Annotated in this window: 47 protein-coding genes (2 of these 47 running past the window's edge); 26 read left to right on the top strand and 21 right to left on the bottom strand. The window is 59.5% G+C overall.

Going from position 1 to position 57671, the window contains the following annotated elements:
• Window positions 1-621: the 3' portion of an SMP-30/gluconolactonase/LRE family protein gene (locus AACH73_RS05685; protein WP_338735699.1), read on the top strand. The gene continues 327 nt to the left of window position 1, outside the view; only the last 621 of its 948 coding nucleotides appear in the window; the start codon falls outside the window, past its left edge; the stop codon is at window positions 619-621.
• Here the strand turns inward: AACH73_RS05685 and AACH73_RS05680 are convergent.
• Complete coding sequence (locus tag AACH73_RS05680; RefSeq protein ID WP_338735698.1) at window positions 618-1784, bottom strand: Gfo/Idh/MocA family oxidoreductase; 1167 nt, start codon at window positions 1782-1784, stop codon at window positions 618-620. The genes AACH73_RS05685 and AACH73_RS05680 overlap by 4 nt on opposite strands.
• 158 nt (window positions 1785-1942) lie before the next feature.
• Between AACH73_RS05680 and AACH73_RS05675 the strand changes: the two genes are divergently transcribed.
• Complete coding sequence (locus AACH73_RS05675; RefSeq protein WP_338735696.1) at window positions 1943-3064, top strand: PA0069 family radical SAM protein; 1122 nt, start codon at window positions 1943-1945, stop codon at window positions 3062-3064.
• Window positions 3065-3067: 3 nt separating this feature from the next.
• On the opposite strand, the gene AACH73_RS05670 is transcribed toward AACH73_RS05675, so the two are convergent.
• Complete coding sequence (locus AACH73_RS05670; protein WP_272740126.1) at window positions 3068-3793, bottom strand: TetR/AcrR family transcriptional regulator; 726 nt, start codon at window positions 3791-3793, stop codon at window positions 3068-3070.
• 279 nt (window positions 3794-4072) lie between these two features.
• Between AACH73_RS05670 and AACH73_RS05665 the strand changes: the two genes are divergently transcribed.
• The 4 genes from AACH73_RS05665 to AACH73_RS05650 all read left to right on the top strand — a co-directional run bounded on the left by AACH73_RS05665 (window position 4073) and on the right by AACH73_RS05650 (window position 11305).
• Window positions 4073-5275: an efflux RND transporter periplasmic adaptor subunit gene (locus AACH73_RS05665; protein WP_272740127.1), complete on the top strand. Its 1203-nt coding sequence runs from the start codon at window positions 4073-4075 to the stop codon at window positions 5273-5275.
• A gap of 192 nt (window positions 5276-5467) precedes the next feature.
• On the top strand, window positions 5468-8692 hold the full coding sequence (locus AACH73_RS05660; RefSeq protein ID WP_338735694.1) for a multidrug efflux RND transporter permease subunit: 3225 nt from the start codon (window positions 5468-5470) through the stop codon (window positions 8690-8692).
• Entirely contained in the window at window positions 8692-10173 is a 1482-nt protein-coding gene (locus AACH73_RS05655) for an efflux transporter outer membrane subunit (RefSeq protein WP_338735693.1), read from the top strand. The genes AACH73_RS05660 and AACH73_RS05655 overlap by 1 nt, the downstream gene beginning before the upstream one ends.
• A 124-nt stretch (window positions 10174-10297) precedes the next feature.
• A complete protein-coding gene (locus AACH73_RS05650; RefSeq protein ID WP_338735692.1) occupies window positions 10298-11305 on the top strand; it encodes a family 43 glycosylhydrolase in 1008 nt (335 codons plus the stop codon).
• Here AACH73_RS05650 and AACH73_RS05645 read toward each other — a convergent pair whose 3' ends face one another.
• Complete coding sequence (locus tag AACH73_RS05645; RefSeq protein ID WP_338735690.1) at window positions 11306-11758, bottom strand: Lrp/AsnC family transcriptional regulator; 453 nt, start codon at window positions 11756-11758, stop codon at window positions 11306-11308.
• Between the two features lie 129 nt (window positions 11759-11887).
• Between AACH73_RS05645 and alr the strand changes: the two genes are divergently transcribed.
• The 4 genes from alr to AACH73_RS05625 all read left to right on the top strand — a co-directional run bounded on the left by alr (window position 11888) and on the right by AACH73_RS05625 (window position 16618).
• The gene (gene alr, locus AACH73_RS05640) at window positions 11888-13018 is read left to right on the top strand and encodes an alanine racemase (RefSeq protein WP_338735689.1); all 1131 of its coding nucleotides are present in this window, start codon (window positions 11888-11890) and stop codon (window positions 13016-13018) included.
• Window positions 13019-13021: 3 nt separating this feature from the next.
• Window positions 13022-14278, top strand: a complete 1257-nt coding sequence (locus AACH73_RS05635; protein WP_338735688.1) for a D-amino acid dehydrogenase — start codon at window positions 13022-13024, stop codon at window positions 14276-14278.
• A 110-nt stretch (window positions 14279-14388) separates the two neighbouring features.
• Entirely contained in the window at window positions 14389-16149 is a 1761-nt protein-coding gene (locus AACH73_RS05630; RefSeq protein WP_338735687.1) for a DUF885 family protein, read from the top strand.
• 7 nt (window positions 16150-16156) lie between these two features.
• Window positions 16157-16618, top strand: coding sequence for a GNAT family N-acetyltransferase (locus AACH73_RS05625; protein WP_338735686.1), 462 nt, complete (start codon window positions 16157-16159; stop codon window positions 16616-16618).
• Here AACH73_RS05625 and AACH73_RS05620 read toward each other — a convergent pair.
• Both AACH73_RS05620 and surE read right to left on the bottom strand, forming a co-directional pair.
• Window positions 16615-17265, bottom strand: a complete 651-nt coding sequence (locus AACH73_RS05620) for a protein-L-isoaspartate(D-aspartate) O-methyltransferase (protein WP_272740136.1) — start codon at window positions 17263-17265, stop codon at window positions 16615-16617. The genes AACH73_RS05625 and AACH73_RS05620 overlap by 4 nt on opposite strands.
• Complete coding sequence (gene surE, locus AACH73_RS05615) at window positions 17258-18073, bottom strand: 5'/3'-nucleotidase SurE (RefSeq protein WP_338735684.1); 816 nt, start codon at window positions 18071-18073, stop codon at window positions 17258-17260. Before surE ends, AACH73_RS05620 begins: the two co-directional genes overlap by 8 nt.
• A 497-nt stretch (window positions 18074-18570) precedes the next feature.
• Here surE and AACH73_RS05610 point away from each other — a divergent pair, with 497 nt between their 5' ends.
• The 5 genes from AACH73_RS05610 (at window position 18571) to AACH73_RS05590 (ending at window position 23617) form a co-directional block, all read left to right on the top strand.
• Window positions 18571-19584 (top strand): NAD-dependent epimerase/dehydratase family protein, encoded by a 1014-nt coding sequence (locus tag AACH73_RS05610; RefSeq protein WP_338735683.1) that lies wholly within the window; start codon window positions 18571-18573, stop codon window positions 19582-19584.
• Window positions 19585-20238: 654 nt separating this feature from the next.
• Complete coding sequence (locus AACH73_RS05605; protein WP_272740139.1) at window positions 20239-20868, top strand: GntR family transcriptional regulator; 630 nt, start codon at window positions 20239-20241, stop codon at window positions 20866-20868.
• A 150-nt stretch (window positions 20869-21018) separates the two neighbouring features.
• The gene (locus AACH73_RS05600) at window positions 21019-21174 is read left to right on the top strand and encodes a benenodin family lasso peptide (protein WP_272740140.1); all 156 of its coding nucleotides are present in this window, start codon (window positions 21019-21021) and stop codon (window positions 21172-21174) included.
• A gap of 354 nt (window positions 21175-21528) precedes the next feature.
• On the top strand, window positions 21529-21876 hold the full coding sequence (locus AACH73_RS05595; RefSeq protein WP_272740141.1) for a lasso peptide biosynthesis B2 protein: 348 nt from the start codon (window positions 21529-21531) through the stop codon (window positions 21874-21876).
• A gap of 451 nt (window positions 21877-22327) precedes the next feature.
• Window positions 22328-23617, top strand: coding sequence for an asparagine synthase C-terminal domain-containing protein (locus AACH73_RS05590; protein WP_338735682.1), 1290 nt, complete (start codon window positions 22328-22330; stop codon window positions 23615-23617).
• A 77-nt stretch (window positions 23618-23694) separates the two neighbouring features.
• Here AACH73_RS05590 and AACH73_RS05585 read toward each other — a convergent pair whose 3' ends face one another.
• From AACH73_RS05585 to AACH73_RS05550, 8 genes are all read right to left on the bottom strand, one after another.
• Complete coding sequence (locus tag AACH73_RS05585; RefSeq protein ID WP_272740143.1) at window positions 23695-25773, bottom strand: Atxe2 family lasso peptide isopeptidase; 2079 nt, start codon at window positions 25771-25773, stop codon at window positions 23695-23697.
• Between the two features lies 1 nt (window position 25774).
• On the bottom strand, window positions 25775-28330 hold the full coding sequence (locus AACH73_RS05580) for a TonB-dependent receptor (RefSeq protein WP_272740144.1): 2556 nt from the start codon (window positions 28328-28330) through the stop codon (window positions 25775-25777).
• Window positions 28331-28444: 114 nt separating this feature from the next.
• Complete coding sequence (locus tag AACH73_RS05575) at window positions 28445-29398, bottom strand: DUF4880 domain-containing protein (RefSeq protein ID WP_272740145.1); 954 nt, start codon at window positions 29396-29398, stop codon at window positions 28445-28447.
• A 79-nt stretch (window positions 29399-29477) separates the two neighbouring features.
• Window positions 29478-30353: a sigma-70 family RNA polymerase sigma factor gene (locus tag AACH73_RS05570; protein ID WP_338735681.1), complete on the bottom strand. Its 876-nt coding sequence runs from the start codon at window positions 30351-30353 to the stop codon at window positions 29478-29480.
• 371 nt (window positions 30354-30724) lie between these two features.
• Entirely contained in the window at window positions 30725-31147 is a 423-nt protein-coding gene (locus AACH73_RS05565) for a DUF2285 domain-containing protein (RefSeq protein ID WP_272740147.1), read from the bottom strand.
• Between the two features lie 681 nt (window positions 31148-31828).
• Window positions 31829-32644, bottom strand: coding sequence for an NAD(P)-dependent oxidoreductase (locus AACH73_RS05560; protein ID WP_338735679.1), 816 nt, complete (start codon window positions 32642-32644; stop codon window positions 31829-31831).
• Complete coding sequence (locus tag AACH73_RS05555) at window positions 32641-33099, bottom strand: MarR family winged helix-turn-helix transcriptional regulator (RefSeq protein ID WP_338735678.1); 459 nt, start codon at window positions 33097-33099, stop codon at window positions 32641-32643. The genes AACH73_RS05560 and AACH73_RS05555 overlap by 4 nt, the downstream gene beginning before the upstream one ends.
• Window positions 33100-33554: 455 nt before the next feature.
• The gene (locus AACH73_RS05550; RefSeq protein ID WP_338735677.1) at window positions 33555-34109 is read right to left on the bottom strand and encodes a helix-turn-helix domain-containing protein; all 555 of its coding nucleotides are present in this window, start codon (window positions 34107-34109) and stop codon (window positions 33555-33557) included.
• Between the two features lie 90 nt (window positions 34110-34199).
• Here AACH73_RS05550 and AACH73_RS05545 point away from each other — a divergent pair, with 90 nt between their 5' ends.
• Both AACH73_RS05545 and AACH73_RS05540 read left to right on the top strand, forming a co-directional pair.
• Window positions 34200-34943, top strand: coding sequence for an SDR family oxidoreductase (locus tag AACH73_RS05545; RefSeq protein WP_338735676.1), 744 nt, complete (start codon window positions 34200-34202; stop codon window positions 34941-34943).
• Between the two features lie 227 nt (window positions 34944-35170).
• A complete protein-coding gene (locus AACH73_RS05540) occupies window positions 35171-35551 on the top strand; it encodes an ester cyclase (RefSeq protein ID WP_338735675.1) in 381 nt (126 codons plus the stop codon).
• A gap of 72 nt (window positions 35552-35623) precedes the next feature.
• Here AACH73_RS05540 and AACH73_RS05535 read toward each other — a convergent pair whose 3' ends face one another.
• On the bottom strand, window positions 35624-36232 hold the full coding sequence (locus AACH73_RS05535) for a TetR/AcrR family transcriptional regulator (protein ID WP_338735674.1): 609 nt from the start codon (window positions 36230-36232) through the stop codon (window positions 35624-35626).
• 117 nt (window positions 36233-36349) lie between these two features.
• Here AACH73_RS05535 and AACH73_RS05530 point away from each other — a divergent pair, with 117 nt between their 5' ends.
• The 4 genes from AACH73_RS05530 (at window position 36350) to AACH73_RS05515 (ending at window position 42484) form a co-directional block, all read left to right on the top strand.
• On the top strand, window positions 36350-37381 hold the full coding sequence (locus AACH73_RS05530) for an NAD-dependent epimerase/dehydratase family protein (protein ID WP_338735673.1): 1032 nt from the start codon (window positions 36350-36352) through the stop codon (window positions 37379-37381).
• Window positions 37382-38043: 662 nt separating this feature from the next.
• The gene (locus AACH73_RS05525; protein WP_338735672.1) at window positions 38044-38736 is read left to right on the top strand and encodes a helix-turn-helix domain-containing protein; all 693 of its coding nucleotides are present in this window, start codon (window positions 38044-38046) and stop codon (window positions 38734-38736) included.
• Between the two features lie 14 nt (window positions 38737-38750).
• Entirely contained in the window at window positions 38751-41003 is a 2253-nt protein-coding gene (locus AACH73_RS05520) for an AAA family ATPase (protein ID WP_338735671.1), read from the top strand.
• 593 nt (window positions 41004-41596) lie between these two features.
• Window positions 41597-42484 carry a hypothetical protein gene (locus AACH73_RS05515; RefSeq protein WP_338735670.1) on the top strand — a complete coding sequence of 296 codons (888 nt, stop codon included), beginning with the start codon at window positions 41597-41599 and terminating at the stop codon, window positions 42482-42484.
• Between the two features lie 241 nt (window positions 42485-42725).
• Here AACH73_RS05515 and AACH73_RS05510 read toward each other — a convergent pair whose 3' ends face one another.
• Genes AACH73_RS05510 through AACH73_RS05490 form a run of 5 tightly spaced genes read right to left on the bottom strand, consistent with a single transcriptional unit; the run spans window position 42726 to window position 49006 of the window.
• On the bottom strand, window positions 42726-45953 hold the full coding sequence (locus AACH73_RS05510) for an error-prone DNA polymerase (RefSeq protein ID WP_338735669.1): 3228 nt from the start codon (window positions 45951-45953) through the stop codon (window positions 42726-42728).
• Window positions 45953-47473: a DNA polymerase Y family protein gene (locus AACH73_RS05505; RefSeq protein WP_338735668.1), complete on the bottom strand. Its 1521-nt coding sequence runs from the start codon at window positions 47471-47473 to the stop codon at window positions 45953-45955. Before AACH73_RS05505 ends, AACH73_RS05510 begins: the two co-directional genes overlap by 1 nt.
• A gap of 6 nt (window positions 47474-47479) precedes the next feature.
• The gene (locus tag AACH73_RS05500; RefSeq protein WP_338735667.1) at window positions 47480-47998 is read right to left on the bottom strand and encodes a hypothetical protein; all 519 of its coding nucleotides are present in this window, start codon (window positions 47996-47998) and stop codon (window positions 47480-47482) included.
• A complete protein-coding gene (locus tag AACH73_RS05495) occupies window positions 47995-48252 on the bottom strand; it encodes a hypothetical protein (protein ID WP_272740154.1) in 258 nt (85 codons plus the stop codon). The genes AACH73_RS05500 and AACH73_RS05495 overlap by 4 nt, the downstream gene beginning before the upstream one ends.
• A gap of 13 nt (window positions 48253-48265) precedes the next feature.
• Window positions 48266-49006 carry a damage-inducible protein gene (locus AACH73_RS05490; protein WP_338735666.1) on the bottom strand — a complete coding sequence of 247 codons (741 nt, stop codon included), beginning with the start codon at window positions 49004-49006 and terminating at the stop codon, window positions 48266-48268.
• Between the two features lie 775 nt (window positions 49007-49781).
• Here AACH73_RS05490 and AACH73_RS05485 point away from each other — a divergent pair.
• From AACH73_RS05485 to AACH73_RS05465, 5 genes are all read left to right on the top strand, one after another.
• Complete coding sequence (locus AACH73_RS05485; RefSeq protein WP_338735665.1) at window positions 49782-50960, top strand: alginate export family protein; 1179 nt, start codon at window positions 49782-49784, stop codon at window positions 50958-50960.
• Between the two features lie 13 nt (window positions 50961-50973).
• Window positions 50974-52224 (top strand): CmpA/NrtA family ABC transporter substrate-binding protein, encoded by a 1251-nt coding sequence (locus tag AACH73_RS05480; RefSeq protein WP_338735664.1) that lies wholly within the window; start codon window positions 50974-50976, stop codon window positions 52222-52224.
• A gap of 74 nt (window positions 52225-52298) precedes the next feature.
• Window positions 52299-53186 carry a nitrate ABC transporter permease gene (gene ntrB, locus AACH73_RS05475; RefSeq protein WP_338735663.1) on the top strand — a complete coding sequence of 296 codons (888 nt, stop codon included), beginning with the start codon at window positions 52299-52301 and terminating at the stop codon, window positions 53184-53186.
• Between the two features lie 12 nt (window positions 53187-53198).
• Window positions 53199-54008, top strand: coding sequence for an ABC transporter ATP-binding protein (locus AACH73_RS05470; protein ID WP_338735662.1), 810 nt, complete (start codon window positions 53199-53201; stop codon window positions 54006-54008).
• A gap of 80 nt (window positions 54009-54088) precedes the next feature.
• Window positions 54089-54604, top strand: coding sequence for a molybdopterin-binding protein (locus AACH73_RS05465; protein ID WP_338735661.1), 516 nt, complete (start codon window positions 54089-54091; stop codon window positions 54602-54604).
• An 83-nt stretch (window positions 54605-54687) separates the two neighbouring features.
• On the opposite strand, the gene cobA is transcribed toward AACH73_RS05465, so the two are convergent.
• Together cobA and AACH73_RS05455 are read right to left on the bottom strand one after the other, a co-directional pair.
• Window positions 54688-55491, bottom strand: coding sequence for a uroporphyrinogen-III C-methyltransferase (gene cobA, locus AACH73_RS05460; RefSeq protein ID WP_338735660.1), 804 nt, complete (start codon window positions 55489-55491; stop codon window positions 54688-54690).
• Window positions 55484-57671, bottom strand: the 3' portion of a protein-coding gene (locus AACH73_RS05455; RefSeq protein WP_338735659.1) for a nitrate reductase. It continues 473 nt past the right edge of the window; only the last 2188 of its 2661 coding nucleotides appear in the window; the start codon falls outside the window, past its right edge; it ends in the stop codon at window positions 55484-55486. The genes cobA and AACH73_RS05455 overlap by 8 nt, the downstream gene beginning before the upstream one ends.

The following is a 57671-nucleotide window of genomic DNA, read 5'->3' as shown; positions in this document are numbered from 1 at the left end:
ACCCTTCTCGTCCAGCCCGAAAAGCGCGAAGACACGCGGCTGAACGACGGCAAGGTCGATGCCAAAGGCCGTCTGTGGACCGGCACCATGGACACCAAATGGAAGGAAAAGGTCGGGGCCTTCTATCGCATCGGCGCCGATCTCAGCGTCACCAAGGTTGATGGTCCCTATCTGTGCGCCAATGGCCCGACCTTCAGCGCGGATGGCCGCACCCTGTGGCACACTGAAACCTACGACAAGGAGGTCTTTGCCTTTGATGTCGCGCCCGATGGTACGCTGTCCAACAAGCGGCTTTTCGTGAAATTTGACGGCGATATGGGCGCGCCGGACGGCATGACTACGGATGCGCAGGGTGGCGTATGGATCGCCCATTATGGCGGTGGCCGCGTCAGCCGCTATAATCCGGATGGCAAACTGGATTTCGCCATCACCCTGCCCGCCACCCAGATCACCAGCATGGCCTTCGGCGGGGCCAAACTCGATCACCTGTATATCAGTTCAGCAGCGCAGTTCCTGCCCGACACTGCGCCGGATAAGGGCGTGGCCGGGACACTGTTTGAAGTGACGCCGGCCCGGCTGCGCGGGCACACAGGCCTGCCCGCGACGCCTTTCGCGGGTTAAACCTTAACAGGCACTCCGCCCTGATCGGCGCTGCGGTACATGGCCTGAATCAATCGGATGTCACGCAGCCCCATCTCGCCCGGCGTGCGGTGCGGCGTATTGCTGCGCGCGGCCTGCGAAAAACCGTCCACCTGCGCGGCGAACTGGGTATAGGGCGGGGCAGCACGCACCGGCGTACCGGGGTCCCAGCCGCGGTGCAGATTGGCGCGGTTATCGTAATAGTCCGATGCCGGGTCCATATTGATGGCGGCGCTGGCCCCGAACACCTTGATGCGCGATCCGCCTGCGTAGCAGTAGGAGGACGAGCCCTGTGCACTGAGCCCCGACGGGAAGGTCATGCGCCAGTTTAGCCCGCCTTCGACGGTCTTAAAGCGCGGATCATCCTTCGAATAGGCATAGACCGCCGACACCGTGTCGGGCATCTGGTCGGCCAGCATCAGGGTGCCGTTCAGCGCATAGATGCCGATATCGTACATCGAACCGCCACCGGCCAGCGGCTTGTCCAGACGCCACTTCATCGGCGGGTATTGCGGGTCGGCATTGAAGCCGGCATCGCCGGTGATGTAGCGCAGGTCGCCCAGTTCACCCTGCTTGCAGCGGCGCTTCACCTCGATATTGAGCGGCTCGAAATGCACGCGATAGGCCACACCCAATTGCCGATTGGCCGCCCTGGCGGTGGCCACCATCGCCTCGCACTCTTCGACCGTTGAAGCCATCGGCTTTTCGCACAGGACGTGCTTGCCGGCCTTCAGGGCGCGGATCGTGTATTCGGCGTGCAGCCCTACCGGCAGGACGATATAGACGCAGTCGATGTCCTTGTCGGCGGCGATCTTGTCGAAATCGTCATAGCCATAGGTTTTGGCCACGCCATACCGCTCGGCGAGGTCCTTTGCCTTGGCCGGATTGCCGGAGACGAAGGCGGTCATGCGCGACTCGTCGGCCTGAAGGAAGCCGGATATCACCTGATTGATGGCGTAGCTGCCCAGACCGACCACGGCCCAGCCCAGACGCTTTTTGGGCGGTTCCGGCAGATCAACCCCGTTGGGCAGGGGCTGACCGGCGGCTTTGCCTGTTGTTTGAGCGGTAGCGGCGGCGGTAGCGGCGGCACTGGCGGCCAGCGGCAGCCCTCCGGCACCTATTAAAAGCTTTCGGCGATCCATCATGGGGGTTTCCTCTGTTTGAATTTATAAGGTGGCGGTACTGTAAACCGGAATCCGACCATGTGACAACGTTTACCCAAGGCTTTTTTCACTGAACCTGACTTAGCTGTCCCGATACATTTTGTTCTTGTTATGTTCTTTTTAAGTGGTAAGCTCAGGGCATGTCCTCAAAGCCCCTGCCTACCCTGCGCACCGAACGCATTACCGATGAAGACGCCCTGCCCGATCGGGTGCGCAAGGGACGCGGCGCGGTGTCGAACCGCCTTAGCGGCCGTTTTGATGCCCCTGATCGCTACGACACGACCGACGGCTGGGACAGCGAAGACCATCCCGATATCGAGCGTGTGCAGACCATCCTCGGCATAGACGCCGTGCGCAAGGTCATCAGCTATAACGACTCGCCGGATGTGGGGTCGAGCCGCTCCATTAATCCGTACAAGGGCTGCGAGCACGGCTGTATCTATTGTTTCGCCCGCCCGACCCACGCCTATCTGGACCTGTCGCCGGGACTGGATTTCGAAACCCGCATCTTTCGCAAACCCGACGCCGCGGAACGGCTGCGCGAAGAACTGTCGCATCCCAAATACCGCGCCGCGCCGCTGGCGCTCGGTATCAATACCGACGCCTATCAGCCGATTGAACGCAGCGAACGCCTGACGCGACGGTTGCTGGAGGTGCTGTGGGAGTTTCGCCATCCGGTGCATATCGTCACCAAATCAGCCCTGATTCTGCGAGATCTGGATATTCTGGCCCCCATGGCGGCGGCCAATCTGTTTTCGGCCACCCTGTCGGTGACGACGCTCGACCGCCATATTGCGCAGGCAATGGAGCCGCGCGCCGCGACGCCAATGAAGCGCATCGAAACCATCCGCGCGCTCAGTGCCGCCGGTATTCGGGTAAATGTACTGGCGGCCCCGCTGATCCCCGGGCTGACCTGTCATGAACTGGAAAACATCCTCAAGGCCGGGGCCGAAGCCGGTGCCATCCGCGGCGGCTATATTCCTGTGCGGTTGCCGCACGAGATCAAGCTGCTGTTCGAAGATTGGTTGCGACTTAACTTTCCAGATCGCGCCGACCGCGTACTTAATCGCATCCGCGCCCTGCGCGGCGGCAAGCTGAACGATCCCAATTTCAAGACGCGCATGACCGGCACGGGTCTGGAGGCGGATCTGCTCAAACAGCGCTATGATCTGGCCGTGCGGCGGTATGGCTTGGATGCGCCGCGCACACCGCTCGATTCGACGCAGTTCCGTGGCGGCGACCCGCAGATGCGCTTGTTTTAACTCTTATCCGAACAGCATCCGCGTCATATTCCCGGCAATGCCGCGCAGTTCGTCCGCTGACGCCCCGGCACGGGCGCGCACCCCCAGATTGGCCGTGATGCCGCCGATCATCTGGGCCAGCACCTTCGGGTCATGATGGGGGGGCAGACAGCCATAGGTCTGGGCGTCGGTAAAGAAGCGCTCGAAGCGCACGTCGAACTCTTCGATGGTGTTTTGCAGCATCTCCAGGATCGATTCGTGCTGTGGCGCTTCGTTGAGCGCCGTGCACATGAAGGCGCAGCCCAGCGGGTGTTCGCTCTGACCGGTGTAGGTGCCGATCATGATGTCGAAATAGCGCCCGACAATGGTGCCGAGACTATCGCCCTGCCCCTTGCAACTCAGCACCGTATCCAGTTGCTCGCTGATGCGATGACGGTAACGCTGCATGGATTTGAGATAGAGGGCTTCCTTGTCGCCGAAGCCGGCATAGAGGCTGGGGCGGTTGACGCCCGTCGCTTCGACCAGATCATCCAGAGAGGTCGCGGCAAAACCCTTTTCCCAGAACACAAACAAAGCCTTTTCCAGCACGAGATCGGGGTCATAGGCGCGCGGACGACCCCGCGGACGCTTGCAGCAGGCACTCGCCTCCAGCGCCTGATCGCCGCAGACATCGGGCAGACCCAGCACCACAGCGTCGGCATCTACGGCCTCGCTCTTATGAATCAGCGTCTCGTAAGGCTGGTGCACCATGGCAGCACGATTACTCCTTTTACTGTCCCCTATGTAGCGTGTCCTCTCCCCTGCTGCCAGTCCCCGACACGCAGATGTCATATCTGCCCGTCGACACACTAAGATTTCGACACACTTTCACGACTGCTGACAAATTTTTGTACCAATTCGCACAAAAATTTGCCCAAGCCTCTATTAATTTGCGAAACAGTACATAAATGGATGTCTGCGGCTTCGGTTCAAGGGCTGTTCCTGTGGCCGCTTCCTTTTCTTTTCCCTTTCTCCCCAAAGGTGACCCGCATGTTGACCCCGTCCGATCTTTACCGGCGCGCGCCGCGTCAGGCGCTTCTGACCGCCGCCGCCATCGCCACCCTGAGCGTGGGAGCCTTCGGCATCTACGCCCTGACTACCAAAGCCGACGCTCAGGCCACCGCCGCCGCCCCGCAGGCCATTCCCGTTAAGGTGGCGCTCATCGAAGAACAGACCGTCAGTGGCTGGGACTCCTTCTCCGGCCGTCTGGAAGCGGTGGAGCGCGTTGAAATCCGCTCGCGCGTCTCCGGGGCCGTAAAGGCTATCCACTTCCGCGAAGGCGCCTTCGTCAAGGAAGGCCAGCTTCTTGTCACCATCGACCCGGCCCCCTACGCCGCCGAGGTCGCCCGTGCCCGCGCGCAGGTGCAGGCCGCCGAGGCGCGTCTGACGCTGGCGCGCTCTGAAAACAGCCGCGCCGAACGCCTGCTGAATGAACGCGCCATCTCACAATCCGAGGCCGAAACGCGCATCAATGCCTTGCGCAGCGCCGAAGCCGACCTCGCCGCCGCGCAGGCCGTTCTGCAATCGGCCAATCTCAACCTCTCCTATACGCAGGTCCGTGCCCCGGTGTCGGGTCGCGTGGGTAAGATCGAAATCACGCAAGGCAATCTGGTCGCCTCCGGCCCCGGTTCGGCCGTGTTGACGACCCTGGTGTCGGTCTCCCCCATCTATGCCAGCTTCGATGCCAATGAAGAGGTGATCAACCGAACGCTGGCCGATCTCAACGGGGCGGAATTCGGCAAGGTGCCGGTGAAGCTGGAGCTGGACAACGGTTCCGAACCGCTGAGCGGGCACCTGCAACTGATCGACAATCAGTTCGACAGCCAGTCCGGCACCGTGCGCGCCCGTGCCGTCTTCGCCAATACCGACGGGAAGCTGATCCCCGGCCAGTTTGTGCGCGTCAAGCTGGGGGAGGCCACGGCCAAGCCGGCCATACTGATCAATGAAGTGGCCATCGGAACCGATCAGTCCAAGCGCTTCGTTTATGTGGTGGGCAAGGGCAATGCGGTGGAATACCGTGAAGTCCAGCTCGGCGGCACGATTGACGGTCAGAAGGTGGTCACGGCAGGACTGAAACCCGGTGATCGCGTGGTGATGTCGGGGCTTCAGGCGCTGCGGCCGGGTACGGTCGTCGCGCCGCAACTGATGGCCGCCCGCCCGGTCATCGACGCCACACCCAAGCCGAACGTTTAACCCCTCCCTTCCCTGTCACGCAGCGATGATGGTTGAGGGGATGACTCCTAAAACCTGATTTCGCTACCTTTGGCGTAACCCCCCTCCGTCTTTTGCCGCTTCGCGTCAAAATCCACCTCCCCATGCCTGAGGCACAGGGAGGAGGGCATGCCTGCGCCGCAATCTTTCCCGTCCGCCCATAAGGGGGCACTTATGAACCTCTCAAAATTCTTCATCGACAGGCCGATCTTCGCCGGTGTGCTGTCGCTGCTTATCGTGGTGTTCGGGCTCCTCAGCCTGCGCACCCTGCCCGTCTCCGAATACCCGGAAGTCGTGCCGCCGCAGGTGGTGGTGCGCGCCGTCTATCCGGGCGCAAGCCCCGCCGTCATCGCTGAAACCGTCGCCACCCCCATCGAAGAAGCCCTCACCGGCACCGAAGACATGATCTACATGTCCTCAGCCTCGACCTCCGACGGGCAGATGACCCTGACCCTCACCTTCAAGCTGGGCACCAATCCGGACCTGGCGCAGCAGATGGTGCAAAACCGGGTGTCTCAGGCCGAGGCCCGCCTGCCGGCCGATGTGCGGGCGCTGGGCGTCACCACGCAAAAGAGCCAGTCCTCCCTGCCGCTGGTGGTGCACCTCGTCTCGCCCAATGGCCGCTATGACGAAAACTATCTGCGCAACTACGCCCTGATCCACGTCAAGGACCGCCTGCAAAAGATCGAAGGCGTTGCCCCCATCCAGATGTTCGGCGGCGGCGAATATTCCATGCGTATCTGGCTTGACCCGCAAAAGGTCGCCGAACGCGGCCTGTCGGCATCGGATGTCGCCAACGCCGTGCGCGGCGAAAACGTGCAGGCCGCCGCCGGTATCGTCGGGGCCTCGCCCGGACAACCCGACATCACGCTACAGATGTCGGTCAATGCGCAGGGCCGCCTGAAAACCGAAGAGGACTTCCGCAACATCATCGTCCGCTCCGATAACGGCGCCGTCACCTATCTGGGCGACGTGGCCCGCGTTGAGCTGGGGGCCGCCGACTATTCGCTGCGCTCGCTGCTGAACAATCAGAAGGCCGTCGGCATCCCGATCTTTGAACAGGCCGGGGCCAATTCGCTGAAGGTCTCCGCCGACGTTAAAAAGGCAATGGCCGAGCTTCAGAAGACCATGCCCGAAGGCGTTGAGTACCGCATCGCATACGACACCACCGAATATGTGCAGGAATCCATCGACTCGGTGATCCACACCCTGCTCGAAGCCATCCTGCTGGTGGTGATCGTCGTCATCGTCTTTCTTCAGACCTGGCGCGCTTCGATCATCCCGCTTCTGGCCGTGCCCGTATCCGTTATCGGCACCTTCGCCGTCATGCACGCCTTCGGTTTCTCCATCAACGCCCTGACCCTTTTCGGCCTCGTTCTGGCCATCGGTATCGTCGTCGATGACGCCATCGTCGTCGTCGAAAACGTCGAGCGCAATATCGAAGCCGGCAAATCGCCCAAGGAGGCCACCTATCAGGCCATGCGCGAAGTCTCCGGCCCGATAATCGCCATCGCGCTGGTGCTGGTCGCGGTCTTCGTGCCGCTGGCCTTCATCACCGGCCTGTCGGGGCAGTTCTACCGTCAGTTCTCGCTAACCATCGCCATCTCGACCGTCATTTCGGCGATTAACTCGCTCACCCTGTCCCCGGCTCTGGCGGCGCTCCTGCTTAAGGACCACCACGCCAAAAAGGACGCCCTGACGCGCTTCATGGACCGCTGGCTGGGCGGCTTCTTCCGCCTGTTCAACCGGTTCTTCCACCGTTCGTCGGAAAACTACGGCAGGGGTCTGGGGGGCATCATTTCGCGCAAGGCCCTGATGCTCGGCGTCTATGCGGTGCTGGTGCTGGCCACCCTGTTCATGTTCAGGACCGTCCCCACCGGCTTTATCCCGGCGCAGGACAAGCAGTATCTGGTCGGCATGGTGCAGCTTCCCGACGGCGCAACGCTCGACCGCACCGAAGCCGCGGCGCGCGCCATGACCGATATCGCCATGAAGCAGGACGGCGTAAAGGACGCCCTCGCCTTCCCCGGCCTGTCGATCAACGGCTTTACGCTGGCCTCCAACTCGGCCGTGGTGTTTCTGGCGCTCGACTCGTTTGAGGAACGCGGCAAAAACCACCTCGACGCCGGCACCATCGCCGGTGCGCTGAACCAGAAGTTTCTGGGCATTGGCGACGCCTATGTCGTCGTCTTCCCGCCGCCGCCGATCCTCGGCCTCGGCACCACGGGCGGCTTCAAGCTTCAGCTTCAGGATCGCGGCGCGCTTGGGCCCGAAGCGCTCGATCAGGCCACCAAGGCCTTCGTTGCCAAGGCCTATCAGACCAAGGAACTGGCGGGGGTCTTCTCCAACTATCAGATCAATGTGCCGCAGGTCTATGCCGACATTGATCGCGTCAAGGCCCGTCAGCTCGGCGTCAATGTGCAGGATGTCTTCGACACCATGCAGATCTATCTCGGCTCGATGTATGTCAACGACTTCAACAAGTTCGGCCGCACCTATTCCGTCCGTCTTCAGGCCGATGCGCCCTATCGCGCCCGCCCGGAAGATATCGGTCAGCTCAAGGTTCGCTCCAATTCGGGCGAAATGATCCCCTTGTCCGCGCTATTGAAGGTCGAACCGTCCTTCGGGCCGGTGAACGCCACCCGCTATAACGGCTATCTGGCGGCCGACATCAATGGTGGACCCGCCCCGGGCTTCTCATCCGGTCAAGCCGAAGCCGCCGCCGCCAGGATCGCCGCCGAAGTCCTGCCACCGGGGATCGAATACGAGTGGACCGACCTGACCTATCAGCAGATTCTGGCGGGCGATTCCTCCGCCGTCATCTTCCCGCTGGTTATCCTGCTCGTTTTCCTCGTGCTGGCAGCGCAATATGAAAGTCTGGTCCTTCCGCTGTCGATCCTGCTGATCGTGCCGATGGGCCTGCTGGCCGCGATTACCGGCGTGTGGGTTTCGGGCGGCGACAACAACATCTTCACCCAGATCGGCCTCTTCGTTCTGGTGGGGCTGTCGGCCAAGAACGCCATCCTGATCGTGGAATTTGCCCGCGAGCTGGAACTGGCCGGACACAAGCCGCTACAGGCCGCTATTGAGGCCAGCCGGTTACGTCTGCGCCCGATCCTGATGACCTCGATTGCCTTCATCATGGGCGTCCTGCCTCTGGTGCTGGCGCACGGAGCCGGGTCGGAAATGCGTCACGCCATGGGTGTGGCCGTCTTCGCCGGCATGATCGGTGCCACCGTTTTCGGCTTGTTCCTGACCCCCGTCTTCTACGTCACCCTGCGCGCCCTGACCGGCAATCGTCCGCTCAAGGCCCATACCCACCCCGATGAGTCCAGCGACGATGGTATCGACCCCGCGCCGAGCACCGCCACGCTGAACTCACATCCGGAGGTACATTAATGTCCCCATTTTTATCGCTCAAACGCCGCGGGGTTCCTCGCATCAGCTCGGGCGGCCAGTCGGCCTTGCCAAAGCGTGACTGGTCACGCTTTGGAGTCATCCCTCTTGCCTTTGCGACCCTTCTTCTGACGGGTTGCGCCACCGAACCGCTGACGCAGGACGCCGGGCTTACCGCCCCGGCGGCCTTCAAGGCGCCGGCCACGACCGAGACCACCGCGCCGCCTCTGGCCCAGAAGGCCGACGCCTTCTGGCTGATCTTCGGTGATCCGGTGCTTGACGATCTCGAAGCGCGTGCCATGACCCGCAATACGGACGTGGCCATCGCCGCCGCCCGCGTTCAGCAGGCCCGCGCCCTGATCCGTCAGGCCCGCGCCTTGCAGTTGCCGCAGGTCAGCGCCGGGCTGCAATCCTCGCGCGCCTCGCAAACAGGACAGTCGCCCAAGGCTTCAACCCTGCACGCGGCCGGTCTCGACCTCGGCTACGAGGTCGATCTGTCGGGCCGTCTGTCGAAGGCGACGCAGGCGGCGACGCTTGACGCCTCCGCCGCCGAAGACACTGCGAAATGGGCGCAACTGCTCGTTCAGGGCGCGGTGGCCGAAACCTATTTCGCCCTGCGCGCCCTCGATGAAGACCGCGCCATCGTGGCCGAAACGCTGGAGGCCTATCAGGGCACGCTCAGCGTTACGCAAAACCGTTATGCGGCCGGTGACGTCGCCGAACTGGATGTGGTGCGCCTGCAAACCGAGGTCGCGACGACCGAGGCCGAGTTGAAGGCGCTCGACCGTCAGAGGGCGCAGGTCGAAAACGCCCTGAGCCTGCTGGTCGGTGACCTGCCTTCAACCTTCCGCGTTGAAAGCAAGGCCTGGGAGGCGCAGCCCTGGGCCGGGGCCGTGCCGCTGATCCCGGCGGGACTGCCGTCTGAGCTTCTGACGCGCCGCCCGGACGTCACCGCCGCCGAAAAGGCCATGCAGGCCGCCCAGAAGCGCGTCGGCATCGCCAGGGCCGCGTGGTTCCCGCGCCTTAGCCTGACCGCCTCTGCCGGGGGCGCGTCGAACGACCTGTCGGACATCTTCGCCGAAAGCGCGCGTAACTGGTCGCTCACCGCCATTGTAGCGCAGGCGATCTTCGACGGCGGGCAACGCAAGGCCGGCGTCGAGCTGGCGCAGGGTGATCTGGCCATTGCCTTTGCGCAGTATCGTCAGTCGGTTCTGGTGGCCTTTGGCGACGTCGAAAACGCCCTGTCGGACATAGACGGCCTGACCGGCGAAGCCGAGACCCAGTCCACGGCTCTGGCGGCGGCGCGCCGGGCGCTCGACCTGTCGCAGTCGCGCTACAAACACGGCTATGTGTCTCAGCTTGAGGTGCTGGATGCCCAGCGCTCCTACCTGCGTATCCGCCGTCAGGATCTTCAGGTCCGCGCCCAGCAATATCAGGCAACCGTGCGCCTGATCCGCGCTTTGGGCGGCGACTGGACAGTGTAAACCGGCCTCTTTGTGACTCTGACGCCTGCCGACACGCTCGGCAGGCGTTTTTTGCGCTCGATAACGCTTGGAATTGAATACATTTGCTCTATAAGTCGGACAAATAATCAAAGGGAAACGTCCGATGAAAACGCGCCTCAGCCTTGCCCTTATCGCCCTGTCGCTGGCAGGCTGCGCCGCCCTGCCCCCCACCAAACCGTCCGCCATAGCGCCGAAGCCCCTTTACCGCGACCCGGTCTATGACGGAGCAGCCGATGTGTCGATCCTCTACGACCACGCGGCCAAAGACTGGAAGATGTTTTACACCAATCGGCGCGCCACGCTGAAAACGCCCGACGGCGACGTATCGTGGGTCCATGGCACACCCATCGGGGTGGCGGCCTCGAAAGACGGCGTGAACTGGGCCTATCAGGGCATGGCCGATATTCCGCTGTCGTGCACGGGCGAAACCCTGTGGGCCCCGGAAGTCTATGCCGATAAGGGCACCTATCACATGTGGCTGACGGTCGTGCCGGGTGTCTTCAAGGACTGGAAGGCCGGGCGCTTCATCGTCCACCTGACGAGCCCGGACCTGAAAAACTGGACCTGCGGTGAGCGGCTGGAACTGGGGACCGACCGCGCGATTGACGCCAGCGTCATCCACAAGGACGGCCTCTATCGCCTGTGGTTTAAGGACGAGCGCAAGGGCAGCCGCCTGTTCGTGCTGGAAAGCCCGGACCTGACCTCATGGGTGCGTCAGCCCGATCCGGTCATCGACACCAATGCCGAGGGGCCGAAGGTGTTTCAGTTCGGCGGCCATTATTGGCTGATTGCCGATGTGTGGAAGGGGTTGATGGTCCTGCGCTCCGACGATCTGAAGACCTGGACGCCACAACCCAACCGCCTGCTGGAACAGCCGGGCACGCAAGCCACCGATAACGACAAGGGCCAGCACCCCGACGTGGTGGTCAATAATGGCCGCGCCCTGATCTATTACTTCGTGCACCAGTATAAGGCCCCGGAAGCGGCTGCCGATCCCAAATACGGTCAGCGCACCGTCATTCAGGTCGCCGAATTGAAGATCGGTCCCGATGGCTGGCTGACGGTCGATCGAAATGCGCCAGTCGATGCGCGGTTGACACCGCCGAATTAGTCAGACCGCTCGCGCCAGAACGTTGCGAATTGAAAAACTGGAATGGATACGCTGCACGCCGGGGAGTTTCGACAGCACATCCGTGTGAATGCGTTCGAATTCGCGCGCGTCAGCAATATCGACGCGCAGCACGTAGTCGGCGTCCCCGGTCATCAGCAGGCACTCACGGATTTCCGGGTAGCGCCGCACCGCCGCCTCAAAGCGCCTGAGCGTCCCCTCGCTCTGCCGCTCCAGCGAGATGCGGATAATGACGGCGATGGACTCGCCTTCGACCTCTTCTCCGATCAGGGCGGTATAGCCGCGGATGACACCGCTTTTTTCCAACAATTGAATGCGCCGCAAGCAGGCTGAAGGCGACAGGCCTACCTCGGCCGCCAGTCGGGCATTACTCATCCGCGCATTGAGCCGGAGAAGCCGGATCAGGCTGCGGTCCACCGCATCGAGAGGGCGCATGACATATTCTTTCGAAAAGCGAACAATTGTTGCGACATATGACACATATATGAACTAATCACGTCAAATAGCATGAACATTCGATGATCCTTGCGTTAATCTTGCCCCTATTGGCGAAAGGAGGGCGGCATGGATCAGGCTCTGGCGAGAGAGGCGTTGGCAAACGGCGCGGGCGGCATACTGCGCGTCGATCTCGGCGCTCTGAAAGCCAACTATCTTAAACTGTGCCAATTGGCGGCGCCGACGCCGGTCAGCGCCGTGGTTAAGGCCGATGCCTATGGTCTGGGCGTCGCAGCGGCGACCAACACCCTTTACGCCGCCGGTTGCCGCCATTTCTTCGTGGCCCTGACGCGCGAAGCGTTCGATCTGCGCCCGCATCTGCCCGCTGATGCCGCGCTCTATGTGCTGAACGGACTGACGCCGGGCAGCGAAGACCGCGCCGCCGCAGCCGGGCTGATCCCTGTACTGAACTGCCCAGAACAGCTCGACGCCTGGGCCGCCGTGGCGCGCCAGACGGGTCAGACCCTGCCCGCGCTGCTACAGGTCGATACCGGCATGTCACGGCTGGGTTTCATGCCCGAAGACCTCAAGGCTCTGGCCCACGCACCCGAGCGTCTTCAGGGCGTGCGCATCGACTATCTGATGAGCCATCTGGCCTGCGCCGATGAGCCCGCCAATCCGGCCAATGGCCAGCAACTGGAAGCCTTTGAACGGGCTTCACGCCTGTTTCCCGAAACGCCTTTGTGCTTTGCCAATTCCGGCGGGCTGTTTCTGGGCGCGGAATACCACGCCGATCTGTGCCGTCCCGGCATTGCCCTTTACGGGGCGGCGCCGCACCTTGACCGGCCCAATCCGATGCAGCCGGTCATTGCGCTCGATCTCGCCGTCATTCAGACCCGCAACGTCCCCGCAGGGACGCGCATCGGCTATGGCGGCACGGTGGTGACCGACGCCCCCAAACGTCTGGCCACGCTATCCGCTGGCTATGCCGACGGCCTGCCGCGCCGCTTAAGCGATCAGGGCGCGGTCTATTTCAGGGGCGTGCGTCTGCCCTTCATCGGCCGCGTGTCCATGGACTCGATCATCATCGACATCGATGCCCTGCCCGAAGGTGCGCTGAAGGCCGGTGATTTTGTCGAACTGATCGGTCCGAATCAGTCGCTTGACGCGGTCGCAGAAGCGGCCGGCACCATCGCCTACGAAATCCTGACCCAGCTGGGTCCGCGTTACCACCGTCACCTCATCGCAGCGGAGGGCTGAGGCATGAAGATCGTCGTTCTGGGGGCCGGAGTTATCGGCGTAACGTCCGCCTGGTATCTGCGTCAGGCTGGGCATGAGGTCACGGTCATCGACCGTCAGCCGGGCCCGGCGCTGGAAACCTCGTTTGCCAATACCGGCGAAATTTCGCCCGGCTATTCCTCGCCTTGGGCGGCCCCCGGTATCCCGCAAAAGGCGCTGCGCTGGCTGTTCATGAACCACGCGCCGCTGATCATCCGCCCTAATCTCGACCCGCAAGCCGTGCGCTGGATGTGGCAGATGCTGATGAACTGCAACACCGAAAGCTATAAGCGCAACAAGGGCCGCATGGTGCGCGTCGCCGAATACAGCCGCGACTGCCTGATGGCGCTGCGGCAGGATATCGGCATCCGCTATGACGAGCGCACCCAAGGCACGCTGGAGGTCTTTCGCACGCAAAAGCAGATCGACGGCCTGGCCAAGGATATTCAGGTGCTGAAAGACGGCGGCGTGCCGTTCGAACTGCTCGATACCGACGGCTGCGTTGCCGCCGAACCGGGGCTTGCGGCCTCACGTCACAAGATCGTTGGGGGCTTACGTCTGCCCAATGACGAAACGGGCGATTGCTTTAAATTTACCAATGCTTTGTCTGAAAAAGCTGAGGCGGCCGGTGTGGTGTTCCGCTACGGTGTCGATCTGCGGGGGCTGATCTGCGAAGGCGAACGCATCAAGGCGGTGCAGACCGCGGAAGGCGATATCGAAGCCGATCTGTTCGTGGCGGCTTTGGGCAGCTATACGCCCGCCTTCCTGCAACCGCTGGGGCTGGATGTGCCGGTCTATCCGGTCAAGGGCTATTCCCTGACCCTGTCCATCATTGATGAACACCACGCCCCTCTGTCCACCGTGATGGACGAAGCGCATAAGGTGGCCATCACGCGCTTAGGCACGCGCATCCGCGTCGGCGGCATGGCCGAGATCGCCGGTTTTTCGAAAGACCTGCCCGAAGCCCGCCTCAACACACTTAAATACGTCGTCGAAGACCTGTTTGGCGGCGCGGGCGACCTGAACCATCCGAACCTGTGGTCGGGCCTGCGCCCGATGACACCGGACGGCACGCCGATAATCGGCCCGACGCGCTTTGGCAATCTCTGGCTCAATACGGGGCACGGCACGCTAGGCTGGACCATGTCATGCGGTTCGGCCAAGGTGCTAGCGGACCTGATCAGCGGCCAGACCCCGGACATCGAAACGGGTGATCTGAGCCTTAAACGTTACGCCGCTTGAGACCTCGATGCGGTTGTAGTCAAATTTAGCTGTTAGGGTATAGCCTGGATTGCCAAGCTCAAATTATACGGTATACATTTTGACATTGCCACGCCTCACAGAGTGATCTCATGAAAGCCCTTCTGCGCGCTACCGCCCTGTCTGTCATTCTCGCCATCCCCGTCCTGCCCGTCTGGGCCGAGGTCGATCCGGCGGTTCAGGCGAAGTTCGAGACGATCTACAAGACAGAATGGGAATGGCGCGGCAAGCAGTCAGCCGCCAATGAAGATACGCCCGCCGATCAGCGCGGGGGCGGCCTGCCCGACGTTTCAAAAGCCGCTCAGGACAAAAAACTGGCCTACTGGCAGACTGTGCTGAAGCAACTTGATGCCATCGACATCAACAAGTTGTCGGAAAAGGACGCTGACAATTACCGTGTCTATCGCTTTCAGATCGAGACCCTGATCAACGCTCAGGTTTATAAGCTCTACGAGCGCCCGGTGGCCGGTGATACCTCCTTCTGGGCCTATCTGGCCTATATTTCGAGCGGTACCTTCCGCAGCGAAAAGGACTATCTAAACTACATCAAGACACTCGGTGAAATGCCGCGCTATTTCAGTCAGAATATCGACAATATGCGATCTGGCCTCAAGCGCGGCTTCACCCTGCCGCGCGTCTCGCTACAAGGCCGCGATGTCTCACTGACGAAAGTGATTGAGGCCAAGGGCGAAGCCAACCCCTTCTATAAGCCGTTCAATCACTTTCCGGCGACTATTCCCGCTGACAAACAGGCCGAACTTAAAAAGCTGGGCCTTGAGGCGATCCAGAAAAGCGTTATTCCGGCGCACCAGAGCGTGCTGACCTTCCTCACGGGCGAATATACGCCCAAGGCCACGTCGTCCATTGCCGCCACCGACTTGCCGGATGGCCGCAACTTCTATCAGGCCCAAATCTACGAATACACCACGCTCACGCTGACGCCGGACCAGATTCATCAGATCGGTCTGGACGAGGTCGCCAAGATTCGCGGCGAAATGGACGCGGTGATGAAGGAGGTCGGATTCAAAGGTGATCTCAAGGCCTTCCTGACCTTCCTGCGGACCGATCCGCAATTCTATGCAAAGACGCCGCAGGAGTTACTCGACCGTTCAGCGTGGGCGGCCAAAATGTTTGACGGGAAAGCCGGGGACTACTTCGGTCGCCTTCCCCGCATGCGCTTTGCTATTATACCTGTGGCTCCGGAGATTGCCCCCTTCTATACAAGCGGTCGCGGCGGCCCAGGCGGCTATTGGGTCAACACCTATAATCTGCCCTCTCGCCCTCTCTACTCGGTCATGGCCCTGACCTTACATGAATCAGCGCCAGGCCACGCCTTCCAAATGCCACTGGCTATGGAAAACAAGGGACTGCCGCCATTTCGTCAGAGTGGTTACATCTCAGCGTACGGCGAAGGCTGGGCGCTTTATTCTGAACGTCTGGGTGTCGAAATGGGCATGTACCAGACTCCGTACGAGCGCTTTGGTATGCTGAGCTATCAGATGTGGCGTGCGGCGCGTCTGGTGGTCGATACGGGTATGCACGCCAAGGGCTGGACGCGCGATCAGGCGCTCGATTTCCTGCGTGAAAACACCGCCCTGTCCGAGCATGAAATCACCACCGAGGTGGATCGCTACATCGCCTGGCCGGGTCAGGCGCTCAGCTACTATCTGGGAGAGATGGCCATCTGGAAGGCGCGCGCCAAGGCCGAAGCGGCGCTCGGTGAGAAGTTCGATATCCGCGCGTTTCACGACACAGTGCTCGAACTGGGATCCGTGCCGTTACCGGTTATGGAGAAAGCCGTAGACCGCTTTATTGAACGCGGAGGCACAAGCCCTTATAGGGATCAGGACTAAGGCTCTTATGACGTTTAAGATACGCGAAGACGATCTGTCCGATATGCGGGTCCACGAACTTATTAAACTTCACCTGCATGGCATGTTCCAAAACTCTCCGCCTGGACACGTCTTCGCCTTCGATCTTTCTGGCCTGAAAGCCAGAGAAATAACAGTTTGGACACTCTGGTGGGGCGAGCATGTCGCCGGCATCGCAGCTCTGAAAGCCCTTACCCCTGAGCAGGGTGAGATCAAATCCATGCGGACACACCCCGACTTTTTGCAGCAGGGCGTCGGCTCTCGCCTCTTAGCTCACATAATAACAACAGCGCGCGATCGCGGATATAGGCGGCTAAGCCTTGAGACGGGCACCGGCCCAGCCTTTGATGCTGCTTTTTTGCTGTACCGTCGGTTTGGATTCACTGAAGGAGGTGCTTTTTCAAATTATGAAAAGAGTGACTTCAATCAGTTTTTTCACCTGGATCTTTAAGCGTCCTTAGCCACGCCTTCGATAAGCGGTACAAAACGAACCTCACCCAAATCTTCAACCTCATAGGCATCGATGGTCCGGGTATACCGAAGCAAACGCTGGACCGAGCCGCGCCCCTGCGGCGCAACCATGATCCCTTTAACCTTAAGCTGCGACAAAAGCGGCAGAGGTTCGTTGGGAAGGGCGGCAGTAACGAGAATGCGGTCAAAAGGCGCCTGTTCCGGCCAGCCGTCCCATCCATCAGCGAACCGATAGATAATGTTTTCCATCAAAAGTCGCTTGTGGCGAATTTCGGCTTCAAGCATCAGCGACCGATAGCGCTCGATCGTGTAAACATAACGGCATAGCCGAGACAGTATGGCTGTCTGATACCCTGAACCTGTACCGATCTCCAGTACACGATGGCGGCCTTCGAGTTTCAGGGCCTGCGTCATCAACGCAACGATATATGGCTGGGAAATAGTCTGCCCCGCAGCGATCGGGATCGCGGAATCCTCCCAAGACCGATCAAGGAACAACTCGGGCACGAACAGATCGCGGGGCGTGTACTCCATGGCATGAAGCAGCTTTTCATCCTCAATACCCTGCGACTTAAGACTGGCTAGCAGGCGCTCTATGCGGCTCTCAGGCATCGGGGCCTCAGTCATGGATCGGTCTCCGGTTGAGGTCTGGACTGTGAACTTGCTTCGGTGCTGCTCCGCCGAAAAAGCCCTTATAAGCCCGCAAGGTCTCGTAATGAGTAAGGTCGAGATGCAACGGAGTTACCGAAATGCGGTTTTCAGCCACAGCCTTAAGGTCAGTGCCATCTACAAGGTCGCAGACGTGTCCGTGGAAATCGAGCCAGTAATAGGGACGACCGCGAGGATCTACTCGCTTTACCGCATGCAGATCATGCAAGTCGCGAAATCCCTGCCGTGTCATTTCAACCCCTGTGACTGCCGCATCATCACAATCTGGGAAGTTGATATTAAATATCAGATTTTTCGCCCAACCTTTTGTTAAAAGCGAGGAAACAACAGGCGCACCGTAGGCTCGAGACGCCGCCCACTGGGCCTCAACGTCGAGGTCGAAATCCAGACATTGAGATAGTGCGATTGAAGGGATGCCAAGCGCCATGCCTTGCAATGCGCCGGCGACCGTTCCTGAAAGAGTTACGTCCTGAGCCAGGTTAAATCCCCGATTTACGCCGGAAAGCACCAAATCGGGCGGGGCGGGTAAAAGATCATTGACCGCGATCTGAACGCAATCCGTGGGAGTTCCTGTCACGGCAAACGTTCGTTCATCCAACCTGTGGGCCCGCAAGGGATCATGAAGTGTAATCCCCCTGCCTTTTCCCGACTGCTCATATAACGGCGCGCACACCCACACGTCCTGTGACAATTGTGCCGCTATATCTCGCAGTACGGTCATGCCATACGCGTCAACACCGTCATCATTTGTCAGGAGGATACGCATGGGACTCACCTTTCGAACTTCGTACTAAAGGGGTATTTGAACGCGCACAAGATGTCGTCGGTTCCTTCCCTGTGGGATCGGCTCATTGGATGATCCAGCCCCTCGACAGCTGGGCGTATTCCAATTTTCGACAGATATACCCCTCAGCACTACAACCCTTTCATAAGGGCAGGGTTCTTCGGGTTTGATCAGGGGGAAGGTTCACCGCGGCTAGATCGTCGAGCGCTTCGACTCACGCGAGATGAGCACCGTTCTGTGTCAATGACCTCGTCATCCGATTTCGCATTATGCCTGCGAGATCACGTGTCGTAATGAAAAGGCGTGACAGAACTTCAGTCGATTTGGCGGGACTTGCATCTTCGTTTGTTGTCAGTCACTAGGCAAGAGAGTCTTGGCCGTACCTTCCTCTTACCGAGGGATGAGGCCTGTGAGCGAACGTCATGGTATTCACGCGACCTGGCGTTCTCTTAAAATACGGTTTGAGTGAGAATGCGAAAATGAGAGTATTTATAACCGGGACGGCAGGCTTTATCGGCTTTCATCTTGCTCGCCGGCTGCTTGCTGAGGGGCACATTGTCCATGGCTTTGACGGCTTGACCGACTACTATGATCTCGCGCTCAAAACTGCCCGTTTAGACCTTCTAAAGGCGGAGGCAAACTACACTCACACCCTGGCCATGCTAGAGGAAATGGAGGCTTTGCTGACGGCTGCGGAGGCCTGTCAGCCCGATGTCATCATTCATCTGGCAGGACAGGCGGGCGTCCGTTACTCGCTCGAACACCCGCGGGTATATGTCAAAGCCAACATTCTGGGCTCCTTCAATGTGCTCGAGGTCGCAAGGGTACTTCGACCTAAGCACCTTTTGTTGGCTTCGACGTCGTCCGTTTATGGCGCGAACGAAAAGGTGCCCTTCGAGGAGCAAGACAAGACGGACGAGCCTATGACCCTTTATGCCGCTACGAAAAAGTCGATGGAGGTTATGGCACATTCCTATGCGCATCTATGGCAAATCCCCACGACTGCATTTCGCTTTTTCACCGTCTACGGCCCCTTTGGCAGGCCAGATATGGCACTTTTCAAGTTTGTGAACGCAGCAGAGCAAGGAGAGGCCATTGATGTCTACGGAATGGGCGCCCAACAGCGTGATTTCACCTACATTGACGACCTCGTCGAAGCAATTGTGCGATTGATACCCATCGCACCGTCAGAAGAAAACCGGGTTCCTGAAGACATTGCAAATGACACGCTTTCACGCCTTGGGCCGTTCCGAATTGTAAACCTTGGTGGCGGCCAGCCTGTTAACTTGCTGCCATTCATCGAAACCATCGAAGAAGTCCTGGAAAAACCACTCAAGCGGAATATGTTGCCAATGCAAAAGGGCGATGTCCCGCGTACCTATGCAAGTCCTGAACTGCTTCAGGCTTTAACAGGTTTCGTTCCAAAAATCGGGGTTAAGCAGGGGGTGACGGCCTTTATTAAATGGTTCCGCTCTTACAAGGCAGCAACCTGATCATGGTTACCTTATGCGCAACTTCAACTCGGGCGACCGCCTTTATAATCTCCCTTACTATCGAAGCTTCAAATACTGGTTTTTGAGACAAATGCCAACGTCCGCCCACCGCCCCTGATCAGCACATGTTGCACATTTGGCGGTCACCTCACTCTATGAGTTTTTCTTACCACTATTAGCCCTCGGGTTGAAAAGGGATTGCAATAGCCCTCGGTGAGGGCGCGCTGGAAGCCAGCTTCTGGTATCGCCTACGAAGCGATACGATCTCCCCCCTGTCCCGCTTGTTTGGAGCCCGTCAGCCCCTGTCGGCTATCCACTCCTGAAACTTTCCCGATGCTTTGGGAAAAAGCCAGTTACCCTGGAGGCTGGAAGCACATTTCCGCCACAGTATGCTTTATATAGCAAAAGTGTGACACTTTCGCATCGGTTGTGATAAGTCCTTATACGGACGGGATTATAATCAGAATATATTCGATCACATGGACAAATTTCTTCGGATAAGCAACAACATCACCCAGATACCGCCGAATTATTGAAACGCAACCCTTGATTTTAATCAATGCCTACCACACACTTCCTCCGTTGAGCCCCGCCTTCAAGCCCGTCACATGTTGAGACAACGGATCATACCGCGTGGGACACCGGGAGGGTAGGATGATCGCTGTAAGACGGGAGTCCGAGCAGGTTTATCTCCTGATCAAGCGCGAACTTCTGTCGGGACAGTTTCGCCCGGGCGACCGTGTGGACAGTGCCAGCCTGCGACCGATCGTAGGAACCAGCCACATCCCGGTACGCGAGGCGCTGCAGCGGCTGTGCGGTGAAGGGCTTATCGAGGCCTTCCGGGGCGAAGGTTTCTTCATTCCATATGTGACCGAGACCAGTTTGGCGGGGCAGTTTGAGTTTCAGCACACGGTGCTTGCCTATTGTGCTCACAAAGGGATGCCGGTGGATCCGGAGGTCTTGCGCCAGATCGACTTTGCCGCGCTGCGCGCGCTCCCGAAGGCAGAGGCGACGGCGCGACTGTTCGTCGCCGTGGCGATTGCGTCGCGCAATATAGGCGCCGAACGGGCGGTGCGGCAGGCCAATGATGGTTTGCACGTGGTGCGCACACTGACGGAGGACCTGATTGCCGACCGTCTGCAGGAGTTTGACCATCTGAGCGAGACCTGGCGGGCGGGTGACCTTGCGGCGTTCGAAGCGGCGCTGGCGAGGTATTTTGAGAAGCGGCTGGCGCTGGTGCCGCAGTTTGTGCGCCGGCTTGAGCGGCCTGCGGACCTCACCTGACAGTGCCACGCAATCTCACGCCACAGCTTCCCTAGCCAAGCCCACGCTATATCTCGATTATATTCCAAATATATTATTCATATACCTCCTCACACCCCCTACCGTTGAGTGGCCATAATCCCATGGCAAGCATTCTCAATGGAGGTGACTATGAAAACGACCGAAGACAAGACCGGCGATTTCGCGCCGCTGGTCGAAGACATCATCGAACTGGGCACGGCCAGTACCGAAACCCAGGGTGTCGGTGGCGATCAGCCCGACGGCATCAACCAGCGTTTCCTGAACGCCGGCATCACCCAGGACTGAAACCCGGTGCGCGCGAAGGCTCACTTCGCGCGCACGTTTCGACGCACCGTGTTTCACATGCCGGGAACCTCCCCTCTTTTCGTTTGCCAGTCCAACGATCGGTACGTCTTTCTTGATATCGATCAGGATCGGTACTTCGGGCTTCCCCGCGATCTGGAAGCGCCGTTTGCTCGTTACATGGCCCAGGCGCCCCTCTCAGACGACGAACACCACACCTTGGTGAGGCTGGGTCTCTCAGGACGAGAGATACGCCAGTCCCTTCGTGCGCCTGATTTAGACGTAAGGTATAGTCTGTTTGATCTGAGGCTTCCCGAACCTAAACGCGGTGACACGCTTTCCGCCCTGACCCAACAGATGGTCTGGGGGTTTCGGTTACGTCACATCGGCCTTAAGGCGGTTCTGACGCGTTTAAGCGGGGAGAAAGCCCGGCTGGGACCTGACCCCGCGCAAAGCCTCGGCCGTTGCCTCGCCCTGGCCAGTGCTGCGAGACACTCCGAACGCTGGATCGCCAGCGAGACCCAGTGCCTGCGGCGTTCGCTGGCACTGATGCACCTCCTGCTGCGGAACGGTCTGACGGCCGAACTGGTTATAGGCGTGAAGACCAAGCCCTTTGCGGCGCATGCGTGGGTTCAGGCGGAAGGGCACGTACTCAACGACACGGTTGATGAGACGCGGCGCTTTACGCCGATACTGGTCGTCTAGGATGCCGTGGGCGTTTTCCGGGATATTTAGATGGCAGAGCGACGCGACTGGAACGCCAACCGGAAACGGTGGTGCTCCCGTCATTTTTGCACACCGGAATCTGACCCTCTTTCAGGAAGGCAAACTGCCCGCCCCGGTTTTCATCGGGACCTACGGCTGTGTTTTCGGCTATCTCTTTGATCGCCAAGCGGCGGACGCTCGGGTCTTGCGTTTCGACCCTGATGAGGTCGAGCGGATAATCAGCTCCAATGGGCAACACCTCCTTACCCGTTACTGGGGCGCCTACGTAGCGATCTGGCAGGAGCCGACTCGTGAGGCGCTGACTTGCCTGCGGGACCCCAGCGGCATGATCCCCTGCTATCTCATTCGAAGGAGCGATTGTGTCTTCTTCGCATCGGATGCGGGCGCTTTCCGTAACCTGACCCCTCGGCCCCGCCCGGACTGGGCGGGCTTGCGACGTTTCTTGTATGCCCATGAACTGAAATCCCGTCAGACGGCGCTGCAAGACGTTGCGGAGGTTTTGCCGGGTGAACGTATTCGCTGCGATGAGACACAATCAAAGGCGGAAATGGCGTGGTCGCCCTGGGATTTCACGCGCCGGCATACAAATGCGACGCCAGAGGCGCTGGCGGACGCCGTGGCTGCGGAGGTCGACAGGGTCGTCAAGGCCTGGCGCAGCGCGGTCGCCCGTCCGGTGCTCAGTCTCTCCGGCGGGCTCGACTCCTCGGTCCTCGCGGCATCGCTGGCACGGACTGGCCAGGAGTGGTCGGCGCTGAACATGGCCTACGCCGACGCCGGGAGCGACGAGCGCGACTATGCCGGCGAGGTCGCCGCTGCCTACGAGGTCCCTCTCTTCCGCGCCACGCACCATTTGTCCGATGTAAACAGTACCGTAGCCACATCGGGGCACCTGCCGCGTCCACTGGGGCACGCTTTTGGTCAGAGCCAGTCGAAAACGCGTCAGGCATACCTCGACGCTGAAGGCGCCGATGCCCTGTTTGTCGGTGAAGGTGGCGACAACGTGTTTGCCTATATGCAGTCGGCCACGCCCGTCGTTGACCGTTATCTGATTGAGGGGCCTCGTGGCGCGTGGCAAACGGTGCTGGACATCTCCGATATGACGCGGACGAGTGTGTGGACGGTCATGCGGTTGGCGGCGGCGCGGTGGCAACGCCACGATCCCCGCTATGTCTGGACGGGCGACGCGTCACTGCTCAGTCCGGCCACCGAGGCGTCGTTAGCCACTCTCCCCCTATCTCATCCGTGGCTCGAAGCCCCACCGGGGGCACTGCCGGGCGAAGCGACACATATCTCCATGCTGTTGCGTATACAGGGGACGCTCGACGCCGGCCCGGCCCGGCACCGGCCCACGATTATCGCGCCGCTGCTCAGCCAGCCTCTGCTCGAGCTATGTCTTGGGATCCCAAGCTGGCGCTGGTGTCAGGGTGGCATCAACCGGTCACTGGTCCGACGCGGGTTTGCCGGGCGTCTGCCGCAGCGCGTACTGTGGCGGGTCTCAAAGGGCGGAGCGAACGTCTTTTGCATGGACGTCATTGAGCGGGATCGGCCGCTTCTTTGCGCGCACCTCTGTGACGGTCGGCTGGCCCATGCCGGGCTTTTGGACGTCACGCGGATCGAAGCGGTTTTGACCTCGAAAGCGCCGATCCCATCGCCGCTTCACCTGCGGATTTCTCAACTCGCCGAGGCGGAAGCGTGGGTACGGCACTGGGAGGCGGATTGAAAAGGCGTCCCGGTCTGGCGATGACCGGGACGCAAGGTACAGGCGCGTTTTTTTTAACCGGAGACGCGCCTGAATCGTCAGGGCGTTGGCGCTGCGCGCATAGCCTTCCAACGCTGGTACTGCGCAGCCTTTTCCGGTGCGGGATCGACCTCGTCCTTCAGCCAGAAACGAAACCAGTCGATGTTGCGGTCATAGATGGCCTTACGGTGAGCGGGTTGCCATTTGGCGTGGTGTTCATCGGGAAAGACATACATTTCAACGGGTTTGCGGGCTGACTTAAGGGCCGAAAACGCCTCCAGCGCGCCCAGATACTCGTCATCGGAGACCTGAAGGAGGATCGGCAGGTTGAGACGGTCCGTGTTACGTCGCCAGGACATGGGGCGCCAGAACACGTCATTCGGTTCTGCGAGGCTCGGATATCCCATCTCGTTCAGCCATTGCGCCGTCTCCGGCCCCACGAGCGCCCCGACGGAGGTCGCCTCCTCGCAACAGCCGCTCAGGCTGGCGACCTTGAAGCGTTGAGAGTTCAGCAAGGCGAACTGGGCGGTGGACGCGCCATTACTGAACCCGGTCAGGCCGATACGAGCCGTGTCGATGACACCCAGGCGGTCGACGGCGTCGATACCGGCTTCGAGACTGCTGAGGACATGACGGAAGTCCACCCAGTCCACGCGGTTCAGCTGGTTGACCTCGGCTGGCGTTTCAGCGGTCAGGGTGCCGATGTCCGTTGGCCTCTGGACGCTTAAAACCGCAAACCCCTGCGCTGCCAGAGGAAAGATGGGGTACTCGTCGCCGGTGCCGCCTTTGAGAAAGCCCCGCGACTCGTATCCCACGATGATGAGCGGCCGCTTTTGGCCCGCCTGATAATTCGGGGGCAGGACGAGATCGCCGTAGGCCTCGGTGCCGTAAGGGGTCCGCCAGGTGAGGCGCTGAACGTTGCCGAACCCCCAGCTTTGAATGTGCGGGTTCGGGTCATAGACCGGCCGCAGGTCGCCGTTTCGCGTGTCGATGCGGACTATACGGCGCGGCTGCGTTGGCCCTTCTTCTGCGCAGATGAGATCGTCAGCGACGGGCTGACACCCTATGATCAGATGGGAGGTCTTGAGCAGCGACCGTGGGGTCCCCTCGCCTATGGACCAGCGGTACAGACCGAGAGCGGCCTTGCGCCAGCCTTGACGGCGCCAGAAGACGAGGTCCTTGCCGGAAGGGCTCCACCACAGGGCCACGATACCGCGACAGGGCGCATCGCAAACCGTTTTGACGCCTGAGCGACGTACGTTCAGGACGGGACTGTCGCCAGGGCGACGGCTAAGACGCGTGGTCCATGCCCACGCGTGACCATGCCGCGCCGACAAAATGGCCCCCGCCGGCGGCGCATCCGGATCCGCCGACGATAATGACCGCCCCGGATTTTCAGCGGTCGCAGCCCCGGACTCCCCGTCGGGAAACACCGATAAACGTCGGCGGCTGAGGGGCTGCGGGGGATCGAAGGGCGAAGGCCGCACCATAGGGAGGAACCGCGCGTCGTAGAGATAGCCGTGACGGCTTTCGGCCAGGCGTCTTGCCTCCGTCTCGGGCGTCCCGGATCGAACATCGAGCCACAGGTGCTTTCCGTCAGCCGACCAGTCGAGCGCCTCAAGCGTTCCCTCCCCTGACCCAACGGTGCGCGCGTCGCTGCCATCGACGCGGACGAGACGGACACCGATACGTCCCTCGTCCTGACGCACATAGGCGATCCATCGCCCGTCCGGCGACCATTTTGGGGTGATGACCTCGGGATAACCGGTCGGGACCTCTGAGGTGTGCACCCCGGAACCGCGCTGCCGGATAAGCTCACCGCCCCTATCGACCACCCTTGCGTCCCCCGTCACCAGATCAATGACGCGCAAGGTCAATTCATAGCGGTTTTGCAGCGGATCGGCGCGGCGAAGGTGAACCGCCACATAACGGCCATCGGGCGACAGGGCGAGAAAGGGGCTTCGCAGATCATTGCCCCCCAGCGGCCCCATCTCCTCGAGGCTCAGGAGGTCATCGGTTGATATCGCCTCACGCGCTGCGGTGACCGGGGCAGCGGCTGGCGTTTTAACGTGGGCCTGCGCCCCGGCGGCCACGAGATATCCCGTGACCGCCAGGCCCACCACGAAGGGTGGACGCATGTTACCAGCTCTTTGTCAGGGTGAGCGCGACGGTGCGCCCGATGACTGTGGTGTTGGTGCTGTCGAAGCTGATCCCTTCGAAATCCAGCGACGGACTGTAAGCGATGGGCGGGTCCTGATCGAAGAGATTGGTGACCGCGAGCGCGAGTTTCACGCCACGAAAGGCCGGAACCGTGTCCCCGAAGCGCCATGAAAGGGTCGCATCGGCCGTGGTCCACGCCCCGATACGCCTGTTGGGCGACACACCGGTATCGTCCTCTTCGGCGATATGATTGACGAAGCCGGCGGCGCTGAACGCTCCACGGGTCCAGGTCAGCCCCGCCCGCGCTTTGAAGGCCGGCACGTTGAAGATGGTACCGGACAACTGGAATTCCGGAGTGGTGGTGAGAGTTTGCTGCCGGACGTCCATCCAGGTGGCATTCAGCGCCGCGGACAGACCCCCGCGGGCCAGGGCAAAGCTTTGTCGATAGCCCAGATCGACCCCTTCGACGGTCTGCGCGGTCGCGTTGGCGTACCGGTTTTGCTGGACGGCGACGACCGTAGCCGGATTGTAAGCGGCGCCGGAGAAATTGGTGAAGGTGGAGGCGCCGGCGATCAGATCGGACTGTCGGGCGGGCGACGGGTTCCATTCGACGAAGGCCGCGAAAATCGGATTGCTCAGACCTGCGGAGGTCGGACTGATCGGTTGAATGACCCGGTCTCGGTAGTCGATATCAAACCAGGTCGCCGACAGGACCATGGATCGGATCCCTTCCGGACGGTATTCCGCGCCGAAGGTGCGTGAGGTTGCCCGCTCAGGACGCAGGTCGCGGTTGCCGCCCCAGGTCATCAGAGCGGTACCGCCACCGGTGTATCCGAAAGCAGATGCCCGATAAAGATAGAGGAGCGGCGTCTGGTACATCTGGAGGAAGGACGGCGCCTTGAAAGACTTGCCCCAGCTCGTGCGCACCGTGAGACCGGAGACCGGTACGTATCGCAGACCGACACGGGGATTGGTGGTGCTGCCAAAGTCGCTATAGCGCTCGGTGCGGGCAGACAGGCTGAGATCGAGCGCCTGCAAGCCGATGCGGTTCTCGGACGCGGAGATTAGCGGAGCGAGGACCTCCGCGAAGAGGTAATCGACGTGGCGTTCGCCCTGATAGAAGTTGCGGCGGGAGGCCAGCCCATTGGCGAAGCTCTCGGTGCGCCGCCCGCCTCCGATCGCACCCTTGATCGTGCCCGTGGGCCCGGAGACGATCGGCCCATCGGCGACGACCTCGAGATACTCGATTCCATTGCGGAAATTGGACTGCCCGACATAGCCCGGCGCGCGCGTCCAGACGCTGTTGCGGCTGCCGGCGAGACCCGCCGTGGCTTTCAGGCCCCAGTCCCCGATGTCCATATCGAGCGTCCAGGCAAGGTTGTAGTTCGGGTTGTAGCTGGTGATGTAGTAGGCGTCATAGTCCTTGAGATACTGATCGACGCTCGAGACTGTGCGGTCCGAGACCAGGCCATCGAAGGACAGAGACAAGGTGGGCGTGAGGTCGCGCCCGAGGCTGACAAAGGCCGATCGCCGCGTCTGGGGCCTCAACAGATTGCTGGCGGGCGCTGCGGCTTGGGTAAAGTCACGCTGACCGGCGGTAATCCCCTCCTGATCGCTATATTCGACATTGAGAAGCGCGTGGCCTTCGGCACTGCTGCGTCCGATCAGCGCCGAGTAGGTCTGTTCAAATCCGCCGCCCTGGGTGGTGCCTCCAAGACGGGCACTGACTTCGGCGCCGTCGTAATTTTTTCGGAGAATGATGTTGGCGACACCAGCGACGGCATCCGACCCATAGAGGGCTGAGGCGCCATCGGTCACGATTTCGATGCGTTGGACGGCGGCGAGCGGAATGCCCGAGATATCAACGCCCTGGAAAAACGAGTCCGACGCCAGGCGGTGGCCATTGAGCAGAACGAGGGTCGCGTCCGTACCCAGTCCGCGCAGATTGAAGGTGGAAGCGTTGGTGATGTTCTGGTTGCCGATATTGGTGGGGCCTGAGCCGACCACGGTCGGGTTCTGGCCACCGGCGAAGTTTTCGGGCAATCCGCGCACGACGTCGCCCAACTGGCCGTATCCGGCGGCGTCGAGGTCTGAACGCCCAACGCTGCGCATTGGGGCGGTCGGCTGGCTGTTGCGAATATAGCTGCCGGTGACGATCACTTCGGTGGGTTCGGCTTCGACAGCGGCGGCACCTGCACTACCTTGTCTCTCCGACACCTTTAGATAGATGACGCCTGCGTCTTCCGAGCCCACCTCAAAGCGCGTATTGGCCAGAAGGATCGCCAGCGCCTCCTTGCGGGTGTAACTGCCTTTGAGTACCGGGGCGGTGGTCCGGGCGGCTTCGGCGTAGTCAAACATGAGCTGGAGGCCCGACTGCCGCGCAAAGGCGTTGAGCGCCGCCGCGGTGGACTGGGCCTCGATGACATAGACTTTTCTATCCTCGGCCGCGATGGCCCCGGCGGTGCCGAGGAAGAGGGCCAGTGACAGGGTACAGACGGAGACGTGGTTACGGAGTGTGGTGCGTGAAACGGACATAGCGGTATCCCCTGATTGATATGTCACTCGTGTGACACTGGACCGCTTGATAAAAATACGGGGGCTTCCCCTACACGCTTACGCTGGATTTGATCCCTACACGGAAAACGCTGACTATCGCGAAAGAATGATGGTGTTGTCCTGCTGCGTCACATGGATGCCGAAGGAGACTTCGAGCCCGGCCAGAAGCCGCGCCGGATCGCGGTTGGTGAAACGACCGCCCAGCTGTATGGCGCCGAGTTCCGGATTGGCGATGATGATCTTTCGGTCAAGATAGCGGTTGTATTCTTCGACGACTTCACTGAGGACCTGACCGTTGAGGACCAGTTCGTCGGTGCGCCACCCGGTGAGAAAATCGAGATCGTTGGTCGAGACGGGCCGGACGCGCTCTTGACCCTTAATGAGAATGGCCGCCTGGTGGGCGTTCACGCGCAAGGGCGGCGCTCCGTCCTGAGATACGGTGGCGGTTCCGGCGAGACTGATGATGTCGAGTGAATTGTCGCGCAGCCGGGCGATGTATTCTCCGGGACCCAGAGACGCGGCGTGCGGTCCCGCCTTCAGCTCAAGGCCGCGGCCGGACACGGGGACCTTGACGGCGACTTCCCCGCGCTTCAGCCACAAGGTCCGCTCGTCGCCATTGATCTTCCAGGCCGCCCGACTGTCGGTGTTCAGTTCGATCTCACCGCCATTGGGAAAAACGACGGTCTTGCGTTCACCGACGCGGGTGGCGGCTTCAACGCGCCCGCTGGTCAGGATAAACAGGGCCATGCCCGCCAATGAGGCGACCGTCACAACGGCGGCTGCGCCGCCTATCTGCAACAGGCGCCGCCGCGTCGTCAGCGGAGCCGATACCTGAACCCTAACTGGCTCCGGATCGGCCAGACCGCGCAGGCGTTCCATCTGGCGCATGGAGGCGTAGATTCGGGCGAAGGCGGCGGCGTGGCGCGGGTCGGCGGTACGCCAGGCCTCGAAGGCGGCCTGATCGCCCTCGCCGCTATCCATGCGGGCAAACCACTGTGAGGCGGTCTCCATAATGTCATCGACGGATGTCGAAGATTCGGATGTCATGCGTTTGCCACCCTTCGAGGGCCCGAAACCGCGCCGGGCGGCCTGTCGATCAGAGCATAATTCAATTCAGGGTTACAGTCTAATCGCTGTCGCGCGAAGACCGACGAAGGGCGCGCGGTGTGCCCACGACGCCGCCGCGCGCGAGCGGACCAAGGCCTTCCAGCCCGGCCACTTCGACGGCCTTGGCGAACTGATAGGCGCCGCGCGCGATGTGGTAATCGACGCCCTTGACCGTCATGCCCAAAAGCCGGGCAATCTCTTTGACGGACAAGCCCTGCAGGCGGCGCATCATCAGGACGCGTCGCGTCATATCGGGCAGCCCATTGAGGGCGGCCAAGCCGACCTTAAGCTGCTCGCGCATGGCCACTGCCTGAAAGCCATCCGGCTCAGACGAAGAAAACTCCAGTGTCTCAAAATCCGGCAGGGCCTGAAAGGCCACTACCCGGGCACGACGGATGCGCTGAACCCCCAGATTGAAGATGGTGCGCATGACGTAGGCGCGAGGATTCTCAATTGACCGCCAGCCCTCCCCGTCCAGCACATTGGCGTAGGCATCGTGCAACAGGTCACGCGCCGCCTCGACGTCCCCCATCATTCGCCGCGCCACCCGCAGATAACTGCGCTCATGAACCACAACGAAGTCTGCAAACCAGCGGTCAACGTCGCGAACCCAACACGAACTCGAAGAAAGCGACGAAGACGAAGACGAAACCTGAACCGGGCTCTCCCGATTAAGCCCCTGATAGAAGTACCGTTCAGCGACCTTCAAAACCTCCGCAGCCACCGAAAGCCGCGCGTGGCTGACACGGCGCTCGCCCGTTTCAATCTCCTGCCATTCCAGGGCTGAAATCCCCAAAGCACCGGCCAGATGTTCAATGGACATACCCAACTCGAGACGTCGCGCCCTGAGGCGTGCGCCGATATGGACGTCTGATGCTCGGTTGTGAGGGGTCATGGCCACACTCCCCGAGGTTCCAATGGGCGGTACGTCCCCGCCTGAGGAAGCCTCCTTCGATCCTGGTGATCGGGGAGTTAGAAAACCGTCGTTACTCGGTCCCTATGGCCTTTAGCCGGGGCCTATTGCATACGCCATAGGCTCCCCGACCATAAGTCAAGGAAGGCAGCACCGAAATTGTCGGCACTCACAAGTAACGATAGGGGCTTTCTACGACCCCAGCGCTGCACGTACAGCGCCGTCAAGAATCTTACATAAAAACGGGGAGGAACGCCAGTGCGATTACGACCTCGGCGGGTACTGTCACACCGTCACTTCAACAGAAGCAGATCGCGCTGGCCGTCAGCAGCACCGCCCCACCTGCTCAACGATCACCGCAGAAGGCCTGCGTAACCACCGTTGATCATCTCCGTTGCATACCGAAGAAGCCGCCTTGTCCGGAGCCTCAGATAATCAGAGCCATCGTGCCAATCGTCGCGGACAGCCTTCTCGCCAAAGAGTGCGCACGCAATCTCTCTCTGGCTGGCGCCGGCGCGCCAGGCGTCATGGGCACGCGCTGCCAGCACCCAGCGCTCGGCCTTAGTTTCAATAGGATAAAGCTTGGGAAGAAATCGGCCTTGCTGGTGCAATCCAACCAGACGACGAAGGCTCAGAATACGGGTTTCGAGGTGCTTAAAACCCGAAAGTGCGTAGCGGAGATAAACAGGCCCTTTGAGAACCGTGCCTTCAAGAACGAAAAGCTGTAGGTGATGTATGCCGTCAGATAACAGCACAACCTCAAACCCTTCCTCCATGACAAGCACCGTCGCCAGCTTCCCATAAATGTGGAGGTCAAAGGCGTTCTCGGTGGTGAACGCAGGTAGTGTGCGGACAAGTAAAACTGATTTGTCCCAATCCGGTCGCCAAAAGACCTTCTCGTGCTGCTCTCGGCCGTAAGGCTCAACGACGAAAGGATACCCCCCAGCGACCTGCGTCCGAGGCCACCCGTCCCCGAATGACCCCTACGTCGCCGGGTCCCGATCGTACCGGTCTGCGGTCCTGCCCCTGCAAGCCCTTTTGATAATCTGGGTTTCGTTTGAGCCACGCCCACGCCCACCCGACCCTATCCGTCGCCGCCAACGCGTCGTAGTGGCGGCTATCTAACCACTCGAATGCCATCATGAGCCCCACCCCTTGAGCCACCTCAAGCGATAAGAAATAGCATATTACCGCTAAAGTTGCAAATTCTTGTTTCTTCACGAATGGTTGGGATGAGGAGCGCTAGATGTTCCGCCCCTGTGGACTATTCTCAACGTCTCATTCGCGCCCAAACCGGACTTAGAATGGGGACAAGTCCAGCTTTCGCCACCTCGCTCGAAAGCGGAAGTTGAAGCGTTCCTCGTCGACATCTCACCCTCCACACAGCCTGCGTAAGGTTACGACTGATCTGAGCGTCGCGCCCCGGAGATAGGTCACGTCAGCAGTCTGCCGTTGCCTCAAATTATTCCCTCTTGTACCGCTTGATGGACCGTCCTAACACTTGCCTGAAAGCCTCGGCTGCGAGCAAATGAAGCGTCGATGTGAAGATGCCAAGGGTCCTGCATTGCTTCCGATGACGGAGCCATCTTTTCGCCGACGAGACTGACTAGTTCGTAGATCGTAGTGGGCGCTTCATCGGATATGTTCACGATGTGGCCGTCGAACACCCCGGTCAGCGCCAATTTCATCGCGGTCGCGATGTCGCGATGGTGGATCGTGCTCATCCGATGGGCTGGATGGAAGCCAAAAGCGCCCAGATGCTTTGGCAGCATATCCAGATGACCGTCGCCATCGCCATAGACGAATGGGAACCGCAGGATCGACCAGTTCAACTGGCTTTCGCGCAATAGGTTTTCAGCCGCTAGCTTGCTTGCCGGATAGGCCTGTTCAGGTTCAACCGAGTCGGTTTCGCGCCCAGGATGAGGGCCGTCCCTGTTATAGACGTTGGATGTACTTGCCATGATGAAGCGCGCCTCTGGGGCATAAGCCTTCACCGCTGCGATCAGGCTACGCGTACCTTCCAAGTTACTCTGCCAGATCAGGTCGGTGTCCTGGGTGCGGAACACCGCTGCCAGATGAATAATCGCCGAGACGCTCTTCACGGCAGCCGCCAGTGCTGCGGAATCGAAAAGATCGCCTTCCACCACCTTCACCCCGGCAGGGCTGTTTTTGCCGGCGCGAACGAGGGCGCGACAATCCTCTCCAGCTTCAACCAGGCGCGGCAGCAGGCGTTCACCGACCAATCCAGTCGCGCCAGTAATCAGAATCGTCATGTCTTCTTTACCTCTGTTCGTTGGTTGAGACGTTCGGTTGCGGCTCTAAGCACCCGCACTGTGGTTTCAATGTCGGCGTCGGAGAAACCAGCGAATGCTACGTCATGGATGAAATTTAGATCGGGCAGCTCGCCCCACAGCGCCTTTCCCGCCGGAGTTAGCCGCAACAGCTTCTGGCGCTGATCGACAGCGTCGGGAACCTGCTCGACCAATCCCTTGCGAACCAACGCTCCAATAATGATGCTCATTGTTGCGCGTTCGATCTGGAGCAATCGCACCAGTTCGCGCTGCATCGTTGGCCCTGTCTGAACCAAGTGATGCAGGACATACCATTGCGTCGTACCGATGCCGTGACCCCGAAGGGTCTCTTCCATCATCGCTCGTCCCGCGAAATAGCACCGCTTCGCCCACGCCCCAATTGAAGCAGGAACAGAGGTTTTAATTTTGTTTGCCATCTAACAATATTGCTAGATAGCAAACAAATTGTCAAGGGTTGCGGCAATTTTCCAATATTAAAGTCAGTTCAGGCTCAGCTTTCTAGGACCTCGTTGTCGGTGCCAGCGCTCTTGGACTTCAGGTCAGCGAAGCTGAACCTGGGCGGTCATGGGGCGAAACATTCGAGTTTTCGCGCATTTCCGGACAGTTTGCACTTCCTGTGATCATATTCCAAGGACAGAACAATGATGTCGCACCGACGCCCACGGCGTAGGATGGCTGGATGGCATCACCGCGCCGTCAGAAACCTTCAAAGCCATTCCAATCGCGGGAAACCATGCCATCGAGACGCAGAGTAATGAAGTACTGACCGCGCTACGAAAGGCAACGGAAGGTTTCGAAATGGCGGTAAACCGTAGGCATCGCTGTCCGGCGGCAGGCTGGGTCGCGCCCAAGCGGTCATGAGGAGCCGAACTCAGCGCATGCCGATCCCGTCCAAAAACACCCCGACCAGATGAGCGATGCGAGGTTTCGGCGATCCATTTTTCTCAATCGCCATAGAGATCGCCATGACGACGCATACGATATCGTCGAAGCTGATATCTGAGCGAACCACGCCCGCCTTCTGACCACGATCCAGAAGTCGAACGCCCTCATTGCTGGTCGCGACACAGCCGGGCGTCCCAACGGCTAGGACCGTGCCAAGTGATGCCGCCAATCCGCGATAGACGCTGCTATGTTGAACTAGCTCCTCCAGGTAGAGACGCAGGGCAGTAAGCGGATCAAGCTTGCCATCTCTCGATAGACTTGTTTCCGCGAACGCCTCGAACCGAGCGCTATAGGCTGCGGCCAGGAGTTCCTCGCGCGTCGGGAACCGGCGATAGAGCGTCCCGATTCCCACTCCGGCACGCTTTGCCACTTCTTCCAAAGCGATGTTAGCACCTTGTTCTACAAACACTTCCTCTGCGGCCGCGAGGATGCGCTCTCGGTTGCGCTGAGCATCGGCTCTCAAGGGAGCTTCATGAGTCAAATTGACATTCCTTCAAAGCAGGGCTTGTGAACCGGAGGATGCCTCCATATAATAAATGGAGCAATCCTCCAGTTCGAAAAACAGATTGGGATGATGATGAGATTCGAGAACAAGGTCGTGGTGGTGACCGGCGGAACAGATGGCATTGGCCTGGCGACGGCCAAGGCTTTTGCCGGCGAAGGTGCACTGGTTTACGTGACGGGCCGCAGTATTGAACGTGTTGCCAATGCGCGCGCTGAGATTGGCCATGGAGTGACCGGTGTCCAAGCCGATGTCAGCAATTCTGACGATATGGACCGCCTCTATGCCCTAATCCAGAATGAGCACGGTCGCGTGGACGTCGTCTACGCCAATGCTGGGGTATCGGAATCTGCGGCGATCGACGACATCGGAGATCAGCATTTCGATCGCCTCTTTGATATTAATGTCAAAGGAACGGTCTACACGGTCCAAAAAGCCTTGCCGCTGATGGGTCCTGGTAGTTCGATCGTGCTGACGGGATCGGGCGCAGGAAGCAAGGGCTTTGCCAACCTCTCGGTCTATAGCGCAACAAAGGCTGCAATACGCTCCTTTGCCCGGACATGGACGGTTGATCTTAAAAGTCGAGGGATCCGTGTGAATGTCGTTTCACCCGGAATGGTACTTACCCAGGCCATGCATACCTATCTTCGAGACAATGAGGGCGCGGAGGAGTGGATGAAGCAGGCCATTCCGTTTGGCCGGCTCGCTCAAACTGAAGAAGTTGCCAAGGCTGTGCTATTTCTGGCGTCGAGCGAAAGCAGCTTCATTGGTGGCGAAGAGTTGCTTGTGGACGGCGGTTTCGTCGCGGTGTGAGAATATTATGGGAGGCGTCGCATCTCTCGCTTCCCTTGACGGCCACGACCCAATGACCGAATTGTTTGTCGCTCAGCACCAAGGCCGGACGTTGCATAATCGCAAATTCAGAGGAAACTGATCCTGCTTTTGCGAGCCTCGGCGCGTCTGGTTTCAAGCGCATACCCAGGAGGGTTGCGCGCTCGTTGGTTGAGACGACGCAGATAAGATCCAGATGTTCGAGAAACATGACGCTGCAAGAGTTATATGAAGCCTACATAGGCTGCCTGAATCGACAGGATTGGGATGAGCTTGGGCGCTATGTCGCCGAAGATGTCAAACACAATGGTCGTCCGCTTCGGCTGCCAGGCTACCGCCTGATGCTGATCAAGGACTTCGAAGACATCCCGGACCTACATTTCGTCATCGATCGTCTGGCATGCGACCCACCCCTCATTGCGGCCAGGTTGGTGTTCGATTGCGCGCCAAAAGGCGACTTTCTTAGCCTACCCATCAACGGCCAACGCATTTCTTTTGCAGAAAACGTGTTTTACGAGGTGAAGGGCGGTAAAATTGTCGAAGTTTTCTCCGCGATCGACAAAGCTGGGATCGAGAAGCAGATCGCTTGAACCGCATTTGTGACCGTCGGTAGCCGCTTCCAACCGGAATGTGCGTCGGCCACCGGGTGTCAGACTGGACTTTCACTCAGCTGAGGATGGTCGGCGCGAAAAAGCGACGGCCAAGGCATCCAACACTGCACAAAGCCTTGGCTCCATATCAAGCCCCGCTACGACAGCCTGTTCCACATGAGCGGGATGGACGAAGATCGTGACCGCGTCCCGCACTACGTCGGCGGCAACATCGACATCGCGGATGTAGAACTCACCCTGCGCTACCCCGTCTGCCAACACCTGCCGGACGAGCCCTGTCATTCGTCGCGCATAATCGGCGACGAGGTCCGGGCGCTCCGTCACAATCCGGCGGTAGAGACCATGGATCTCAGGGTCATCTCCCAGCTTGGCGCATTTGCTGCGATGGAGCGCCAGGACAAGACCGCGCAGCCTGTCGCCCGCAGAACCACCGGCCGCCACGAAACGGCCTGCCAGTTCGGCCTCCTCAGCCATGGTCCGTGCGGCCAAGGCGTCGAAGATCTCTGCCTTCGAGCGAAAATGCCGGTAGATCGCCGAATGAGACAGACCCATGGCCTTGGCGATGTCGACCACGTTGGTCTTTCCCTCGCCGAAGCGACGAACCTGCTCGGCAGCCGTGTCGAGGATGCGGTCGCGGTGATCGGGCGCGTTGTCTATCATGTACGGTTCTTAACGGAGCGAAGTTATAAAATCAACATGTAACATATTTCATATTATGTATTGTGTATCATGTGACCCTGTGACAACTTGGCACCGCCAGCAACCTAGGAGTCCGTCATGAGCGGCAATTCACCCCGGCCAACACCCCGCCTTGCCCTCGTCACCGGAGGATCCGGTTTCGTCGGCAAACACCTCATCCACCGCCTGTTGTCGGTCGGCTGGCGCGTTCGCGCGCTCGGTCGCAGCCCCGAAGCGCTAGCCGGCGTACGAAACTTGGGCGCGGAACCGATCGCTGGTGACCTTTTAGACCGCACTTCGCTGACCACCGCGATGGATGGAGTCGAGGTCGTGTTTCATGTTGCAGCCCATTTCAAGCTCTGGGGACCGATGTCTGAGTTCCGCCGGATCAATGTTGACGGCACCCGCAATGTCATCGAGGAGGCTGAGCGGGCTGGTGTGCGCCGCGTGGTCTATGTCAGCGCCGCTGCCGTCGTCATGGGCCGTCCCGAAGCGATGCATGGCGCGACCGAGTCCCTGCCCCTGCACAAGATGACGTTTGCTCCTTATGCGACATCCAAGGCTGAAGCGGAGGAGGTTCTGCTCGCGGCAAATGGCCGTTGTGCCGGATTTTCAACGGTAGCCATTCGTCCTCCCTTCATCTGGGGACCGGACATGCCTGCGCTCGATCACATGGTCGAGACCGTGCGCAAGGGGCAGTTCCAATGGGTTTCAGGTGGCAGACAAGCGCTGTCCACCTGCCATGTCGATAACTTGTGCCATGCACTGATCCTCGGCGCCGACCGCGGATCAGGCGGCGAAGCCTTCTTTGTCAGCGATGGTGAAGACACCACACTAAAATCTTTCCTGACGCGACTGCTTGGCAGCCGCGGCGTCATACCGAAAGATCGCAACGTGCCCTTCGGCCTTGCCTGGGCCCTGGCCGGCCTTATGGGGGCCGTCTGGCGAGCCTTTCGCCGCAAGGGCGAGCCACCGATCACCCGGCAGATGCTGCGACTGATCGGCAAGGGCTTCACCATTGATATCAGCCGCGCACGATTGGAACTGGGCTACGCTCCATTGATTTCGCCGGCTGATGGAATGCGCCGTATGCGGCCCGATGATGCCTTAGCCGCTGTGGCGGTCGATTAAACGCGTCTGGCGACCGCGTCATAACGCTGGAAGCAACCCTTGCCGGCAGCGACAAAGCAACCTTTTTCCGGGCGTGGCTTTCAGATCGGCTTGCCATCGCCGCAATCGCACCTTACGGCACTGATCACTTCGAGGATAGGCCCCGGCACATGGCCGGTGATAGAGCTGGGACCAGGAACGGGCGCCTTTATAGGAGCCATGACAGCGGTGAAGGCGTTGCTCTTCTGAGTGAACTCGACCTCGATTAAGGGTGTCTATCACCCGCAACCTGAGTTGCATTCATCACAAGTCTCTACAATACGAGACGAGAGGAGAGGACGCAGTTGCGGTTGTCGCACGACTTTTCAACAATATCGGCCACTAGACGCCGACGTCGCCCTCGCGCCCAAGGCGGACATTTCAAGCTCTGAGACAATCCAAGCCCAAAAGCGGACGTGTGAAGCTAACGGCAACCTTCGAAACCGCACTACGGTCTTGAGCTCACGCAGATGGCTATTTCGGCAAATTTTGGAGATGTTTCCGATACGAGGCGTCTATCATCGCGGCTGAGCACGTAGCCTGAAATCGCCGCGCGGCATGCATGATAAAAGTCATGAAAGGATCAATGATTCTTAGTTGATTTTTAAGTACCTGGCACCTATCTTCGAGACCGAGGGAAACGCATGACGAAAACGACCCAAGATATCCTACAGCGGTTCTACACCGCAAACTCGCCTGACAGTTTGTCTGGCGAGACATTCTTAGTGCTTGTCGACGAAATTGACGAGCTGATTTCCAGTGGGAGCAAGGATGAGTTGGAGAAGTTGGCCGCGGGTATCGCCGCGGGCTTCGACAACTTGATGCGTAAGGCGCCCGAAAATGCAGCGAATGTTGCCCAAGGCCGCTTCGCTAATGAATCGTCTGAGGCGTATGCATATGTTCTAGGCAAGCTAGCGCTAGCCCATGCCGTCGTCTCTCAGGTTGGGGCCCAACGGGCCAGTACGCAATCGCTAGACCTTTTAAGGAAAAGCAACCTGCAACCGTACTTTAAAGCTCTGAGCAAACGAGAAATGACAGGGGTTGAATTGTCTGAAGCTTTAAATTTAAAGCCCGAAACTGTCAGCAGAAATTTATCCATACTTCGCCAATATGGACTAGTCGATTGTCGGAGAGACGGCACAAGGTTCTACAATTTTCTTACTCCAACGGCGCAAGACGCAATGGAAAGCAATGAAGATTCAAAACCGTTACAATCAATTGCATCCAAACTTTCGCCGCGCGATCGAGCAATTCAAAAACATCGCCGTCAGACTACAGATCGTTTCAGTGAACGACGAGTTCTGACTATTTATCCCCGGCTTAATCATACAGCCTAATCTTGGACTTATTCATGAGCAGCGGCAAGATCATCACTTTTTACTCATATAAGGGTGGTGTTGGCAGAACTATGGCCGTTGCGAATGTAGCCTTTTTGGCTGCAATGCATGGCGCCAAAGTCTTAGTAATGGACTGGGATCTAGAGGCCCCAGGCCTCCCGTATTACTTTAAGGCCTTTCTTGAATCCACCGAAGCGCGGACCATACGCAACCGTCCCGGCATTCTTGATCTGCTTTGGCGATGGGCTCAGTCGATTGACATAGCAAAGACTCCGAGAGCGCTTGAAGACGCAATTAAAACATTCTCGTCTAGAGAGTATTTCTCCAGTTATGTTATTCCGATTGGATTGGAATCCGACAATGGTGGCAAGCTGGATTTGATCACTGCAGGTGCTGTTGACCTCGCGGATCGACATCCTGCGGCATATGGTGATGTCCTAGCCAATTTTGCGTGGCCAACCTTCTTCACCGAACAAGCTGGCGGAAAACTGCTTCAATCCCTTCGTGAGTGGGCAAAAAGCGAATATGATTTTGTTTTCATCGACAGTCGGACCGGCATGGCTGACGTCGCAGGCATATGCACTATGCAGTTGCCAGATACAGTCGCACTCTGCTTCGTTTTGAATCGACAAAATATTGAAGGTATATCCGGGGTAGCCGGCACAATACGCTCTCAAGCAGGCGATGATGTGGAACTTTTCGCTGTCCCTATGCGCGTTTCCGCATCCGGCACGAGCGAAGAAGCTGACGCGATTGCTAGAGGCATCCATGAAATCACTAAAGCTGGCGGCTTGACGAAAGAGGCTGCAGTAGATGATTTTAAATTTAACGCAGTTAGGGCCGCACCTAACGTACCCTACTATGAAGCTGTGGTCCCCACACTAGCGACAGATCCTGGAACCGATCCATTATTGCTGAATTATCTAAGGTTGGGCAATCGCCTGCTGCGCGTATCAATGGATGTGCCGGAAATGGATCCGGACTGGATAAGTGTAATACGGCGCCGCCTCCAACCTCGGCTAGCGACAAGCGAATACGTCTTAAACCTGAGGTCGTCCGACCCCGTGAGGGCAACTGAAGAGCTTGGCACTCTCATCGAGAGCGCAGCCGATACCGTTCTGGATGGCGGAGATATTACAGAAGAGTATGTTGTCGCCCTCGTCGAGACAGCATTAGTTCTGACTAAAGCCCACGAAAGCCCATTTGAAATAATCGGCTTATTGAGAAGCACACTTGACTTACTTAGAGTGGTTCACGCTGAGCAACCTGAAATTTGGCGAACATTCTTGATTCAGGTTCTAGAGCGCTATCTGGACATTAGCGCATTTTTCTTCGAAGAAGAGGATGAACTTGCCTTAATTGAAGAATTTGACAACCTGCTTGCTGCTTCCACCAAAGCAGTCGACGTTTTTAAACGCGCAAAAATTCGGCGCAAGGCGGCTCAAATATACATTTCTCTCCGTGATCACGATGCGGCAAATCAATCAATCGCTGATTTGGTTAAGTTATTGAGGGACCTTCAAAAACACAAAATAGAAAATACTATGATGGATGACCTGCGCGTGATGGAGGTAGAAACCTCTCTGCTCAAAGGAGATTACTTTGATCGCAGTGGCGACAGCCTTACTGCGTTTAATGAATATCAGGGCGGTCTAGCAAAAATGGAAAGACTAGACATCTCGGAGCACACGCTCGCTAGCGCGTCTCTCAAGCGTGTCGGATTTGACCTGCATAGCAGGCTAGTTAGAAATTTGCATGCTCGTGGCGATCTTATGAACGCCACCAAACATGCCGTATCTGCCGCGAAGTATAGCGACGGCCAGCCACAAATGGCATCTCAATTTGTCGAATTCGCAAAAATTATCCTCTCAAGCAAGGACGTCAGCGCCACCGTCGAATTTTGCAACGCTTTATTCAATGAAACAAATAGACGACTTATAAGCACACTCCCAAATTACTATGGAAGATCATCCAGATCAACAATAGAATTTATAAACTCTATATCTGGTATGATAGATTACTTGCTGGCCAGCGACCATCCCAATTTAACCCAAATTTCATATATGGTGGAGGCAGTTACAGGATTGGGTCGTATCTTGAGCAGGCGCTCATCGATGCACAGTTTGCAAAGAGAGGCCGTTAAAGAGTCGGTTGATCATCTCTCATTAATGCTATCAAATATTCAATTCGATCCAAAAGCCATTCAACACTTGGACGATTCATTTTCATTTGACTTACATCAACGCCGAGCTCGAGATATTAAATGACTGAGCAAGCCGTTCGACCCAGTTCTCCAGGTGAGCTATTCCTTTATCTATGGGAGATGGCAACACTTTGGACGAATGCAGAGCGTACGAGGTCGTGCAAGCCAAATACAGCTTTCGATCGGAAGGTCAAAACTGCACTCGAGTTCGATGGTGGCAATATAGTTACAAAGACACTGCTTCAATTAATAGAGCCGACAGACAGTGACCTCGAAGTGTTTCGAGGAAAAGTACTTCAAATAATGAGGTTTTTGGACCTCTCTTTCTACCGTATTCACCCTCGCGCTGTTTCTCGTGCTCCAAGCGACCCTCAGTACCGTAGGGTATCCGCATGGCTTCGGGATCACAAAAATTACAGAACTACTAAATCGGTTTATGCGACTTGGAATAATTTATCCCTCATTCCTCGAGGGCCGTTGCATAGAGCCACACGACCAGAAGCGGCCGGCCACGCTGATACGTTGTATGACAGATTTACCTACCTCAGTGCAGCTCCCGCAACGATGCTCCATCAAGGGCGTCCAATTTCAGTCAAGCCGCTGTATGTAGGTCGTGATCTCGGTGCAGGAGTAGCGCCTCAAGACGACACTCGAATTGTGTTTATCCCAGTTGCGACAAAAGCAAACGATCTCATCTTCACTGACAGGCCGCTGGGTGACTCCAGAGCGATGACCTGTACAACCAGTTCTACGCTTTGTGCCAGCACGACAATTTTCAACGCGATTGAGGCTGCTGGGGAGGCAATGTTTGCCATCGCGCCGGAGTTCGTGGTTACGGAAAATGAAGCTATTTCGCTAGGTAAATTGCTTCGCTCGCTGAAAGCTAGCCCCGCCCTAACCGTTGCCGGGACTGGTTTAACCGTCTCCAACGATGGGTATCAAGCTTGGAACGAATCGCAAGCACTGAACAGATACGGCACCCCCTTATGGAGGCAGAGAAAAATATGGCCTGCAAAAATTGATGCGGATGTCGCTATCGGCTTAGGTCTACCCAATCCTGGGAAGGGGAAACAAGTCGTCGAGGACACCGCCTCAGGTAGCGAAATTGTTGTCGCCGACATCGAAAACGTGGGCCGTTGCGTTACGTTTATTTGCCAAGATATAAAAATTCGCCCGTTAGTGGGCGACGTAATCGAAGCATTTCAACCGGACTGGGTTTTTGTACCAATTCTCGACAGAGGCGTAGGACCTTCGCGTTGGATGCAAACAGCTGCATTCGAACATAGTGACCTAGGCCAGTCTAGATTTTTAATTGTCTCAAGTTTGTCAATGGCTGAGAAGCTCGGCAAGCCGACACCCCATTTCGCTATGGCAATCGGCCCCAGGGATATCTCGGAGAACGTAGGTGGCGGCGCGGAGACGGATAGGGCTATAAAAATAATTCACGTCCGCGAGGAGGGACACCCGTACGCCGATTTGACTTGGAATACTTCAGGCTGGCTACAAACAAGCGTTTCAGTTCAACCGTGGCCGCCAGATCCGTAATTAATGGCGTTTAAATGCGAGTTGACCGATATTTTCTATCAGAATGGCCTTCTTCCAGTCACAAGCACGTATGCCAAGGCCTAAACAATGTTTGGTTAAGTGCGACGAACCGATCCACATCCTGGGATAGTGCCTTAGATTGAGCCCGTTTCCAAGCGCTATAACGATGTCCGCTTTTTGCGCCAGGAAAAGAACCTTGTGTCTCTTATGGGCCAAAACCAGCCCCCGACCGCGCCCTCCCTCACCGAAAATCCCGGCTCTTCTGAACCCAGCCGCCGCCCTGCGCTCTGGCCACCCGCGCGTCCTGTCCGGGCCCGCCATTGCGGAACTCATCGCCCGGCATACGGGGCACGCTCAACGGCGTATCGCGCTCACCGATACTAGCCAGAAGCGGTGACAGATCAAAGACGGAGCGCGCGATAAGATGGACCACCTCGCCTTCGCGCTGGATGTAGCCGTTGATGGCCACAAACGACGAGCCATAGACGGCGGCCTTATGAGCGGCCGCCACCTTCTCCCAAACCACCACATTGGCGTCGCGGGTCTCGTCTTCCAGCGTCATGAACATCACGCCATTGGCCGAGCCGGGCTTCTGGCGGACGAGCACCATGCCCGCCACGCTGACGAGGCGCCCATCTTTTGAGGCCATGGCGTCCGCGCAGGTCATCAGGCCGCGCTGGCGAAGCTCTTCACGCAGGAACGAGACGGGATGGGTCCCAAGCGTCAGACCCAGGTGATTATAGTCTTCGACCACCCTGGCCCCGGCCGTCATGGGTTTGAGGATCACTTGGGGTTCCGGCATTGCAGACGTCTCCCCTGCCCCCGTCTCCAGATGATCGAACAGCGGTAGAGGATCATCGCGCAGGGCACGGATGGCAAACAACGCGTCCCGACGGTTCAGACCGAGGGCGGGAGAGAAGGCATCGGCCTTGGCCAGTTGTCGCAGCGTCACCACCGGCGTGCGGGCCCGCTTCCACAGATCGGGAATGGATGTGAAGGGGTGATCTCCGCGGTGCAGGATCATCCTGGCAATGTCCGCGCTCTTGAGCCCTTTGACGAGCCGAAAGCCTAACCGCACGGCATAGCGTCCCGGTCGGTGTGTCTCCTCCAGCGTACAGTCCCAGCGCGAGGCATTGACGCAGACCGGGCGGACCTCCACGCCATGTTCCTGAGCGTTGCGCACCAGCTGCGCCGGGGCATAGAAGCCCATGGGCTGGGAGTTCAGGAGCGCGGCACAAAAGACGTCCGGGTGATGGCATTTCATCCAGGAGGAGGCATAGGCGATCAGGGCGAAGGAATAGGCGTGCGACTCCGGAAACCCATAGGAGCCAAACCCTTCCAGTTGGCTGAATATCTGCTCAGCATAGTCCTGCGTGTAGCCGTTTTTAAGCATCCCCTGCACGATCTCGTCATGGAATTTAGAGACGCCGCCGGTGTGTTTGAAGGTGGCCATGGCGCGGCGGACCATATCAGCGCGCCCCGGCGAGAAGCCGGCTGCCTTGATGACAACCGACATGGCCTGCTCCTGAAAGAGTGGTACGCCCAAGGTTTTCGAGAGAATGGCCTCCAGTTCCTTCGAGGGATAGGTGACCTCTTCCGTGCCCTCGCGCCGTCGCAGGTAGGGATGGACCATGCCGCCCTGGATGGGGCCAGGCCGCACGATGGCGACCTGCACCACAAGGTCATAGAAGGTCCTAGGCTTGGTACGCGGCAGCATGGCCTGCTGGGCGCGGCTTTCGATCTGGAAGACACCGACCGTGTCGGCCTTGCGGATCATGGCGTAGGTGCGCGGATCTTCGGCCGGGATGGTGGCCAGGTCCAATTCTATGCCCTTGACCTCAGCCAGCATATCGAGCGAGCGCTTCATGCACGACATCATGCCAAGCCCCAGGCAATCGACCTTCATGAAGGCCAGAACGTCGATATCGTCCTTGTCCCATTCAATGACCTGTCGGGCTTTCATGCGCGCGGGCTCGATCGGCACCAGTTCATCCAGCCGGTCGTGGGTCAGGACAAAGCCACCCGGGTGCTGGCTCAAATGCCGCGGCACGTTCATCAAGAGCAGGTGCAGGTCGATGGCGAGCTTCAGGCGCCGGTCATTGAGGTTGAGCCCTAAGCCTTCGGCCTCGGCCAAAGTCATGCCGCCCCGGTGCCAGTGGGTCACCTGTTTGGAGATCAGCTTGATCGTGTCTTCGGGATAGCCCATTACCTTGAGGACCGCGCGGATGGCTCCACGCGTGCGGAACCGCGTGACGACGGCGGTAAGCGCGGCGTGCGAACGGCCATAGGTCTCATAGACCCATTGCAGCACCTCCTCACGCCGCTGGTGCTCGAAGTCCACATCGATATCGGGCGGCTCCCCCCGCTCTTCGGAGATGAAGCGCTCGAAGAGAAGATCGTTGCGGTCCGGATCGACGCTCGTAATGCCCAACACAAAACAGACGCAAGAATTGGCGGCCGAGCCACGCCCCTGACAGAGGATGTCCTGCGAGCGGGCGAAGTTGACGATGGCGTTGACCGTCAAAAAATAGGGCGCGTAGTTGAGCTTCTCGATCAGGGTCAGCTCATGACGCAGAAGGTCGATGACCTTTTGCGGCACACCTTCCGGGTAGCGCCGCTTCGCCCCTTCCCAGGTCAGCTTTTTGAGGGCGTCGATGGCCGACAGCCCGGGCAACAGCTTCTCTTCCGGATATTGGTATTTAAGCTCGTCGAGGCTGAAGCGGCACTGATCGGCGATCTCGGCGCTGCGCCTTAAGGCGCCCTCGTAGCCCGGAAACAGCCGATACATCTCCTCCGGCGTCTTCAGATAGCGGTCGGCGTAGCGGTGGCGCAGATCCCCCAGGGTGTCGATGGTGCAGTTGTGCCGGATGCAGGTGACCACATCGTGCAACTGGTCGCGCTCATGGACATGATAGAGGACATCATTGGTAACGACGGTGGGCACACGCACCCTCGCCGCCAGGTTCGACAGCTCATGCAGGCGCAGATGATCCCCCTGTCGGCGGCGCAGCGTCAGCGCCACATGGGCGCGCACGGCAAAAATGGTCTTAAATCGCCGCAGGCGCTGGGCGCAGACCTCGTCGGCCTCTTCCGGGAGGAAGATGCCGATCAGGCCTGCGTTGAAGTCCTCGACATCCTGCCAGGTGAGGTCGCAGCGCCCCTTGCCGCCCCGCGCCTTGCCCACCGTCAAAAGCCGCGACAGGCGCGCATAGGCCGCCCGGTCGGTAGGATAGACGAGAAGCGACGAGCCATCGGTCAGATCGAGGTGGCAGCCGACGATCAGGCGCACCCCCGTGGCTTTGGCGGCGACATGGGCACGCACCATACCGGCAAGCGTATTGCGATCGGCGATGGCCAGCGCCTCAAGACCCAGTGCCTGAGCCCGGACGAACAGCTCATCGGGGGATGAACAGCCTTGCAGGAAGGAGAAGTAGGACGCGCACTGAAGCTCGACATAAGGTGGCTGCATCAGTCGAATTTCCCGTGCAGATACCAGTTGAGAGAGCCGGTGCCCGTGTGTTCGCCGTCCCCGGCCCGGAAGACCCAGAAGCGCTCACCAGTGGCCGCTTCGAGGATATAGTAGTCGCGCACCTTGCCGGTTTCGGTGTCGCTGACCCACCATTCCCCCTTGACGCGTTCGGGGCCATCGGCACAGACGACGCTGTAGCGCTGACCGCGCCAGGTAAAGGCGCGCGGCGGATGATCGGGCAAGGCCGCCAGCGCCTGCACCGGTTCGGGGCGATAAAGGCGCGCCGGGCGTCGATAACGGGCATTGCGTGAGGAGCCTGTCCCTTGCGCCGACGGGGCAATCCGTCTGACTGAGCGCTCCGGGATGTCGCTTGCGACTTCCACCGCGCGGTAAAGTCGACCCTCGCCGTAGCGGTTGCTGAGCGTGTCCCATAGGTCTTCGACGTCCGGGCGGCCGGGCGCGGCAAAGCGCGTGGCGACCTGGGTGAAGGACAGCGGTTCGACCAGAGGGGCGGACAGGGTCATCTTGTCGATGCCGAAGCCCGGCTCAACGGTTTCGATCTTATCGACCAGCAGTTTCGACAGACGCTTTACGTCGCGCACCGGCTTCGCGGTACCGACGGATATGGTCTCGATGCGACTATCGACGCGCACAAAGTGCAAATCGAGCCGTCGCGCCCCAAGACCCGCCTCTTCCAGTTTCAGGCACAGGGATTCAGTCAAACGGCGGGTATATTTTTCAAGCGTGTCAGGCGCCCCGATGGGCTCAAAGAAAGCGCGTTCGACCGAGATCAGTTCGGGGACATGGACGGGCTCAATGGGTTCGGCCAGTCGCCCAAACGCCATATCGACGCGCCGCCACAGGTCGGGACCATAGCGCAGCGCCAGCGGGGCGCGCGGCTTGGCCGCCAGTTCGCCGATGGTGTCGATACCGATAAGGCGCAGTTCCTCGACCGTCTCGGCCGGCAGGCGAAGCGCCGCGACCGGCAGGGGCAGTATCGCCTCGGCAGACTTACCCGGTGCAATGATCAAAGAGGACTTACCGGCAAAGCGCACCAGGGCATGGGCGGCCCCCCAGCTATCCGCGACCGTGGCGTAGGCTGTGATATGGAGGGCGTCGAGACGCCGCAGCATATCGGAGACCAGAGCGGCCTCTCCCCCATAGAGATGGGCCGCGCCGGTGATATCGAGGATCAGACCATCCGGCGTATCAGCGGCCACCACGGGCGAATAGAGACGCAGGGCCCAGACGGCGAGCTTCTCCAGCGCCTCGGCGTCACGCTCTACCTCAGCGTCACGCACCTCAAGCCCGTCGATAAGCACCTGCGCCTTGGCCACCGCGATGCCCGGTCGTACGCCGCGTTGATGAGCGCGCGCATCGACCGCCGTGACGAGGCGTCGGCTGCCGACCTTGCCCTGCAGAACCAACGCTTGCTCAAGCGGCAGCACGTCCAGGCCTATAGCCCGACGCAGACGATCGGTCCCCCAGAATGGCAGATAGAGGCTGAGGTAGCGGGCCATGACACCCTACACCGCCTGTCGCGTGAGAGGATCGACCCAGTCGGCCCAGGCTTCCAGAAGGGCGTCACGCTCAGCCGTCAGGACGTCGAGCGGCACGGCGACGGAGGCCGAGCGACGAATGGGTTCGCTTAGGCCTGACACATGAATGTCGTAGATCGGCTGATGACGGCTGACGCTGCCCCAGCCGCCCACAGTTACCGTCTTCGTGTAGATGGGACTGACGGCGGAGATAGCCTGAAGACTGATCAGAAGATGGGACAGGTCGAACAGGCCCGGCGTTACGCCGTCCTTAAGATGATAGCGCCGCCAGGCGGCCACGAGTTGCGCATGCGCATCTCTGAGTGCGGCCCTTTCCTCGTCTGTGCCGTCCTCCGACTGGAACCACAGGGTTTGAGGCAGGCCCTGGATATGGACCGGGAACGCCAGATGCGTGTCTTCATAAAGGCCATTTCTCCATACCGGCCCGATAGCGACGAGGGGCGCCAGCGCCACCACCTTCCCCGCACAGGTGACAAGTTCACTCATGCGATATCCGCGTAATCGGTCTGATAGAGATCAACGACGTCGAGGATCTGGGGCGCGCGCGGCAATTGCGGCAGGGGCGAGCCATCGGCGTGGTATCTGTAGCCGGCCACATCGTAATAGACCGTGCCTTTGGGACCGATCTTCTGCACACAGGCCATATAGTCGCGCTCATGCCGGGCGACCGTAAGCAGGACGGCGGCCCCATCGAACAGGGCCAGCCGGGCGTGTTCATCCGGTGTCTCAAACAACTGCATAGTCTCCCTCCTCTTAAGATGCGGCCCGCAGGGTGTTTGTCATTTGTGCGTCCCCGGACAGGCGGATACGCCCCTCCCCGTCACAGGCCTCGACCTCGAAATCATGACACTCCCCGCCGCGGGCCCGGATCAGCTCCAGCATCCAGCGCGCGCGTCCGACGCCGCGCACCGGCAAAGGTGATGAGTTCAGTTCGGTCACACGCCAGCGGGTGAAGGCGGCCGTGGGGCGGCCAAAGTCTTTGGCATCGACCTGCCGGCGCCAGCGGCGCACGATCAGGGCCAGCGTTCCTGTGCCCTCCGCCGCCATCAGAAGGCGCTGCGAGGCGACACGGGAGAGATTGGCGAGTTCGCCCACGACCGCGGTGAGGCCGCCGTGGCGCAGGGCTTCCTCACAAGCCCCCAGCACGGCGGCCTCATCGCCGGCTTCGAAGAAGACGACCTTGTCATCGGTCAGGCCAGAACGGGCCAGTGCCGGGGCGAACAGATCAGGCTGCGTATAGGCCCAGAGAACACGCCCGCCAGAGCGCGCGGCGATCCCGGCGGCAAAGGCGATGGCGGCGGCCCCATCTACCGCGCCATTGGCGCCACCGGCGATCTCGTGCAGGGCCCCAAAGGCCAGCCCCCCCTTGGGAATACGGGTGTCGATATCGGGAACGCCGAAGGGGAGCACGACGCGTCTGGGCGCACTGTGACCGCCGATATGGTCGATACGGTCTCGCAAAGCGCTGAGGACGGCGGGGTTGGCAGCGGGCATGACATCAAGCATCCTTTCTGAACGCCAAAGACTATGTTCGCTTTTTGTTCTTTAATTTGAACAAGAGTCAATAGGCCGAGATCGGCGTCTGCGTGCTGCCAGAAATTGTCAGGGCGATAGGTCAGAGCGGAATCGTGAGGAGTCACAAATCCTTAACAGCCGACTCTTGAGAAACAAATCGGGAACAAATTTCTGTGAATTGTCGGTGTTCCCTGTAACGGCGGAAGGCCCAGGCTCGCGCCTACATGCACCGCTTGAGCGGAGGCCCGCACAACTGTGGTGGCCAGACGGTTGCAACGCTCTTCATTTCTTCAGGATCAAGGCTCAAAACGCATATCGGCACAGCGCGTCTTACGAGCATGCGGATGAGCGCATGGCTCACCTTCAAAGAGAGCCCCTCTCGGATACGAAGCCCCCGCTTCGCGTCTTAACAGCGCACGAACGAGGCATCATTTGACTTTTTGTTGCCAATTTATCTCACTCGGTGGCCCAGCTTAACAATTCTTACGCGACTGCGAAAAAAAGATTGACGCGTCGTGAATGTTATATGACGCTGACAGTGTTATCCAAAGGCGGATGACACGCGGCGCTGCCATTGAAGGCTTCGCCCATCACCGGACAACGACGTCTCAGAGCTTTACCGCATAAGGGGAACCTGCGGTTTAGTCTGGGGCGTTTTTTTTTGCTCTTTTCAGGGGATAGGACCGTGGCCCATCTAAAGCTGCGTCGGAAAAGTGCGCCCTTAATTTTGTGCGGCGCAACAGTTTTAAGCGGGGTGTGCGCCCCGGCTTTCGCTCAGGAGACATTTGGCGAAGCGCTGGCCATGGGCAAGCCGCTGCTTGAAAGCCGCCTGCGCTACGAAGGCGTTGATCAGGCCGGGCTGAAAAAGGGATCGGCCCTGACCCTGCGCAATCGCATCGGCTTTCAGTCGGCCGACTGGAAGAACCTGAAATTCCTCGTGGAATTCGAGGATGTCCGCGCCCTTGATGACGACTACAACTCGACGACCAACGGCAAGACGCAATATCCGACGGTCAATGATCCCACGATGACCGAATTGAACCGCGCACAGGTGGTGTGGACGCCGTCGAGCTTCACCACCGTAACCGCCGGTCGTCAGCGCATTATCCTCGACGATGCACGCTTCATCGGTAATGTCGGATGGCGTCAAGACGAACAGACCTTCGATGCCCTGCGCGTCGATACCACGGTGGGAAAGCTGGCCGTCACCTACGCCTATCTGTTTCAGGTCAACCGCGTCCTGGGTGAAAGCGCAGACTGGGATTCCGACAGCCACCTGTTGAATGTCACCCTGCCGATCAATGAAGCCCTGAAGCTTCAGGCCTTTGATTACGCGCTCGATTTTGAAAATGCCAAGGCAAACTCGACCAATACCATCGGCCTCAAGGCGTCAGGTTCGGCCTGGGTGTCATCCTTCAAGCTGGCCTATTCCGGCTATTATGCCAAGCAGACCGACTACGGCTATAACCCGGCAGATTTCGAACTGTCCGCTTCCAATATCGACGGGGCGGTGACCTGGGACATGTACACCTTCAAGGTCGGTTATGAGACCTTTGAAGGCGACGGCACGCGCGGCTTTATCACGCCGCTGGCCACGGCGCACGCCTTCAATGGCTGGTCCGATGCGTTGGCCTTCAATGGCAACAAGACCATGGCCAACGGGTTCAAGAACCTCAGCTACACCCTGACGGTGGCGGGCTACACGCACCCCTCCTTCCCGCTAATCAAGAACCCGACCCTGACGCTCGCCTACCACGATTTTGAGACGGATCGCCTCAGCCAGTCGATCGGCACGGAGTTCGACGCGCAGTTTGCCTCCGGCCTGACCAAGAACCTGTCGCTGCTGCTGAAATATGCCGACTTTGAGCGCGCCAATACGATCATGCCCGCCTCGCGCACCAAGGTGTGGGTCGGCTTCGAATACAAACTTTAAGGAACCGACTGATATGACCACCTTTTCCCGTCGTCAGGCCCTCATCGGGGCTGCCGCCACCGTCGCCGCCGCCAAAGGGCTTTTCCCCTCAGGGGCCTTTGCCGCCGGCAAGGGACCGGAGGTTTCCGGTGCCAAGCTCGGCTTTATTGCCCTGACCGATGCCTCCCCCCTCATCATCGCCAAAGAGAAGGGCCTGTTTGCCAAATACGGCCTGCCCAATGTTGAGGTGCTGAAACAGGCCTCATGGGGGGCCACGCGCGACAATATCGTCCTGGGTGCACAAGGCGGTGGCATCGACGGGGCGCATATCCTCAGCCCCATGCCCTATCAGTTCACCCTAGGCGTCGGGGCGCGCAAGACGCCGATGTACATTCTGGCGCGCCTCAACACCAACGGTCAGGGTATCAGCGTCGGCAACGATCTTAAGAACGTACAGGTCGGACTGAATGCCGCCGGCGCCAAGGCCAAGTTCGCCCAGATGAAAGCCGCCGGCAATCTGGCCAAGGTGGCCATGACCTATCGCGGTGGTACGCATGATCTGTGGGTGCGCTACTGGCTGGCGGCCGCCGGGATCAATCCGGATACGGATGTCTCCACCATCGTCATCCCGCCGCCGCAGATGGTGGCCAATATGAAGGCTGGGACACAGGACGTCTTCTGCGTGGGTGAGCCGTGGAATGGTCAGCTCGTTAATCAGAAGATCGGCTATACCGCCACCACCACTTCCGAAATCTGGATGAACCATCCGGAAAAGGCCCTAGGGATGCGTGCGGACTGGGTCGATAAGTACCCGAATGCGGCCAAGGCCCTGATCGCGGCGGTCATGGAAGCCCAGCAATGGTGCGACACAAACCGCCCCGCCATGTGCGCCATCACCGCCGGGCGCCAGTATATCAACGTCCCGATCAACGACATCCTGCCGCGCCTTCAGGGCAAGATCAATTACGGCGATGGCCGTAATGTTGCAGGCTCAGCGCACCTGATGAAGTTCTGGGCCGACAATGCGGGCTTCCCGTTTAAGTCGCACGACACCTGGTTCGTCACCGAAAACAAGCGCTGGGGCATTATCGACAACGACGTGGATACAAAGGCGCTAGTCAACAAGGTCAACCGCTCCGACCTGTGGCGTGAAGTGGCCAAACAGTATGGCATCCCGGCCCCGGCGGATTCCCGCGGCGTCGAGCGCTTCTTCGATGGCAAGACCTTCGACTGGACGAACCCCAGCGCCTACCTCGCCAGCCAGCCCGTCAAGAAGTTGGCCTGATTTAAGCCCCTCCCAACCCTCTCTCCATTGGGGAGAGGGATCTTGAGGTTCCCATGCCCTTTGAAGTTCAAAAAATGACCTCCCCCCAGACTGATGTCTCCGCAGACCTGGTCGCCGATCATAACCAGATCCTTCTGGCGGCGGCGCAGGCCAAACAGATAGCGGCCTCTAAACGGCGCAAGCTGGCTGACAAGGCCGGGAACTACCTGATGCCTCTGCTCACGGTGAGCGCCTTGGTCCTGATGTGGGAAGCGCTGGGCACAGCCTTTCCGGGTGGTCTGCCCTCGCCCTCCATGGTCCTGATGGAAGCGCAGGAACTGATCTTTGATCCCTTCTACGATCGTGGTGGCGTGGACAAGGGCCTGTTCTGGCACGTGCTGACCTCCCTGTCGCGGGTGGGGATCGGCTTTGGCCTGGCCGCCGTGTGCGGTGTTCTTCTGGGGGCTTTTCTCGGCACGGTCGATTGGGCGCGCAAAGGGACCGATCCGATCATTCAGGTTCTGCGCACCGTGCCGCCTCTGGCCTGGCTGCCCATCTCGCTGGCCGCCCTGCGCGAAGCCCAGCCGTCGGCCCTGTTCGTCATCTTTATCACCTCCATCTGGCCCATCGTGATCAACACAATGGTCGGCGTGCGCAATATCCCGCAGGATTATGTGAATGTGGCCAAGGTGTTACGCCTGACGCCCGGCGAATACTTCTTCAAGATCATGCTGCCCGCGGCCACACCGCACATTTTTACAGGCCTGCGCATCGGGGTCGGCATGAGCTGGCTGGCCATCGTAGCGTCTGAAATGCTGCTGGGTGGCGTAGGCATCGGCTTCTTTATCTGGGATCAGTACAACTCCTCGCGCATGTCCGACATCATCGTGGCCCTCGTCTGGGTCGGTCTGGTCGGCTTTGTGCTCGACCGTTTGGTGGCGCTTGTAGGTCAGTACGTCTCGCGCGGCACCACAGCGGATTAAAAAGGTAAGCTCATGTCCAAACCGCTTCTTTCCCTTGAAAACATCTATGTCGATTTCGAGCGCGATGGTGTCATCTCGCAGGTGCTCGAGAATGTTTCGCTCAGCGTACACAAGGGCGAATTCCTGTCGATCATCGGCCATTCCGGTTGCGGCAAGTCCACCCTCCTGAACGTGGTCGCGGGCCTTGTGCCGGTGACGCTTGGGGCCGCCCTGCTCGACAATAAAGAGATCAAGGGCCCCGGGCCCGAACGCGCCGTCGTTTTTCAGAACCATTCGCTTCTGCCTTGGATGACCGTTTATGAGAACGTGCGTCTGGCCGTCGCCAAGCTCTATGGCGCCAGGGAAAACCTGAAACAGCTCCACGACCGCACCCTGCACAATCTGGAACTGGTCAAGATGACCCACGCCAAGGATAAACGCCCTGGCGAAATCTCAGGCGGTATGAAGCAGCGTGTCGGCATCGCCCGCGCCCTGGCTATGGAGCCCAAGGTTCTGCTGCTGGATGAGCCCTTTGGTGCGCTTGATGCGCTTACCCGTGCTCACCTTCAGGACACGGTGATGGAGCTTCATGAGCGCATTCGTTCAACGGTGCTGATGATCACCCACGATGTCGATGAAGCCGTTCTGTTGGCCGATCGCGTGGTGATGATGACCAACGGTCCCAAGGCCCGCATCGGAGAGATCGTGGACGTGAAGACGCCCCGGCCCCGCGATCGCAAACAGGTTCTGCAGGACGCCCAGTTCATTGACTGCCGCCGCCGCATTGTTGGCTTCCTTGAAGCGCACGATCACGCACACCTGGCACCTGCTGAGCCAGCCTGACACTTACATGGCTGATCCTAAGTGCGCGACGTATGCTTATGAATTCCGAAAGAGCCCCTGTCTCAGCTTGCATCCTGAGTGTGACCCGCATCCCGCAGGGAGCGCAGACGGAAGCCGTGCGCCATTTGAGCGCACGACTGGTCAAGGCCGGCTATGAGGCGGTAGACTGGGGTGAGGTTGTGTCTGAGGTTGGGCCTCTTCGATCGGAGGTTAAACGACGGATTGCCTCACCCGATTGCCGCGTCCTCGTCCTTCTGGGCGGCACCGGCCCTAATCCTGATGACATCACACCTGAAGCGCTCGAAACGATTCTGGAAAAGCGTTTTGATGGCTTTTCCGTCCTGTTTCACGTCTACAGCCACGCGTCGGCAGGTCTGCCAGGCCTTTTGTCCCGCGCTGTGGCCGGCATTGCAAACGGGACCTGTGTCCTTGCGCTCCCGGCCTCGCTTTCTGCCTTGAGAGACATCTGGGACAATCTGCTCTTCCACCATCTCAGCCTGGATCCGGACATATGCTCGCTTGTACGGGCAAGCCTGCGAGCGGAAAAGAAAAGTACGGTGGCCGCTGACGGGATGGATATCCCCGCAGATTCCTGAGCGGAGTTTCAAGACAAGGTTTAAATAGATGGCCTGAAGAAGCGGCCATTCGACCTTCAGAGCGCGGCACGTGTCCGTCCGGCTCAGGCCAGACGGGCCGCGCCCTGGCAAAGGGCAGCGTCATCGGCCACTGAAAATGTTTCTTGCATTTGTCCCGTCTGATGGGCCCGAGCGAAGGCGCACACATCGCCAATACAGATGAGGACCGGCCCCTCATAAACAGTCTCGCGCACCGTGCTGGCCAGAGTGCTTAGACTGCAGCGCCGCATGGCCGGGTGGGTGCGACCGACATTTTCAAGAATAAGGACCGGCGTTGAGCCCCGACGGCCCAACGCCAGTAAGGCGGTTTCTATAGCCTGCGCTTTTTGGGCGGCCATATAGAACACGAGTGTTGTTTCCGCGCCCTCGAGTCCTTTCCCGTCTAAGTCCGGCAATCCGTCTTTTGTGCGCCCGGTCAGATAATGGACGGAGCGCGCCGATGCCCGATGAGTCAGTGGAAAAGCAAACTGCGCGGCGGCCGCGCTGGCTGTCGTCACACCGGCTATGGTCCTGTGCGCAACACCATAGGCGTCGAGATACTGCCGCTCCTCCTCGACCCGACCGAAAACGGAGGGATCACCGCCTTTAAGTCGAACGACGTTCAGCCCTTTGTGCGCCAGACGGACCATGAGGGCGTTCGTTTTATCCTGTGACACCGATAGGCGGCCGCCCCGTTTCCCGACGCAGATTTTAACGCACCGCTGCGGCGCAAAAGCCAGGACCCCATCGTCTACCAGGGCATCGTACAGAACCGCCTGAGCGCTCTGCAGGGCCTTTACGGCCCCGAGTGTCAGGTAGTCCGACGTGCCAGGCCCTGCGCCAACCAGAGAAACGGATCCCTCAGACATGGGCGTTACCCCTTTCTTTTTTTGTGCTTTGCCTCTGCAAGCATTGTTTCAGCTCGCCTTTGCAGGCGCCACAGGCGGTGCCTGCGCGCGTGGCTTCGCCTATCTCTTCAACCGTCGTCGCACCGGCTTCAATGCTGGCCAAAATAGCGTTCTCACCCACACTGTTGCAGGCGCAGATAATCCGGCCCCTGTCCGACACGCCCGGCATCCGCCCGATCAGCAAGGCCGCAAGCTGTGGCGCGCTCAGTTGCGTCTCTCCGAAACACTCAAGCAGCCAGTCGCGCGGCGGCAGTTTTTTGTGGATGGGCGCTATGAACAATACCCGCGTCAAACGGCCGTTTTCGACGCGCACCTGACGCCGGATGCCGGTGGCCGGGTCCTCAAGCGTCGCCGTGGCGTCAAAGTCCGCGCTGTCCGGCGTGCCCGTACCCGCCATCTCATAGCCATCCGCGTGGGCATAGGCGGTGCGACGCCAGACCGTATCCGACTGAAACTCAGGCAGCGTGCCGTCGAAGTCTCGCGGCACCATCAGAAAGCCGTGCCACACCTCCCCGAAGGCCCGGACCTGCGCTGGGGTGTGCTTAAACTCCGGCTGCCCGGACAAGGGATCGACGGCTGGGTTGATCAGCGGGTTTGAGCGACCATAGGGCGCGAACTGTCTTGTCCAGTGCATAGGGGCGTGCAGAGTGCCGACGCGTACATCGTCGGTCACGCGCGCCTTATAGATGGCCTCACCCTGCACCGTTGTCACGACCGCCAGCCGGCCCTCGCGTATCCCCAGCCGTCGCGCATCCTTCGGGTGGATATCGAGGGTGGGCTCGGTGATATGGAGGTTCAGTTCCGGTGCCAGCGCCGTGCGCGTCATCGTATGCCAGTGGTCACGTACGCGGCAGGAATTGAAACTGAATGGAAACTCAGGCGTCGGACGGTTAGCCGGGCCGCGCACGACTGGCGCCACCAGTCGCGCCCGACCGTTCGGCGTGTTGAAATGCCCGTCGGCAAACAGGCGCGCCGCCGGCAAGCCATCGGCGGGAAACGGCCAGCGCACCGGCATGAGTGCGTCATATGACGCCCTGGTCATCCCGGCCAGCCCGCCCAGATCGAGAAAACGCTGCCCGTTATTTTCAAACGCCGTCAGCCCGGCGTGCTCGGCAAAGACCTCATCCGGCCCGGCCCAGTCAAAGGCCTGTGCCCAATCCGGGTTCATCCGCCGCGCCACCTCGGCGATGATCGCCCAGTCCGGACGCACTTCGCCCGGCAACCGGGTCAGAGTACGCTGCCGCGAGATGACGCGCTCGGAATTGGTCACAGTGCCGTCCTTTTCGCCCCAGGCGGCTGCCGGGAGCTGGATATGGGCCATGTCCATCGTATCGGTGCGCGTCATAACGTCCGACACGACCACCAGTTCGCACTTCGACAAGGCTTCGTGGATGCGGTTGGCGTCGGGCATCGATACCATGGGGTTGGTGGCCATGATCCAGATGGCCTTGATCCTGCCCGTGCGCACCGCCTCAAACATATCGACGGCTTTCAGGCCGGGTTTGGGGGCAACGGTCGGCGAGCCCCAGTAGCGTTGCACAAGGGCCTTCGACGTTTCATCGAAATCCATATGCGCGGCGAGCATATTGGCCAGCCCGCCCACTTCACGCCCGCCCATGGCATTGGGCTGGCCCGTGACCGAGAAAGGCGCAGCTCCCGGCTTGCCAATCTTGCCCGACAGGAGGTGCGCATTGATCAGGCTGAGTCCCTTGTGCACCCCCTGCGCCGACTGGTTGGAGCCCATAGAAAACAGGCTCACCACCTTATCCGTGCGCAGAAAGGCATCATAAAACGTCTTCAGATCGGCTGGCGAGATACCGCAATCCGCGGCCACGGCCTCAAGGCTCTGATCGTCGGCGGCGAGCGCGGCCATCAGGCGCGAAAAACCCTGTGTATGCTGATCCACAAAGTCATGATCGAGCGCATCGCGCGCGATCAGATGCGCACACAGGCCATTCCACAGGCGCACATCCGTCTGCGGGCGGATCATCAGGTGCAGGTTGGCCGCCTTGGCCGTATCGGTGCGGCGCGGATCGATGCAGACGCGAAACTGATCCTGACGCCCCTCGATCCGCCGATAGAGGACCGGATGGGTCCAGGCGGCATTGTGGCCACTGAAGATCAGAAGGTCCGCCTCTGTC

This window comes from Asticcacaulis sp. DW145, from assembly GCF_037101385.1.
Lineage (GTDB): Bacteria > Pseudomonadota > Alphaproteobacteria > Caulobacterales > Caulobacteraceae > Asticcacaulis > Asticcacaulis currens.
The sequence above is the reverse complement of the archived record's forward strand: the minus strand, read 5'-3'. Positions and strand labels throughout refer to the sequence as shown.

What these genes read in the sequence shown, in the direction of transcription:
- AACH73_RS05555 (WP_338735678.1), bottom strand. Translation starts at nt 33,099, where the DNA reads ATGGCAAACAAAATTAAAACCTCTGTTCCTGCTTCAATTGGGGCGTGG.
- ntrB (WP_338735663.1), top strand. Translation starts at nt 52,299, where the DNA reads ATGACCTCCCCCCAGACTGATGTCTCCGCAGACCTGGTCGCCGATCAT.
- AACH73_RS05505 (WP_338735668.1), bottom strand. Translation starts at nt 47,473, where the DNA reads ATGGCCCGCTACCTCAGCCTCTATCTGCCATTCTGGGGGACCGATCGT.
- AACH73_RS05530 (WP_338735673.1), top strand. Translation starts at nt 36,350, where the DNA reads ATGAGCGGCAATTCACCCCGGCCAACACCCCGCCTTGCCCTCGTCACC.
- AACH73_RS05575 (WP_272740145.1), bottom strand. Translation starts at nt 29,398, where the DNA reads ATGACATCCGAATCTTCGACATCCGTCGATGACATTATGGAGACCGCC.
- cobA (WP_338735660.1), bottom strand. Translation starts at nt 55,491, where the DNA reads ATGTCTGAGGGATCCGTTTCTCTGGTTGGCGCAGGGCCTGGCACGTCG.
- AACH73_RS05625 (WP_338735686.1), top strand. Translation starts at nt 16,157, where the DNA reads ATGACGTTTAAGATACGCGAAGACGATCTGTCCGATATGCGGGTCCAC.
- AACH73_RS05665 (WP_272740127.1), top strand. Translation starts at nt 4,073, where the DNA reads ATGTTGACCCCGTCCGATCTTTACCGGCGCGCGCCGCGTCAGGCGCTT.
- AACH73_RS05495 (WP_272740154.1), bottom strand. Translation starts at nt 48,252, where the DNA reads ATGCAGTTGTTTGAGACACCGGATGAACACGCCCGGCTGGCCCTGTTC.
- AACH73_RS05680 (WP_338735698.1), bottom strand. Translation starts at nt 1,784, where the DNA reads ATGATGGATCGCCGAAAGCTTTTAATAGGTGCCGGAGGGCTGCCGCTG.
- AACH73_RS05500 (WP_338735667.1), bottom strand. Translation starts at nt 47,998, where the DNA reads ATGAGTGAACTTGTCACCTGTGCGGGGAAGGTGGTGGCGCTGGCGCCC.
- AACH73_RS05545 (WP_338735676.1), top strand. Translation starts at nt 34,200, where the DNA reads ATGATGATGAGATTCGAGAACAAGGTCGTGGTGGTGACCGGCGGAACA.
- AACH73_RS05610 (WP_338735683.1), top strand. Translation starts at nt 18,571, where the DNA reads ATGAGAGTATTTATAACCGGGACGGCAGGCTTTATCGGCTTTCATCTT.
- AACH73_RS05655 (WP_338735693.1), top strand. Translation starts at nt 8,692, where the DNA reads ATGTCCCCATTTTTATCGCTCAAACGCCGCGGGGTTCCTCGCATCAGC.
- AACH73_RS05565 (WP_272740147.1), bottom strand. Translation starts at nt 31,147, where the DNA reads ATGGAGGAAGGGTTTGAGGTTGTGCTGTTATCTGACGGCATACATCAC.
- AACH73_RS05585 (WP_272740143.1), bottom strand. Translation starts at nt 25,773, where the DNA reads ATGCGTCCACCCTTCGTGGTGGGCCTGGCGGTCACGGGATATCTCGTG.
- AACH73_RS05525 (WP_338735672.1), top strand. Translation starts at nt 38,044, where the DNA reads ATGACGAAAACGACCCAAGATATCCTACAGCGGTTCTACACCGCAAAC.
- AACH73_RS05620 (WP_272740136.1), bottom strand. Translation starts at nt 17,265, where the DNA reads ATGACTGAGGCCCCGATGCCTGAGAGCCGCATAGAGCGCCTGCTAGCC.
- AACH73_RS05570 (WP_338735681.1), bottom strand. Translation starts at nt 30,353, where the DNA reads ATGACCCCTCACAACCGAGCATCAGACGTCCATATCGGCGCACGCCTC.
- AACH73_RS05520 (WP_338735671.1), top strand. Translation starts at nt 38,751, where the DNA reads ATGAGCAGCGGCAAGATCATCACTTTTTACTCATATAAGGGTGGTGTT.
- AACH73_RS05645 (WP_338735690.1), bottom strand. Translation starts at nt 11,758, where the DNA reads ATGCGCCCTCTCGATGCGGTGGACCGCAGCCTGATCCGGCTTCTCCGG.
- AACH73_RS05635 (WP_338735688.1), top strand. Translation starts at nt 13,022, where the DNA reads ATGAAGATCGTCGTTCTGGGGGCCGGAGTTATCGGCGTAACGTCCGCC.
- AACH73_RS05605 (WP_272740139.1), top strand. Translation starts at nt 20,239, where the DNA reads ATGATCGCTGTAAGACGGGAGTCCGAGCAGGTTTATCTCCTGATCAAG.
- AACH73_RS05670 (WP_272740126.1), bottom strand. Translation starts at nt 3,793, where the DNA reads ATGGTGCACCAGCCTTACGAGACGCTGATTCATAAGAGCGAGGCCGTA.
- AACH73_RS05560 (WP_338735679.1), bottom strand. Translation starts at nt 32,644, where the DNA reads ATGACGATTCTGATTACTGGCGCGACTGGATTGGTCGGTGAACGCCTG.
- alr (WP_338735689.1), top strand. Translation starts at nt 11,888, where the DNA reads ATGGATCAGGCTCTGGCGAGAGAGGCGTTGGCAAACGGCGCGGGCGGC.
- AACH73_RS05580 (WP_272740144.1), bottom strand. Translation starts at nt 28,330, where the DNA reads ATGTCCGTTTCACGCACCACACTCCGTAACCACGTCTCCGTCTGTACC.
- AACH73_RS05660 (WP_338735694.1), top strand. Translation starts at nt 5,468, where the DNA reads ATGAACCTCTCAAAATTCTTCATCGACAGGCCGATCTTCGCCGGTGTG.
- AACH73_RS05470 (WP_338735662.1), top strand. Translation starts at nt 53,199, where the DNA reads ATGTCCAAACCGCTTCTTTCCCTTGAAAACATCTATGTCGATTTCGAG.
- AACH73_RS05650 (WP_338735692.1), top strand. Translation starts at nt 10,298, where the DNA reads ATGAAAACGCGCCTCAGCCTTGCCCTTATCGCCCTGTCGCTGGCAGGC.
- AACH73_RS05675 (WP_338735696.1), top strand. Translation starts at nt 1,943, where the DNA reads ATGTCCTCAAAGCCCCTGCCTACCCTGCGCACCGAACGCATTACCGAT.
- AACH73_RS05630 (WP_338735687.1), top strand. Translation starts at nt 14,389, where the DNA reads ATGAAAGCCCTTCTGCGCGCTACCGCCCTGTCTGTCATTCTCGCCATC.
- AACH73_RS05595 (WP_272740141.1), top strand. Translation starts at nt 21,529, where the DNA reads ATGGTCTGGGGGTTTCGGTTACGTCACATCGGCCTTAAGGCGGTTCTG.
- AACH73_RS05540 (WP_338735675.1), top strand. Translation starts at nt 35,171, where the DNA reads ATGACGCTGCAAGAGTTATATGAAGCCTACATAGGCTGCCTGAATCGA.
- AACH73_RS05490 (WP_338735666.1), bottom strand. Translation starts at nt 49,006, where the DNA reads ATGCCCGCTGCCAACCCCGCCGTCCTCAGCGCTTTGCGAGACCGTATC.
- surE (WP_338735684.1), bottom strand. Translation starts at nt 18,073, where the DNA reads ATGCGTATCCTCCTGACAAATGATGACGGTGTTGACGCGTATGGCATG.
- AACH73_RS05480 (WP_338735664.1), top strand. Translation starts at nt 50,974, where the DNA reads ATGACCACCTTTTCCCGTCGTCAGGCCCTCATCGGGGCTGCCGCCACC.
- AACH73_RS05535 (WP_338735674.1), bottom strand. Translation starts at nt 36,232, where the DNA reads ATGATAGACAACGCGCCCGATCACCGCGACCGCATCCTCGACACGGCT.
- AACH73_RS05600 (WP_272740140.1), top strand. Translation starts at nt 21,019, where the DNA reads ATGAAAACGACCGAAGACAAGACCGGCGATTTCGCGCCGCTGGTCGAA.
- AACH73_RS05510 (WP_338735669.1), bottom strand. Translation starts at nt 45,953, where the DNA reads ATGCAGCCACCTTATGTCGAGCTTCAGTGCGCGTCCTACTTCTCCTTC.